57 protein-coding genes and 1 pseudogene (2 of these 58 cut by a window edge) are annotated in these 55,600 nt (G+C 74.1%); 24 read left to right on the top strand and 34 right to left on the bottom strand.

Annotated elements, in window-relative coordinates; translation table 11 throughout:
- Positions 1-191: the 3' end of an AfsR/SARP family transcriptional regulator gene (locus OO52_RS52515; RefSeq protein ID WP_234339367.1), read on the top strand. The gene continues 2,182 nt to the left of window position 1, outside the view; the window shows 191 of its 2,373 coding nt (coding positions 2,183-2,373); its start codon lies off the left edge, out of view; it ends in the stop codon at positions 189-191.
- A 179-nt stretch (positions 192-370) separates the two neighbouring features.
- Here the strand turns inward: OO52_RS52515 and OO52_RS06405 are convergent, their stop codons facing one another.
- Positions 371-1,702 (bottom strand): CPBP family intramembrane glutamic endopeptidase, encoded by a 1,332-nt coding sequence (locus OO52_RS06405; protein WP_030641841.1) that lies wholly within the window; start codon positions 1,700-1,702, stop codon positions 371-373.
- A 178-nt stretch (positions 1,703-1,880) separates the two neighbouring features.
- Between OO52_RS06405 and OO52_RS06400 the strand changes: the two genes are divergently transcribed.
- A complete protein-coding gene (locus OO52_RS06400) occupies positions 1,881-2,630 on the top strand; it encodes an SDR family oxidoreductase (protein ID WP_030641840.1) in 750 nt (249 codons plus the stop codon).
- A 22-nt stretch (positions 2,631-2,652) separates the two neighbouring features.
- On the opposite strand, the gene OO52_RS06395 is transcribed toward OO52_RS06400, so the two are convergent.
- The 5 genes from OO52_RS06395 to OO52_RS06375 all read right to left on the bottom strand — a co-directional run bounded on the left by OO52_RS06395 (position 2,653) and on the right by OO52_RS06375 (position 7,261).
- Positions 2,653-3,717, bottom strand: a complete 1,065-nt coding sequence (locus OO52_RS06395) for a YihY/virulence factor BrkB family protein (RefSeq protein ID WP_030641838.1) — start codon at positions 3,715-3,717, stop codon at positions 2,653-2,655.
- A 136-nt stretch (positions 3,718-3,853) separates the two neighbouring features.
- The gene (locus tag OO52_RS06390) at positions 3,854-4,303 is read right to left on the bottom strand and encodes a peptidoglycan-binding domain-containing protein (protein WP_030641836.1); all 450 of its coding nucleotides are present in this window, start codon (positions 4,301-4,303) and stop codon (positions 3,854-3,856) included.
- Between the two features lie 173 nt (positions 4,304-4,476).
- The gene (locus OO52_RS06385) at positions 4,477-5,079 is read right to left on the bottom strand and encodes an Rv1733c family protein (RefSeq protein ID WP_030641835.1); all 603 of its coding nucleotides are present in this window, start codon (positions 5,077-5,079) and stop codon (positions 4,477-4,479) included.
- A gap of 362 nt (positions 5,080-5,441) precedes the next feature.
- Positions 5,442-6,170: a TIGR03943 family putative permease subunit gene (locus OO52_RS06380; RefSeq protein WP_030641833.1), complete on the bottom strand. Its 729-nt coding sequence runs from the start codon at positions 6,168-6,170 to the stop codon at positions 5,442-5,444.
- Positions 6,167-7,261 carry a permease gene (locus OO52_RS06375; RefSeq protein ID WP_234339361.1) on the bottom strand — a complete coding sequence of 365 codons (1,095 nt, stop codon included), beginning with the start codon at positions 7,259-7,261 and terminating at the stop codon, positions 6,167-6,169. The genes OO52_RS06380 and OO52_RS06375 overlap by 4 nt, the downstream gene beginning before the upstream one ends.
- Before the next feature lie 194 nt (positions 7,262-7,455).
- Here OO52_RS06375 and OO52_RS06370 point away from each other — a divergent pair, with 194 nt between their 5' ends.
- The 3 genes from OO52_RS06370 to OO52_RS54180 all read left to right on the top strand — a co-directional run bounded on the left by OO52_RS06370 (position 7,456) and on the right by OO52_RS54180 (position 9,449).
- Positions 7,456-8,250 (top strand): serine hydrolase, encoded by a 795-nt coding sequence (locus tag OO52_RS06370; protein WP_030641829.1) that lies wholly within the window; start codon positions 7,456-7,458, stop codon positions 8,248-8,250.
- Positions 8,251-8,342: 92 nt separating this feature from the next.
- Positions 8,343-8,756 (top strand): SRPBCC family protein, encoded by a 414-nt coding sequence (locus OO52_RS06365; protein ID WP_030641828.1) that lies wholly within the window; start codon positions 8,343-8,345, stop codon positions 8,754-8,756.
- 165 nt (positions 8,757-8,921) lie between these two features.
- Positions 8,922-9,449 (top strand): class I mannose-6-phosphate isomerase, encoded by a 528-nt coding sequence (locus tag OO52_RS54180; protein WP_324608271.1) that lies wholly within the window; start codon positions 8,922-8,924, stop codon positions 9,447-9,449.
- A gap of 370 nt (positions 9,450-9,819) precedes the next feature.
- On the opposite strand, the gene OO52_RS49475 is transcribed toward OO52_RS54180, so the two are convergent.
- From OO52_RS49475 to OO52_RS06345, 4 genes and pseudogenes are all read right to left on the bottom strand, one after another.
- Positions 9,820-10,311 carry a hypothetical protein gene (locus OO52_RS49475; RefSeq protein WP_030641826.1) on the bottom strand — a complete coding sequence of 164 codons (492 nt, stop codon included), beginning with the start codon at positions 10,309-10,311 and terminating at the stop codon, positions 9,820-9,822.
- Positions 10,312-10,323: 12 nt separating this feature from the next.
- Positions 10,324-10,802, bottom strand: a pseudogene (locus OO52_RS53925) (molybdopterin-dependent oxidoreductase); the annotation flags it as partial.
- Positions 10,803-10,856: 54 nt separating this feature from the next.
- A complete protein-coding gene (locus OO52_RS06350; RefSeq protein WP_030641824.1) occupies positions 10,857-12,431 on the bottom strand; it encodes a hypothetical protein in 1,575 nt (524 codons plus the stop codon).
- Positions 12,432-12,610: 179 nt separating this feature from the next.
- Positions 12,611-12,961: a DoxX family protein gene (locus tag OO52_RS06345; protein ID WP_030641823.1), complete on the bottom strand. Its 351-nt coding sequence runs from the start codon at positions 12,959-12,961 to the stop codon at positions 12,611-12,613.
- Positions 12,962-13,023: 62 nt separating this feature from the next.
- Here OO52_RS06345 and OO52_RS06340 point away from each other — a divergent pair, with 62 nt between their 5' ends.
- The 10 genes from OO52_RS06340 (at position 13,024) to hypA (ending at position 20,970) form a co-directional block, all read left to right on the top strand.
- Positions 13,024-13,920 (top strand): LysR family transcriptional regulator, encoded by an 897-nt coding sequence (locus tag OO52_RS06340; protein ID WP_030641822.1) that lies wholly within the window; start codon positions 13,024-13,026, stop codon positions 13,918-13,920.
- Between the two features lie 116 nt (positions 13,921-14,036).
- Complete coding sequence (locus tag OO52_RS06335; RefSeq protein WP_030641821.1) at positions 14,037-15,557, top strand: hypothetical protein; 1,521 nt, start codon at positions 14,037-14,039, stop codon at positions 15,555-15,557.
- Positions 15,544-16,089 carry a hemerythrin domain-containing protein gene (locus OO52_RS06330; RefSeq protein ID WP_030641820.1) on the top strand — a complete coding sequence of 182 codons (546 nt, stop codon included), beginning with the start codon at positions 15,544-15,546 and terminating at the stop codon, positions 16,087-16,089. The genes OO52_RS06335 and OO52_RS06330 overlap by 14 nt, the downstream gene beginning before the upstream one ends.
- Complete coding sequence (locus tag OO52_RS06325) at positions 16,086-17,177, top strand: hydrogenase expression protein HypE (RefSeq protein ID WP_030641819.1); 1,092 nt, start codon at positions 16,086-16,088, stop codon at positions 17,175-17,177. The genes OO52_RS06330 and OO52_RS06325 overlap by 4 nt, the downstream gene beginning before the upstream one ends.
- Before the next feature lie 48 nt (positions 17,178-17,225).
- Positions 17,226-19,025 carry a nickel-dependent hydrogenase large subunit gene (locus OO52_RS06320; protein ID WP_030641817.1) on the top strand — a complete coding sequence of 600 codons (1,800 nt, stop codon included), beginning with the start codon at positions 17,226-17,228 and terminating at the stop codon, positions 19,023-19,025.
- Entirely contained in the window at positions 19,018-19,560 is a 543-nt protein-coding gene (locus OO52_RS06315; protein ID WP_030641816.1) for a NifU family protein, read from the top strand. Before OO52_RS06320 ends, OO52_RS06315 begins: the two co-directional genes overlap by 8 nt.
- On the top strand, positions 19,557-20,144 hold the full coding sequence (locus OO52_RS06310; protein ID WP_030641814.1) for a DUF5947 family protein: 588 nt from the start codon (positions 19,557-19,559) through the stop codon (positions 20,142-20,144). The genes OO52_RS06315 and OO52_RS06310 overlap by 4 nt, the downstream gene beginning before the upstream one ends.
- 25 nt (positions 20,145-20,169) lie before the next feature.
- Positions 20,170-20,376 carry a hypothetical protein gene (locus tag OO52_RS06305; protein WP_030641811.1) on the top strand — a complete coding sequence of 69 codons (207 nt, stop codon included), beginning with the start codon at positions 20,170-20,172 and terminating at the stop codon, positions 20,374-20,376.
- A 95-nt stretch (positions 20,377-20,471) separates the two neighbouring features.
- Positions 20,472-20,606, top strand: coding sequence for a hypothetical protein (locus OO52_RS53920; protein WP_267881460.1), 135 nt, complete (start codon positions 20,472-20,474; stop codon positions 20,604-20,606).
- A 7-nt stretch (positions 20,607-20,613) separates the two neighbouring features.
- Complete coding sequence (hypA, locus tag OO52_RS06295) at positions 20,614-20,970, top strand: hydrogenase maturation nickel metallochaperone HypA (RefSeq protein WP_030641809.1); 357 nt, start codon at positions 20,614-20,616, stop codon at positions 20,968-20,970.
- A 23-nt stretch (positions 20,971-20,993) separates the two neighbouring features.
- Here the strand turns inward: hypA and hypE are convergent, their stop codons facing one another.
- From hypE to OO52_RS06245, 10 genes are all read right to left on the bottom strand, one after another.
- The gene (gene hypE / locus OO52_RS06290; protein ID WP_030641808.1) at positions 20,994-22,073 is read right to left on the bottom strand and encodes a hydrogenase expression/formation protein HypE; all 1,080 of its coding nucleotides are present in this window, start codon (positions 22,071-22,073) and stop codon (positions 20,994-20,996) included.
- Positions 22,066-23,211, bottom strand: a complete 1,146-nt coding sequence (gene hypD, locus OO52_RS06285; protein ID WP_030641807.1) for a hydrogenase formation protein HypD — start codon at positions 23,209-23,211, stop codon at positions 22,066-22,068. Before hypD ends, hypE begins: the two co-directional genes overlap by 8 nt.
- A complete protein-coding gene (locus OO52_RS06280) occupies positions 23,208-23,498 on the bottom strand; it encodes a HypC/HybG/HupF family hydrogenase formation chaperone (RefSeq protein ID WP_030641806.1) in 291 nt (96 codons plus the stop codon). Before OO52_RS06280 ends, hypD begins: the two co-directional genes overlap by 4 nt.
- Positions 23,499-23,501: 3 nt before the next feature.
- Positions 23,502-25,874 carry a carbamoyltransferase HypF gene (gene hypF, locus OO52_RS06275; protein ID WP_030641804.1) on the bottom strand — a complete coding sequence of 791 codons (2,373 nt, stop codon included), beginning with the start codon at positions 25,872-25,874 and terminating at the stop codon, positions 23,502-23,504.
- Positions 25,871-26,590: a hydrogenase nickel incorporation protein HypB gene (gene hypB / locus OO52_RS06270; protein WP_030641801.1), complete on the bottom strand. Its 720-nt coding sequence runs from the start codon at positions 26,588-26,590 to the stop codon at positions 25,871-25,873. Before hypB ends, hypF begins: the two co-directional genes overlap by 4 nt.
- Before the next feature lie 58 nt (positions 26,591-26,648).
- Positions 26,649-27,227 carry a hydrogenase maturation protease gene (locus tag OO52_RS06265; RefSeq protein WP_030641799.1) on the bottom strand — a complete coding sequence of 193 codons (579 nt, stop codon included), beginning with the start codon at positions 27,225-27,227 and terminating at the stop codon, positions 26,649-26,651.
- Positions 27,224-28,933, bottom strand: coding sequence for a hydrogenase maturation protein (locus OO52_RS06260; protein WP_030641797.1), 1,710 nt, complete (start codon positions 28,931-28,933; stop codon positions 27,224-27,226). Before OO52_RS06260 ends, OO52_RS06265 begins: the two co-directional genes overlap by 4 nt.
- 66 nt (positions 28,934-28,999) lie before the next feature.
- On the bottom strand, positions 29,000-29,368 hold the full coding sequence (locus OO52_RS06255) for a hypothetical protein (RefSeq protein ID WP_030641795.1): 369 nt from the start codon (positions 29,366-29,368) through the stop codon (positions 29,000-29,002).
- Between the two features lie 563 nt (positions 29,369-29,931).
- Positions 29,932-30,456: a hypothetical protein gene (locus tag OO52_RS06250; RefSeq protein ID WP_030641793.1), complete on the bottom strand. Its 525-nt coding sequence runs from the start codon at positions 30,454-30,456 to the stop codon at positions 29,932-29,934.
- Between the two features lie 139 nt (positions 30,457-30,595).
- Positions 30,596-31,867 (bottom strand): FAD-dependent oxidoreductase, encoded by a 1,272-nt coding sequence (locus OO52_RS06245; RefSeq protein ID WP_030641791.1) that lies wholly within the window; start codon positions 31,865-31,867, stop codon positions 30,596-30,598.
- Between the two features lie 156 nt (positions 31,868-32,023).
- Here OO52_RS06245 and OO52_RS06240 point away from each other — a divergent pair, with 156 nt between their 5' ends.
- From OO52_RS06240 to OO52_RS06225, 4 genes are all read left to right on the top strand, one after another.
- Entirely contained in the window at positions 32,024-32,515 is a 492-nt protein-coding gene (locus OO52_RS06240) for a DUF1360 domain-containing protein (RefSeq protein ID WP_030641789.1), read from the top strand.
- 234 nt (positions 32,516-32,749) lie between these two features.
- A complete protein-coding gene (locus tag OO52_RS06235) occupies positions 32,750-33,184 on the top strand; it encodes a DUF2267 domain-containing protein (protein WP_030641787.1) in 435 nt (144 codons plus the stop codon).
- A gap of 292 nt (positions 33,185-33,476) precedes the next feature.
- Positions 33,477-33,935, top strand: coding sequence for an ANTAR domain-containing protein (locus tag OO52_RS06230; protein WP_030641785.1), 459 nt, complete (start codon positions 33,477-33,479; stop codon positions 33,933-33,935).
- Between the two features lie 212 nt (positions 33,936-34,147).
- A complete protein-coding gene (locus OO52_RS06225) occupies positions 34,148-35,335 on the top strand; it encodes an AI-2E family transporter (protein WP_030641783.1) in 1,188 nt (395 codons plus the stop codon).
- A gap of 68 nt (positions 35,336-35,403) precedes the next feature.
- Here OO52_RS06225 and OO52_RS06220 read toward each other — a convergent pair whose 3' ends face one another.
- Positions 35,404-35,961, bottom strand: a complete 558-nt coding sequence (locus OO52_RS06220) for a TetR/AcrR family transcriptional regulator (RefSeq protein WP_030641781.1) — start codon at positions 35,959-35,961, stop codon at positions 35,404-35,406.
- Positions 35,962-36,049: 88 nt separating this feature from the next.
- Between OO52_RS06220 and OO52_RS06215 the strand changes: the two genes are divergently transcribed.
- Positions 36,050-37,228, top strand: coding sequence for an FAD-dependent monooxygenase (locus OO52_RS06215; RefSeq protein WP_030641780.1), 1,179 nt, complete (start codon positions 36,050-36,052; stop codon positions 37,226-37,228).
- A gap of 602 nt (positions 37,229-37,830) precedes the next feature.
- On the opposite strand, the gene OO52_RS06210 is transcribed toward OO52_RS06215, so the two are convergent.
- Positions 37,831-38,379, bottom strand: a complete 549-nt coding sequence (locus OO52_RS06210) for a hypothetical protein (protein WP_030641778.1) — start codon at positions 38,377-38,379, stop codon at positions 37,831-37,833.
- A gap of 41 nt (positions 38,380-38,420) precedes the next feature.
- Positions 38,421-38,819 carry an ArsR/SmtB family transcription factor gene (locus OO52_RS06205; RefSeq protein ID WP_030641777.1) on the bottom strand — a complete coding sequence of 133 codons (399 nt, stop codon included), beginning with the start codon at positions 38,817-38,819 and terminating at the stop codon, positions 38,421-38,423.
- Between the two features lie 99 nt (positions 38,820-38,918).
- Between OO52_RS06205 and OO52_RS06200 the strand changes: the two genes are divergently transcribed.
- Positions 38,919-41,024: a heavy metal translocating P-type ATPase gene (locus tag OO52_RS06200; protein WP_030641776.1), complete on the top strand. Its 2,106-nt coding sequence runs from the start codon at positions 38,919-38,921 to the stop codon at positions 41,022-41,024.
- 205 nt (positions 41,025-41,229) lie between these two features.
- Complete coding sequence (locus tag OO52_RS06195) at positions 41,230-42,336, top strand: FUSC family protein (RefSeq protein ID WP_030641775.1); 1,107 nt, start codon at positions 41,230-41,232, stop codon at positions 42,334-42,336.
- Positions 42,337-42,384: 48 nt separating this feature from the next.
- On the opposite strand, the gene OO52_RS06190 is transcribed toward OO52_RS06195, so the two are convergent.
- The 10 genes from OO52_RS06190 to OO52_RS06150 form a co-directional block, all read right to left on the bottom strand.
- Positions 42,385-42,900, bottom strand: coding sequence for a hypothetical protein (locus OO52_RS06190; RefSeq protein WP_030641774.1), 516 nt, complete (start codon positions 42,898-42,900; stop codon positions 42,385-42,387).
- 37 nt (positions 42,901-42,937) lie between these two features.
- Entirely contained in the window at positions 42,938-43,795 is an 858-nt protein-coding gene (locus OO52_RS06185) for a lysozyme (RefSeq protein WP_030641773.1), read from the bottom strand.
- An 84-nt stretch (positions 43,796-43,879) separates the two neighbouring features.
- Positions 43,880-45,742 carry a M1 family aminopeptidase gene (locus OO52_RS06180; protein ID WP_030641772.1) on the bottom strand — a complete coding sequence of 621 codons (1,863 nt, stop codon included), beginning with the start codon at positions 45,740-45,742 and terminating at the stop codon, positions 43,880-43,882.
- 253 nt (positions 45,743-45,995) lie between these two features.
- Positions 45,996-46,649 (bottom strand): maltokinase N-terminal cap-like domain-containing protein, encoded by a 654-nt coding sequence (locus OO52_RS06175; protein ID WP_030641770.1) that lies wholly within the window; start codon positions 46,647-46,649, stop codon positions 45,996-45,998.
- A gap of 178 nt (positions 46,650-46,827) precedes the next feature.
- Positions 46,828-46,995 carry a hypothetical protein gene (locus tag OO52_RS50705; protein WP_158712475.1) on the bottom strand — a complete coding sequence of 56 codons (168 nt, stop codon included), beginning with the start codon at positions 46,993-46,995 and terminating at the stop codon, positions 46,828-46,830.
- A gap of 42 nt (positions 46,996-47,037) precedes the next feature.
- Positions 47,038-48,654, bottom strand: coding sequence for an adenosine deaminase family protein (locus tag OO52_RS06170; protein WP_234339359.1), 1,617 nt, complete (start codon positions 48,652-48,654; stop codon positions 47,038-47,040).
- Between the two features lie 200 nt (positions 48,655-48,854).
- The gene (locus tag OO52_RS06165) at positions 48,855-50,222 is read right to left on the bottom strand and encodes a carotenoid oxygenase family protein (protein ID WP_030641766.1); all 1,368 of its coding nucleotides are present in this window, start codon (positions 50,220-50,222) and stop codon (positions 48,855-48,857) included.
- Between the two features lie 58 nt (positions 50,223-50,280).
- Positions 50,281-50,721, bottom strand: a complete 441-nt coding sequence (locus tag OO52_RS06160) for an SRPBCC family protein (protein WP_030641762.1) — start codon at positions 50,719-50,721, stop codon at positions 50,281-50,283.
- Positions 50,722-50,764: 43 nt separating this feature from the next.
- Positions 50,765-52,213 carry an MFS transporter gene (locus OO52_RS06155; RefSeq protein WP_051818244.1) on the bottom strand — a complete coding sequence of 483 codons (1,449 nt, stop codon included), beginning with the start codon at positions 52,211-52,213 and terminating at the stop codon, positions 50,765-50,767.
- Positions 52,214-52,329: 116 nt separating this feature from the next.
- A complete protein-coding gene (locus OO52_RS06150) occupies positions 52,330-52,896 on the bottom strand; it encodes a TetR/AcrR family transcriptional regulator (RefSeq protein WP_030641758.1) in 567 nt (188 codons plus the stop codon).
- Positions 52,897-53,017: 121 nt separating this feature from the next.
- On the opposite strand from OO52_RS06150, the gene OO52_RS06145 reads away from it, so the two are divergent.
- Both OO52_RS06145 and OO52_RS06140 read left to right on the top strand, forming a co-directional pair.
- Complete coding sequence (locus OO52_RS06145) at positions 53,018-53,293, top strand: DUF5133 domain-containing protein (RefSeq protein ID WP_030641756.1); 276 nt, start codon at positions 53,018-53,020, stop codon at positions 53,291-53,293.
- A gap of 165 nt (positions 53,294-53,458) precedes the next feature.
- Complete coding sequence (locus OO52_RS06140) at positions 53,459-54,376, top strand: SGNH/GDSL hydrolase family protein (protein WP_030641754.1); 918 nt, start codon at positions 53,459-53,461, stop codon at positions 54,374-54,376.
- 54 nt (positions 54,377-54,430) lie between these two features.
- Here OO52_RS06140 and pgm read toward each other — a convergent pair whose 3' ends face one another.
- Positions 54,431-55,600 carry the 3' portion of a phosphoglucomutase (alpha-D-glucose-1,6-bisphosphate-dependent) gene (pgm, locus tag OO52_RS06135; protein ID WP_030641752.1) on the bottom strand. It continues 471 nt past the right edge of the window, so only the last 1,170 of its 1,641 coding nucleotides appear in the window; its start codon lies beyond the right edge, outside the window; it ends in the stop codon at positions 54,431-54,433.

Raw genomic sequence — 55,600 nt, 5'->3', positions numbered from 1 at the left:
CCCGTGACCTGCTCGCCCGGCGGATCGGTGCCGCGCGGCCGGCCGCTGAGCCGGAGGCCGTCACGGAGATCATCCGCCGGTGCGGTCGGCTGCCCTCCGCCCTGGCCCTCGTCGCCGCACGCGCGGCGAGCCGCAGGGACTTCGCGCTGGCCGCCCTGGCCGCCGACCTCGCCGAAGACGCGGAGCCTTGAGAGCAGGGCCCGAAGACACGGTCCCGATCGCATCGCGCGCCGAAAGTCCGGAGCCGACCCCTCGCAGCACTGCTGAACGCCCTGCACGGCACCCACGCGGCAGCGGCGGCCATCGACCTGGCGGTCCGCACGCTGCACTCAGCTCTGCACACCGCCTGAGCGCCGAGGCCGGCCGCGGCCTACGGACGGTCCGTGCCGTCTTCCACGGCGCCCGGAGACGGGGGCGGAAGGGCCGTACCGGCCGTCGGTGGGCCGGCCGAGGACGGTGGGGGGACGGCCCCGTCCGATGCCGTCAGGGGAACGCCCCCACCCGGTCCGGCCTGACCGGCCCACGGCCCGACACCGGCCGCACCGGCTCCCGGCTGCCCCACCCACGGCGGAGCCCCTGCCATCCCCGGCCCCCATCCCGGCTGCCCCGCCCACGCCCCGGCGTATCCCGCGCCCGGCCCAGGCTGCCCCGCCCACACCCCGGCATATCCCGCGCCCGGCCCCGGTTGGCCCGGCCACTGCCCCGGCCACTGCTGCGGCAGCGGGACGCCGTGGCCGTACGGGTACCCCGGTACGAGAGCAGGTGGCCGCGGTGCCGGAGCCGTGCGGTCCAGTCGGCGGCGGCGCAGCCACCACGCCACGGCCGCCGTGTACAGCGCGATGCTCAGCACGTCGAACGCGACGAGCTGCCAACTCGCGTCCGCCGCCGTCTCATCGCTGGTGAGCCCGTCCACGACGGCGGCCGAGACGCCGAAGGCGAGAAGGTTGTTGACGGTGTGCAGGGCGATGGACGCCTCCAGTCCGCCGGTGCGCCAGGTCAGCCAGCCCGCGGCCACGCCGAACACGACCAGGTCGGCGAAGCCCCAGGGCGTGCCCCAGCCGTGGGCGGCGGCGAACAGCACCGCCTGCGGCAGGAACGCGGCCCACGGCGAGCGCAGGAACGCCCCGGCGGTCTGCGTCAGCCAGCCGCGGAACACGTACTCCTCCGCGGCCGCCTGCACCGGCACCAGCACCACCAGCATGGCGACGGCCCGTCCGAAGGCCGGCCACCCCACCCACTGGCTCTCCGGCTCGCCGTCCGCGGGGAGCAGGAACATGCAGCCCATCGCGAGGCCCAGGATCGGCACGGCGGTCAGCACGCACAGCAGCATCCAGCGCCATCTCAGCCGGCCGGTCACGGAGGACACCGTGCCGGCCGGGCGGCGTCCGATCCAGCGCACGATCAGCAGCACGACGGGTATGCCGGCCGCGATGGTGAGCAGGTCCACGGCGGTGCCGGAGACGGGGCCGAACTCAGGCCACCCGTCGTCGTCCTGGGGGTAGCCCATGCCCGAGCCCAGGGCCTCGACGACGAGCATCAGGAGGACCACGGTGGTCACGTACGCCACGGCCACGACCAGGGTCCCGAGCAGGGGGCGCCACCACCGGTAGCGCGGTGAGAGGCGGGCCAGACGGTGGTACGGGAGCGGCTCGGTGAGCTGTGCCTGCGGATGCGGCAGCAGCAGTGGCTGTGGTCGTGTCATGCCGTCAGCCTGCCCAAAGACACCCGGGCGCGCCATCGGCCTGCGGGAGGACCGGGATCGGCGTGGGAGACGTGCCTCCGGCCGAACTTTCCCGGCAGGGCTGGGCGCACGCCGCCGCGTCGAGGTCGATGTCCGTTCGCCGCCGGTGTCTGCCCTGGCCGTCGGCTGGGATGGACACATGACTTCGGAATCGAATCTGCGGGGCAGGACGGCACTGGTCACCGGCGGCAGCCGGGGCATCGGCGCGGCGACGGCACGGCGACTGGCGCGGGAGGGCGCGGACGTGGCCGTGACCTATGTGCGGGGCAAGGACGCGGCCGAGGAGGTCGTGCGGGACATCGAGGCGCTGGGGCGGCGGGCGGTGGCGCTGCGCGCGGACGCGGCGGACGCGGCGGAGGCGGCGGACGCGGTGCGGCGCGCGGCGGAGGAACTGGGCGGGCTGGACGTGCTGGTGGGCAACGCGGCCGTCGGGATGATGGGGCCGCTGGAGAGCCTGTCCCTCGCCGACGTCGACCGGCTCCTCGCGGTGAACGTGCGCGGGGTCTTCCTGGCCGCCCGGTCCGCCGCCGCGGTCATGGGTCACGGCGGGCGGATCATCACGGTGGGCAGTTGTGTCACGGCGCGGGTCTCGGGGCCGGGAGCCACGCTGTACGCGATGAGCAAGTCGGCCGTGGTGGGGCTGACGAAGGCTCTGGCGCGGGAGCTGGCCGAGCGCGGCATCACGGCGAACGTCGTGCATCCGGGGCCGACGGACACGGACATGAACCCCGCGGACGGCCCGTACGCGTCCGGTCAGGCGGCCATGACCGCCCTGGGCCGGTTCGGTACGGCGGCGGAGGTGGCGTCCGTGGTGGCGTTCCTGGCGGGGCCGGAGGCGGCGTACGTGACGGGCGCGGAGTTCTCGGTGGACGGCGGCTACGCCGCGTGACCGAGCGGGGAGGGCGGGCGCGTCAGGTCTCGTCCAGGCGGCGTACGTCCTCCTCGTTCCACTTCCTGGTGTCGCGGGGCTGGGTGTAAGGCTCGGCCCGGGGTGGATGGCCGCCCGCGATGGCCCGCTGCCGTACGGTCTCCGCGTCGAACTCCAGCCCCAGCAGGATGGCCAGGTTGGTGATCCACAGCCAGACCAGGAAGACGATGACGCCGGCCATGGTGCCGTAGGTCTTGTTGTAGGAGGCGAAGTTGGCGACGTAGAACGCGAAGCCGGCGGAGGCGGCCATCCAGATCAGCAGGGCGAGGACGCTGCCGGGGGTGATCCACCGGAATCCCTTGACCTTGGCGTTCGGGGTCGCCCAGTACAGGATGGCGATCATCACGGTGACGAGCAGGACCAGCACGGGCCATTTGGCGATGGCCCACACGGTCAGCGCCGTGTCGCCGAGCCCGAGCGCGTCCCCGGCGCGGCGGGCCAGGCCGCCGGTGAAGACCACGATGAGCGCGCTGGCCACGGCGAGGACCATGAGGACGACGGTGACGCCGACGCGCACCGGGAGGAGTTTCCAGACCGGGCGGCCCTCGGGCATGTCGTAGACGGCGTTGGCGGCGCGGATGAACGCGGCCACGTAGCCGGACGCCGACCACACGGCCAGCACGAGGCCGAGGACGGCGACGAGGGAGCCGGTTCCGGCGCTGTTCTGGAGCTGTTCGACCGCCCGGGTGATGATGTCGCGGGCGGGTCCCGGGGCGAGGTTCCGCAGGTTGGCCAGGACCTTGTCCGTGACCGAGCGGCCGGCGACGGCCAGCAGGGAGACCAGCACCAGCAGGGCCGGGAACAGGGACAGGACGGTGTAGTAGGTGAGCGCCGCGGCGCGGTCGGTCAGCTCGTCGTCGCGGAACTCGCGCAGTGAGCCCTTGAACACCGCCGGCCAGGCGCGCCGGGGCAGCTTCACGGGGCTGTCGGGCGCCCGTCGCTCGACGTCCTGGGCGGGTCCGGCCTCGTCCGGCGCGGGGATCCGCGGCTCGGGGGTCTCGTCTGCGGCCTGCCGGTGGTGCCGCCGTGGTACGTGCAGCTTCGCCATACCGGCCGGGTAACCCCGCAGGGCGTGATCACGCCCTCGTTCGCTCGTAGGGCTCGTCCTCCCCGACGCCCTCGCCCGGTGCCCTCCGTCCGGCAGCGGGACGGAGGGCGGTGCGCTCAGGCCGCCGTGCGGGGGCTCAGTGCGCGTCGGCGAACCGCTTGAACGCGGCCTTGGTACCGGAGCCCGCGATGCCGTCGATGGGGCCGCGGTAGCCGTAGCTGTCCTTCAGGAGCCGCTGGAGTGCCTTGATCGTGCCCTTGCCGACGATGCCGTCGATCGGGCCGGTGTAGCCCCAGTACTTCTTCAGGCAGCGCTGGAAGGCCTTCCAGCTGTTGGTGCCGAGCTTGCCGTCAATGGAGTTCCGGTAGTTCCAGTACGTCTTCAGCCAGCGCTGGACCTTCTTCGCCTGGGCGGAGGTCAGGCCGAGGTTGTTCACCGCCTGCGGGGTGACGGCCTCGGTGGCCGCCGCCGGGTGGGCCGTCGCGGACGCCGCGAAGCTGGTGCCCGCGGCGGCGAGGCTGCCCGCGGCCAGCGCCACCGTGGTCGCGGTGGCGATGAGGGTCCTGGTGAAGATGTTCGTCCGCATGTGTTTCCCCCTGGTTGACGAGTGCCTCTCGGCACGGCACACAAGCTACGTGCCGGGGGTCCGCACGTCGCCAACCCGGGAGTTGACGCCCGGCTCCACCGGCCGCGGTAGGGCCGGGCCGGTGTACAACCTCCGTGGTAGGTGCAGGGGGCGCGTGCCGGTCGCGGCCCTGGTCAGCCCCGCCCTCCGCTGAGGTTTCCCCACCGGGGTCCGATCTGCCGCCACTCCTCGTCCCACTCGGCCAGGCGCCGCCGGATGAGCCGGCCGCGGACCAGCCATCCCGCGCCCCAGACCAGCGCGCCGACCGCCGGGGCCACGAGGACGCCGGTGAGCGCCGACTGCAGGTCGGCAGCCGCCCCGGTGACGGGGGCCGACACGACGCGGTCCGCCTGGTTCGTCCACACCTCCACCCGGGTTCCGGCGGGGGCGCCCGGCAGGACCTTCGCCCGGTCGGTGTGCGCCGAACCGTCCGGGCCCGTCCAGCGCACGGGGGCCCAGACCCGCCCGTCGTCGTAACCGCTGCCCGCGGCGGGGGTCCGCGCCGCGTCGTCGGTGAGGACGGCGGACACGGGGTGCAGGTGGGCCAGCCGTGCCGCGAACGCCGTGTCGGAGGCGTGGGCCGCCCACAGGCCCGCGAAGACCCCGACGACCAGGGCCAGCACCCAGCCGGCCAGGACGATCCAGGCCTCGACGACATCGCTGTGCCGCCGCAGCGGGTTGCGCCGCCACCGCCACAGCCGCACCCGGGTGACCGTCGTGGGAGGTGTCCGTGTCATCGTCACCGCCTCCTCTCGCCCAGCGGCGACCGGAACCCGCAGTGGCCCCCGCGGTCTCCCGGACCCGGTCGCCCGAGCGAGGGTCATGACACCATCCTGCACCTGTCCCGGCCGGTCGTCCGCTACGGGCCGGGCCTCTCTTCGGCATCGGGCGCCTTCCGGCCGACCGCGCCTCCCGACCGGCCGGAAGCGGCCTCGGGAGCCGGTCCCGCGGGGCCCTGGGAGCCTGCGACGAGCCACCCCGGGAACCCGTCCTGACGGCCTTGGGAACCGGCCCGGGCAGCCGTGCGAACCGGCCATGAGCGGGCCCGGGGAGCGACGGCCCCGAGCGCTTCCCGGGGAGCGGCCAGGTCGTCGCGTCCCTAGGAAGGCGTGAGCGGCAGGTCGTCGGTGTAGGCGTTCACCGGCTGGGCGACGGGTCGGACGTCCCTGACGTCGAGTGCCGCCTCCGCGGTCCTGGTGCCCAGCGTGCCGCGCGGGTGCCAGGTGCCGGTCACCTCCAGCCAGGTGTCGGCGGGCGGTGCCTCACCGCCGTACACGCGCACCTTGACCGTCTGGGAGTCCGCCGCGCAGCAGGAGAAGATGATGCGGGTCAGGTACCAGCCGTCGCCCTCGCCGGCCGGGGTGACGAAGCCGGTCAGCCGGACGGTGCGGTGCTCGATGGCCCGGCCGCGGTCCTGCTGGACCCGTTTGGTGAAGTCGGTGAGGGTCAGCGGCAGCGGCGAGGTCGCGGGCAGCGGCGCGAACCCCTTCTGCACGGCGACGGGCTTGGTGTCGGCGCGGGCCGCGGTGTACGCGCCGAGCGCGGGCGGGGGGTGGACGAGCAGGCTGAGCGCGGGGAGGAACAGCAGCCAGGCGACGCGCGGGATGCCGGTGTGGTCGTGGCCGTGCCCGGTGTCGCCGGCCGTGGGCCGCCGGTCCCGGGTGACCGCGCCCGCCAGGCCGAGCAGCAGCAGGACCACGCCGGACACGATCAGCGCGGGGCGCAGTCCGGCCTTGACGTAGCGCAGGTAGGTGTCGGTGAGGAGGGCGGTGTGCAGCAGGCCGGTGCCGGTCAGCACCAGGAGCAGGACCTGGAGAGGGCGTTTCACAGCAGCGCGCCTCCGATCAGGACGCTCGCGGTGACGGCCACGACGGTGGTCGCCGTGGAGAACCGCCAGGCGAAGGCACGGCCGAAGGTGCCCGCCTGAAGCGCGATCAACTTCAGGTCGACCATCGGCCCGACGACCAGGAACGCGAGCCGGGCGGTCGGCGAGAAACCGGTGAGCGAGGCCGCGACGAACGCGTCGGCCTCCGAGCAGACGGCCAGCAGTACGGCGAGGAGGGCCAGGAAGAGCACCGAGAGCCAGGGTGAGCCGGAGAAGGCGTCGAGGACGGAGCCCGGCACGGTGACGTTGAAGGTGGCGGCGGCCATGGCGCCGAGCACGAGGAAGCCGCCGGCGTGCAGGAAGTCGTGCTGGAAACCGAGCCGGAACTCGGTCCACCGGCTGTGCCCGTGCTGGTGGCCGGCGTGCCGGTGGCGCAGGAGCGGGCGCAGCCACTTCTCCTTGCCGAGCCAGAGCCACAGCCAGCCCATGACGGCCGCCGTGGCGAGGGAGGCGAGCAGCCGCGCGGCGACCATCGCGGGGTCGCCCGGGAAGGCGACGGCGGTGGCCGTGAGGACGACGGGGTTGATCGCGGGCGCGGAGAGCAGGAAGGCGAAGGCGGCGGCCGGTGTCACGCCCCGGCGGATCAGGCTGCTCGCGACGGGCACGGAGGCGCACTCGCAGCCCGGCAGGATCGCGCCGGCGGCACCGGCGACCGGGACGGCGAGAGCCGGCCGCTTGGGCAGCACCCGGGTGAACAGGTCGGCCGGCACGAAGGCGTTGATGGCGCCGGACAGGGCGGTGCCGAGGAGCAGGAAGGGGAGCGCCTGAACGGTGATGGCCAGGCAGACGGTGCGCCAGGCCTGGACGGCCGGATGGTTCAGCCACGGCGTGCCGGCCAGGAGCAGCGCGGCCAGGGCGCCGGTGGTGACCGCCAGGGCGGCACCCAGGGGCCACGCCCGGGGCGCGGCGCCCGTCGGCCAGGGCCTCGGGCCGGCGCCCGGTGGCCACGGCCGGACGCGGCGCGCGGGCGGCTCGGGGTGGGGTACGGCCGCCACACCCTCCGTCACACCAACCAGTTCATCCGCTTTGTCCATTTTCACTCCGGATGTCGGTGTCTGGCCGACGATAAGCGAGGAGCACCGCCCGGCCGCGCGTACACGCCGCCGCCCCAGCGACCCGGCGGAACAATGCGCCCCATCGGTGGCTCTTCTCACAATCGGGGCCGAACGGGGCCCAAGGTGACGGGCGCCACGTCGCCGGGCGCCGCCGTTGTCTACGTTCGTGACCCATGTCGTCCCGCCTCTCCCGCACCGCACGCGCCAAGGCCTGCGCCCTCGTGGCCTCGGCGACCGCCCTCCTCGCCACCGGGCTGCTGCACGCCACCCCGGCCGCTGCCGCGTCGGCGCAGGCCACGGCCGCCGTGCTCGACCTGGACGGCACCGACCGCGCGCCCGTGGTCCACGGCGAGGACAGGGCGTACGACACCGCCAGCATCGTCAAGGTCGACATCCTGGCGGCGCTGCTGCTCCAGGCGCAGGACGCGGGACGGCAGCTCACCGCACCGGAACGGGAGCGCGCCGAGCCGATGATCCGGCGCAGCGACAACGCGGCGGCCAACGCCCTGTGGCGGCAGATCGGCCGGGCCCCCGGGCTGGCGGCGGCCAACAAGCGCCTGGGCCTGACCTCGACGAAGGGCGGCCCCGGCGCCAAGTGGGGCCTGACCCGGACGACCGCACGTGACCAGATACGCCTGCTGCGGGCCGTGTTCGACACCGGCGGAACGGTCCACACGGGCTCGGGTGGACTCGACGCGGACTCCCGCGCCTACATCCGCACCCTGATGAGCCAGGTCGTGCCCGAGCAGACCTGGGGCGTCCCGGCGGCCGGCGCCGAGGGCTCCCGCAAGACCCTGAAGAACGGCTGGCTGCAGCGCGCCACCACGGGCCTGTGGGACGTCAACAGCGTCGGCCAGGTCACCGTCAAGGGTCACCGGTATCTCGTCGCGGTGCTGTCGGACGGCAGCACGTCCATGAGCGACGGCGTGTCCCTAGTGGAACGGACGGCGCGCGCGGCCATGGCATGAGCGGTTGAGCGAGGTGCCACCGGGGCTTTTCGGTCGCCGTGGAAGGGGCACGCGGTCGGGGTACGACTTCCGACCGGAGGGGCGAGACCACGATGGCCGAGTACGAACGTTCCCGCACGATGCCCGCACAGCCCGAGCAGGTCTTCGACCAGGCGGCCAACACCGCCCAGCTCGACGCCTGGCTCCCCGGTGAGCTGCACGTAGACGTCCAGGACCCGCCCGCCGTGACCGTCCACGAGGACCGCTCCGGCGAGGACACGCCGGCCGTGCTGCGGTCCGAGCCGGACCAGATGCGCCTGGAGTGGGGCACCCGCGAGCAGGGCGGCTACGCCGGCTGGCTCCAGGTGGCCGGCATCGGCAGCGGAGCCAGCGAGGTGACCGTGCACCTGTCCTTCTTCGACGAGGGCCACGACCCGGGTGAGCGGGCGGTGTGCGACGCCCTGGACGGCAGCCTGCGCCGGCTGGAGGAACAGGTGCGGATGCGGGTCGACAACGCGGCCGGCTGACATGGCGGGCCCGGTGAGCTGGTCCCCGCTGCGCCTGAGCACGCCCGTCAGACAGCATGTGTTCGGCGGCGGGCCCTGCCCGACCGGCTGGGCCGGACGGGGCCGCCGTACGGCCCCGTCGCCGAGACCTGGGAGGTCAGCGACGTCGACGGGGAGCGTGCCACGGTGCCCGAGGGTCCGCCGGCGGGGCGGTCGCTGCGGGAGCTGAGGGCGGAGGATCCCGGCGGCCTGCTGGGCGAGCGCCCCCACGAACCGCGCTTCCCCCTGCTCACCAAGTACATCGACCCCACGCGCGCGCTGCCCGTGCATCTGCACGCCGACGACGCCACCGCCCGCCGTCTGGAGGGCGAGCCGAACGGCAAGACCGAGGCGTGGCACGTGCTGGACGCCGTAACCGGCGCGACCGCCCTGGTCGGGGTGCGGCCCGGGGCCGACCGGGAGCGGCTGCGCCGGGCGCTGCTCGCGCAGGACTTCGACACGGTGATGCGCCGCCTGCCGGTGCGCGCCGGGCAGACCGTCTACGTACCTGGCGGCACCCTGCACAGTTTCGGGCCGGGCACCCTGGTCCACGAGACATGCCCTGGCGGATGGAGGACGGCGCACCGCTGGCCGAGCGGGAGCGGGAGGAGAACATCGAGCGGCTGCTGGACGAGTGGCGACCGGAGCCCCGGCCGGAGTTCCATCCCGGTCTGAGCGTGCGGGTCGACGACTCGGTGGCGCGCACGGTGCTGTGCGCGGGGCCCCGCTTCGCCCTGGAACGCTGGACGGCCGGCGGCAACGGCCCCCTCACCCGGACGTTCGCGACGGCGCGGATCCTCAGCAACGCCGGCGCCCCGGTGACCGTCACCTGCGGCGGCTGGACCGGCCGGCTCGGCCGGGCGCGGACCCTGCTGCTGCCGGCCGCGCTCGGCGAGGTGCGGGTGACCGGGCCCGCCGATGTCCTGTTCGGCTACGTCCCCGACCTCGACGACGACATCCGGGCCCCGCTGACGGCCGCCGGCCACGGGCCGACCCTGATCGCCGCCCTCGGCGAGGGACTCCAGGCACGGCCCGGGCCCGGCGCTCAGACGCTGGTCAGCACCTGCGGCGACAACTGCTTGATCATGGTGTTGGTCCAGCGGATCTGGCGCAGGGTCTGCGGGTGGCAGTCGCTCGCCAGGGCGAGGAGCCGGGGATCGCGGCCCGCCTGCGCGGCCTGCGCGAGCATCTCCCAGTGGACGGAGTTGCGGGTGGCCGCCAGGTGCAGGTCGAGCAGGTCGTGCAGGAGCAGCAGGCCCGGTTCGGAGCGGCGGCCCATGGCCTCCGCCGCCTTGGCGCGCAGCGTGGCGAGCGGGCCCGGCGTCGGGTCGTCGGGCGGACCGGACAGGTCGAGTCCGTAGTGGTGGCCGGTGTCGGCGAGGCGGGCGCCGTGCTCGTGCGACCAGCGGGCCAGATCCGTGGCGACATGGTGGATCTCGTGCTCGGTGCGGTGCCGCTCCGCGGCGGCCATGAGGGCCTTCTCCAGATGCCGTTCGCCGTGGTGCAGGGTGCGCAGGGTGAGGGCCAGGGCGTTCATCGCGCGCTCCCCGGAGCCGGGCTGCCCGTCGCTGCCGAAGCTCTCCTTCAGCGCCTCGGCGGCGGTCGCCGTGCACAGCCGGGTGTTGCCGTCCAGGTGGTTGGTGCCGATGCCGGCCCGGGCGAGCACGGCGAGGGTGTAGTACTCCTCCAGGAAGAGCTGGCCGGCGGTGTAGAAGCCGATGGAGCCGGGGCCGCGCTCGTCCAGCAGGTACCGGGTGCGGGCCGCGATCCGGCCCATGGCCGTGTCCCAGTCGCAGGGCACCAGCCGGCCGTTCTCCCGGACCAGCGGCCTGGTCAGCCGGTCCGGGGAGCCGTTCGCCTGCCAGCCGTCCAGGTCCTTGGGCCCGAGGCGGACGGCACCCAGCGCTCCACGTCCTCCTCGGTGAGGCCGGGCGCGAGGTGCAGGTCGGTGCGGACCGGCCAGGGCGTCCCCCGGTCGTACGGGGTCCGAGGACCCCAGGGATCGCCGATGCGGTCGTCGTCGTTCACGGTCCCACCTCGGGGTGTCGCCTCGCGTCGTCGCGCGGGTACCCCGGCCGCCGATCAGTACCCGGACCCCAGCCGCTGGGTCGAGTAGGCGCACTCCGTGTAGATGTAGCCGGACCTGAGCCTGGCGGTGTCCGAGGCCGGGGTCGCGGTGCTGTCGCCGTTCGGCTTGTGCACGAAGTACGTGGTGCCGACGGGCAGGCTGATGGTGCGCTGCGGGTAGTTCCTGCTGCTGTCGTTGCAGGGCTTGAAGGTGGAGAACGCCGTGTCGGCGAACGTGTACGCCTTGCAGCCGCCGCAGCCCTTGAGGGTGAAGCTGCCGGTGACCGGGCCGGTGTAGAGGACGGTGATGTCGTCCGGGCTGTCGTTCTTGACGGTGACGGAGATGCTGCCGCCGGAGGCCAGGGTGGGCAGCTTCTTGCCGGCCGCCGGGAGGGTCTGGGCGACCTCGGCGGCTATGGCGACCTTCTGGGCGCGGGCGCGGTTCCTGTCGTGCTTGTGGCCGGCGGCGAACTGCTCCATGGTCTTCTGCGCCGCGTCGAAGTCGCCGTCCCGGTACTGGTCGACACCGCAGGAGTACTCGCCGGCGTCGCCGCTGCGGCCGGCCCGGTTCGCGGCCTTCGCCAGCCGGCCGTCCGTGTCACCGGCCGACCTGGACAGGTCCGCGATCCGGGTGTCGAGGTCGCGCAGCCTCGCGACGGCCGCGCAGGGTTCGTCACCGCCGACGGCCTTCTCCGTCTTCGCCACCGCCGCGTCGACGGCGGGCACCACCTTGGCCGCCGCCCCGGACCGCGGGAAGGTGTCGAGCAGGTCGCCGAAGCGGTTCACCCAGTCCGTGTCGCCGGTCGCCAGGTGCCGCGCACCGCACTCGTAGAGGGCGGTCGCGAGCCGGTCGTCGGGCCACCGCGCCAGCGCGCCGAGCTGTTCCCGCGGCATCGTGTCCGGCACGGTGCGGAGGTACTTCAGCGGCTCCACGGCGTCGCAGTACTCCCGGTGGCCGTAGGCCGCGCCGACCGTCGTGTAGTAGGTCCGCAGGCTGTCCGGGACCTGCCGGGCCGCGCGGGAACCACCGTGGTGCACGGCGATGTCGCGGTAGACCTCCAGCGCCGTGCCGTAGTCGAGGCGGGCGGCGCCGAAGGACTGCCGGCCGCTGTCGGCCACCAGGTCGTCGGCGCGCTCCAGGCGGCCGAGGAGCGTCTGCTCCACCGCCTCGTCGTGGGCGTCCTCGTACCAGAGGGCGCCGCCGGCCGGTACCGCGAGCAGCACCACGCCCAGCAGCAGCGCGAGCGGCGCGCTGCCCGGCCCGGCGAGCCGGGTGCGCAGTCCGGCGATTGCGCCGTGGACGGCCGCCACCAGCAGGAGTGCGGCGTAGCCGGCGAGCGCGGCGCCGGGGACGCCGTCGGCGTCGGCGGGGAGCGCGACGAGCAGGAGCACGCCGGTCGCGACCCAGCAGACGGCCATCGCCATCCAGCGGCGCAGCAGCGCGTAACCGAGGCCGAGGCCGCTGAGGTTGAGCAGGGCGACCGCGATGGCCCGCCAGGCGTCCGGCGGCGCGGGCGGCGGGCCCGGCGGCATGGGCGGCAGCGTCGGCCCGCCGAACCCTTGACCCGGACCGTACGGACCTCCGGACATGATGGCTCCCCCCGGTCAACTCCGCCCGCATGTCTGTGGATCCGCAGTGTACGGGCGCGCGGGCATACCGGACAGAGGGTCGAACGCCCGCCCTTTCCCACACGAGCCGAATGCACCTGATGCCCCATTGGTCCGGTTGCCCCGGGCGGCCCCTCCGCCGCCGCGCTGAGCGTGCCCGTTCACCGGGTCGCCGCCAGGGTCAGGGCCCCGGCCGCCAGCGCCAGGAACAGGGCGGGGAAGACGATCGTGCGGAACACGCGGGCCCGTACGTGGGCGGCCACCGCGCCGACGTAGAACAGCACCAGGCCGACGCCGGCGGCGATGCCCAGGGTGCGTACGCCCAGCAGCCCGAGGAGCAGCCCGGCCGCTCCGGCGGCCTTCAGCAGGGCGAGCGCGGGAAGCCGGCGGGGGGACACCCCGACCTGGGCCGAGTTGGCGAGGACGAACGGCGCCTTCGCGAGGTCGGCCGCCGCGATGCCCGCGTTGGCCAGCACGGTCGCGCAGGTGACGGTGAGATAGGCGAGGTTCATGCTGTCCACGCTCGCCGGAGGGTCGCCGCGACGTCCAATACCAGCGTCCATAACCTTCTGGAATGGACGTCGACTCGCGTCTGCTGCGCTCCTTCCTGGCCGTCGCCGAGGAGGGCAGCCTCGTCCGCGCCGCCGAGCGGGTGTACGTGTCCCAGCCGGCGCTGACCAAGCAGATCCGGCAACTGGAGACCCGGCTCGGGGTACGGCTCTTCGAGCGCTCGCGCACCGGCATGGCGCTGACGGACGCCGGCCGGGAACTCGCGCGCCGAGCCCCGGGCGTCCTGGCGGCCTGGGACGACGCCCTGCGCGCCGCGCGGGCCGCCGGACGGCGCGCGGCCCGGGTGCTGCGCGTGGGCTTCGTCGCGAGCGCGGCCAACGAGGCGACGCCGGCGATCGTCGCCGAGTTCGCCCGGCGGCGGCCCGGGTGGCGGGCCGAGCTGCGGCAGGCCGCCTGGACGAACCCGAGCGCGGGTCTGGCCGACGGCGAGGTGGACGCGGCGCTGCTGCGGCTGCCGTTCCCGGGCCAGGACGCGCTGCGGGTCGAGGTGCTGTTCAGCGAGGAGCGCTGGGTGGCGCTGCCGAGCGCGCACCGGCTCGCGGAGCGGACGGAGATCGCCTTCCGGGAGCTGTGGGACGAGCCGTTCGTGGCCGCTCCGCCGGAGACCGGCGCCTGGCGCGACCACTGGCTGGCCGCCGGTGAGCGCGAGGGCCGTCCGGTCCGGATCGGCGCGGTCACCGAGCAGCCCGACGACTGGCTGAGCGCCATCGCCAGCGGGTACGGCGTCGCCCTCGCGCCCGCGTCCGCCGCCCGGTTCTACGCCCGCCCCGGTGTCGTCTACCGCCCGGTCACGGGGGTCAGCCCGACCCGGGTGGCCGTGGCCTGGGCACCGGCCGACGACCGGAACCCGGTCGTACGGGACTTCGTCCGCTGCTGCCTGGACCTCGCCCGCACCACCTGACAAACGCGTGTTCTCCCCTGTCCGGCGCAATGACGGTGCGCCGGAGGGGCGGGCGGGCGTGACCGGTGTGACCGTGGGGGTGGAGTCCACGGACGCACCAGTGGCGAGGAGAGGGCATGGCGAACGCAACCGGCGAGGCCTGTGCGGAGCTGAGTGCCGTCGCGGACGCCGTGCTCTACGAGGGCTACCTGCTCTATCCCTATCGCCGGTCCTCGGCGAAGAACCGGGTCCGCTGGCAGTTCGGGGTGCTGCTGCCCCGGAACTGGGTGGAGCGGGACGGGCCGGTCACGCCCGGGCTCTCCGGTTCCGCCGACTCCTGGTACCAGCAGACCGAGTGTCTGCTGCGGGTGCGGCGCGCCGACGCGGCCGTCCGGGTGCGGGTGCGGTACCTGCAACTCCAGCACAAGCAGGTGGAGGCGGCCGACGGGGACGGGACGCATCGTCCGGTCGAGTCGTTGCGGACGGCCGACGGGACCGCCCACCTGTCGTTCGAGGAGGCCGTGCCCCGCGAGACCGAACTGGTGCTGTCGTTGGAGGAGTTGCTGCGGAGCGGCCGGACCGTCGCCGTGGGAGCGCCGGCCGGGGCGGAGTACGAGCCGTTGCCGGCGGGGGCGGGGCGGACCGTGCGCCGGCGCCGGGAGGTGCGGGCCGGGGCTACGGTCACGGCCGAGCGGCTCGGACCCGGGCTGTGCCGGCTGCGGGTGCGCACCGAGAACACCGGTGAAGCGCCGGACCCGCGGGCCCCCCGGAGTGCGGTGCTGGGGCAGGCGCTGCTCGCCACGCACACCCTCCTCACCGGCGACGGCGTGGAGTTCGTGTCGCTGATCGATCCGCCGGCCGCTCTCGCGGAGCAGGTCCGCGGCTGCCGCAACGCGTTCACGTTCCCGGTGCTGGGCGGCGCCCCGCCGGAGCCCGCGAGCGGTGACGGGGCGACGGGCGCGCTGCTGCTCTCCGCGCCGATCATCCTCCCCGACCATCCCCAGGTGGCGCCGGAGAGCCCGGGCGATCTGCACGACGCGGCGGAGATCGACGAGATCCTCACGCTGCGCACGATGCTGCTGACCGACGAGGAGAAGGCCGAGGCCCGGGCCACCGACCCGCGGGCCGCGCGGATCCTCGACCGGGTGGACACCATGCCCCAGGAGGTCTTCTCCCGGCTGCACGGCGCCATCCGCTCCCTCACCCCACGAACCCCCGCTCCCGAACGACCGCCGGCCCCCGCTCCCGAGCGGCCCGCCTGGTGGCAGGAGGGAGGCGACGACGGGCTGTCCCCGGCGACGGACACCGTGCTGGTGGACGGTGTGCCCGTGGGCGGCGGCAGCCGGGTGCGGCTGTGTCCGCGCGGCCGGGGGGCCGACGCCCAGGACATGTTCCTGGCCGGGCGCACCGCGCGGGTGGCCGCGGTCTTCCACGACGTGGACGGCAGCACGCACCTGGCCGTCACGGTCGACGACGATCCGGCCGCCGAACTCCACGGCTGGTACGGCCGTTTCCACTACTTCCGGCCCGACGAGGTCGAATCGCTCGGCCCCGACGCCCCACCGGGTCCGGGCCGGCCGATCCGGCCGCAGTCCCCGCGGCCGCCCGAGCGTCCGGCCGGCGGGCCGGAGGAGGGACGGTTCGATGGACGCCCTTGACGTCCTCATGCACGACCACCGGATGGTCGAGCAGTTGTTCCGCGACTACGAGGCCGCGGCCTCCGACCGGCAGCGGCGCGGTGTCGTGGAGCTGTTGGTGCGTGAGCTGTCCAAGCACGCGGCGCTGGAGGAGATGCTCCTGTACCCCCTCGCCAGGAAGGTGCTGCCGGACGGCGACCGGGAGATCGACGAGCACTTGAGCGAGCACATGGGGGTGAAGCAGACCCTCCTCGCACTCGACCGGCTCGGCGAGGGCGACCAGCGGACCGGCGAGCTGGTGGCGGAACTGCGCCGCGAGGTGTCGGAGCACATCCAGGAGGAGGAGGGCACCCTGATGCCCCGGCTGCGGGATGCCGTCTCCCAGCATGAACTGGACCGGCTGGGCGAGCTGATCGGGCAGGCCAAGGCCACCGCGCCGACCCGCCCGCACCCGCACGCCCCCGACCAGCCGCCCGCCCTGACCCTCGCGGCCCCCCTGGCCGCGGCCTACGACCGACTCCGAGACCGACTGCAGCGGAGGCCGACGACATGACCACTCAGAGCGGCACCACCGAAGTGACGCGTGAACCCAGCCGGTCCGAGGCGCGCGGGAACGGGTTCGACGAGATCTACATCCTGTGGATCTCCGAGGGCATGAGCTGCGACGGCGACACGGTGTCCATGACGGCCGCCGGGCAGCCCGGCATCGAGGACCTGGTCGCCGGACTCATCCCGGGCCTGCCGAAGGTCAACCTGGTCAACAAGGTGCTCTCCCCCAGTCTGGGCGGCGAGGACTTCCTCGCTCCCTACCGGGCGGCGGCGCGCGGGGAGTTGTCCCCGTTCATCCTCGTCATCGAGGGTTCGGTCCCGAACCAGAACATCATCGAGGGCGACGGCTACTGGACGTCGTTCGGCAACGACCCGGACACGGGCGAGCCGCAGACCCTCAACTGGTGGATCGACCAACTGGCGCCCAAGGCCTGGGCGGTGGTGGCCGCCGGCACCTGTGCCACGTACGGCGGCATCCACGCCATGGCGGGCAACCCCACCGGCTGCATGGGCCTCGCGGACTACCTGGGCTGGGACTTCAGGTCGCAGGGCGCGCTGCCGGTGGTGAACGTGCCGGGTTGCCCGATCCAGCCGGAGAACTTCATGGAGACCCTCATCTGGGTGCTCTACCACGCGGCCGGGGCCGCCCCGCCGCCCCCGCTGGACCACATGCTGCGCCCGCAGTGGCTGTTCGGCAAGACGGTGCACGAGGGCTGCGACCGGGCCGCGTACTACGAGCAGGCGGACTTCGCGAAGGACTACAACTCCCCGAAGTGCCTGGTGAAGACCGGCTGCTGGGGGCCGGTCGTGAACTGCAACGTGCCCAAGCGCGGCTGGATGGCCGGCATCGGCGGCTGCCCGAACGTCGGCGGCATCTGCATCGGCTGCACCATGCCCAGCTTCCCGGACGCGTTCATGCCGTTCATGGACGAGCCGACCGGCGGTGCCCTGTCGTCCGCGCTGCTCAAGCCGTACGGCGCCGTCGTCCGACGGCTGCGCGGCCTGACCAGCATCGCGGTGAACCGCGAGCCCAAGTGGCACCACAACGGACCGGAACTGACCACCGGTTACGACCCGTACTGGCGTCCCTGAGCGCCGGCACCCACCCACGCCTACGACGAACGAGGGGCAGGAAGCGACATGACGACCACCGAGGACCCGACCCGGGTCACCGGGCGCAAGCCCGCGCAGATCGTGGACATGTCCTGGGACCCGATCACCCGGATCATCGGCAACCTCGGCATCTACACGAAGATCGACTTCGCCAACCAGGAAGTCGTGGAGTGCCACAGCACCTCGTCGCTCTTCAGGGGCTACTCGGTGTTCATGAAGGGCAAGGACCCGCGCGACGCCGGGTTCATCACGTCCCGGATCTGCGGCATCTGCGGCGACAACCACACCACGTGCTCCAACTACGCCCAGCAGATGGCCTACGGCGTCAAGCCGCCGCGGATGGCCGAGAACATCACCAACCTGGGCGAAGCGGCCGAGTACATGTTCGACCACACCCTCTTCCAGGACAACCTGGTCTTCGTGGACTTCTGCGAGGCGATGGTCAAGGCGACCAACCCCGGTGTGCTGGCCCGCGCCGAGCGCACCGACGCGCCCCGCGGGGACATCCACGGCTACCGGACGATCGCCGACATCATGCGGGCCTTCAACCCCTTCGAGGGCGAGGTCTACAAGGAGGCGCTGAAGGTCAGCCGGGTCACCCGGGAGATGTTCTGCCTGATGGAGGGGCGGCACGTCCACCCCTCCACGCTGTACCCGGGCGGCGTCGGCACGATGCCGCAGCCGAACACCTTCACCGACTACCTCGCCCGGCTGATGCGCGTCATCGACTTCGTGAAGAAGGCGGTGGCGATGAACGACGACGTCTTCGACTTCTTCTACGAGGCCCTGCCGGGCTACGAGGAGGTCGGCAGGCGCCGCATCATGCTGGGCTGCTGGGGCGCCTGGCAGAACCCGGACGTGGTCGACTACCGGTACGAGAACATGAACCGCTGGGGCAAGGCGATGTACGTCACCCCGGGCATCATCGTGGACGGCAAGCTGGTCACGAACAACCTGATCGACATCAACCTCGGCCTGCGCGTCCTGCTGGGCAGCTCCTTCTACGAGGACTGGGTCAACGAGCAGCCGTTCGTCACCCACGACCCGCTGGGCAACCCCGTCGACATGCGCCACCCCTGGAACCAGACCACCGTCCCGGTGCCGCAGAAGCGGGACTTCGCCGGCAACTACAGCTGGGTGATGAGCCCACGCTGGTACCACCCCGAGACGGGTCAGCACCTGGCGCTGGACACCGGCGGCGGCCCGCTCGCCCGGCTGTGGTCGACCGCGCTGAGCGCCCTGGTCGACACGCCGTACGTCAAGGCCACCGGCGACAGCGTGCGCATCTCCCTGCCCCGGGGCGAGGAGCTGCCCGAGACCACCCTGGAGTGGCGCATCCCGAAGTGGAGCAACACCATCGAACGGGACCGCGCCCGGCCCTATTTCGTCGCCTACGCCGCCGCCATGGCCCTGCAGTTCCTGGAGGAGTCGATGGAGCTGCTGCGGGCCGGCGAGACGAAGATCTTCGAGAACTACGAGGTGCCGGACGAGGCGATCGGCTGCGGCTTCCACGAGGCGGTGCGCGGTGTCCTCTCGCACCACCTGGTGATCAGGGACCAGAAGATCGCCAACTACCATCCCTACCCGCCCACCCCGTGGAACGCCAGCCCGCGCGACATCTACGGCACGCCGGGCCCGTACGAGGACGCCGTCCAGGGCCAGCCGATCTTCGAGGAGAACGGGCCCGACGACTTCAAGGGCGTCGACATCATGCGCACCGTGCGCAGCTTCGACCCCTGTCTGCCGTGCGGGGTGCACATGTACATGGGCAAGGGCAGGACGCTCTCCACCGTGCACTCGCCGACGTACGGGGCGAACCATGGCTGACGGCGGGCGGCTCGCGGACCCGGCCGTCGAGGCGCGGCTGGCCCGGCTGGACGAGCTGCTGGCCGGGCTGGAGTCGGCGCCCGGTCCCGCGGCGGCCACCGCCGTCGAGGCCGTGCGGGTGCTGACCGAGGTCTACGGCGAGGCCCTGGCCCGGGCGCTCGACCTGGCCGGTGAGCAGCAGGCCGCACGGTTCGCCGAGGACGAGTTGCTGGAGCACCTGCTGGTGCTGCACGGGCTGCACCCCGAGCCGCCCGCGCGGCGGGCCGAGCGCGCCGTCGACCGGCTGCGGCCGGCGGTGCGCGAGCGCGGCGGCGACGTCGAACTGGTCGGCGTCGACGGGCAGGTGGCCCGGGTGCGGGTCACCGAGGCGAGTGGCTGCGGGTCCGGCTGCGGCGGCGGGCCCACGGTCGCCGACGCCGTACGGGAGGCCGTGCTGGCCGTCGCCCCCGAGCTGACGGCGGTCGAGCAGCTGTCCGCGCCGGCCGCGCCCGCCTTCGTACCGCTGGACTCGTTGCTGGTGCGGGAGGCGCGGTGAGGGTGGACGGTGCGCTGGCCCGGGTCATCCGCTCGGCCGGTGAGCGGGACGGCCCCGAGCGGTGCGACCTGTGCGCGGAAGCCGTACCGGAGGAGCACCGCCACCTGTACGCCGCCGACCGCGAGGAGCTGCTGTGCGCCTGCGGGGCGTGTGCGGTGCTGTTCGCCGGTGACGGTGCGGGCGGCGGCCGGTATCTGCTGGTGCCGAGCCGCCGGGTGCGGCTGGCCCCGGTGGACACCGGGCCGCTCGGGGTGCCGGTCGGGCTGGTGTTCTTCGTGCCGCGTGCGGACGGCTCGGTCACCGCGCAGGGCCCGAGCCCGGCCGGGGCGATGCGCTGGGAGGTGGAGGCGGGCCGATGGACTCAGATGTGTGCCGCGTGTCCTCCGCTGGCGACCATGGCACCCGAGGTGGAGGCTCTGTTGGTGAACACCGTACGGGGCCAGGACCACCACTGGATCGTGCCGGTGGACGACTGCTTCCGGATGGTCGCGCTGGTCCGCCGGGAGTGGCGCGGCCTCGCCGGAGGCGGCCGGGTCTGGCCGGCCGTGGAGCGGTTCTTCGCGGAGCTCACCGAGCGGCCGTGAGGGCTGGCAGGAGAGGAGAACGGCGATGAGCACCATCCGAGTGGGCCGCCCCCAGGCGAAGCCCGACACACCGGGGCACGTGCACGGGCTGCACCAGGGCAACAGCGGGCCGTACAAGCGCCAGACCGGACACCACAGGGACGGCACGTCCGACGCGCGCCGTTCCACCGGGATCCACTGGAAGCGGCACGACGCCATCATGAAGATCATGCCGAACATCTCGCCGGGATGAGGAACAGGATGAGACTGCACAAGGGCATCGCGAGAGGGACGCGTCCAGCGGGAGTGACGGCCGCTCCGGCGCGGACGGGGACGACGGCACAGCGCGTGCTGATCGCACAGGGTGTCGCGCTCGGCGCCCTCGCGTTCGGGCTGCTCGTCCTCGAGCTCCCGGGCATCATCCGCGAGGTGCGCATCTGGCGCATGATCAATCTGCGCTCCGGCGCCAAGCGTCCGCGCTGAGCCGGCCGTGCACGAGCTGTCGATCGCGACCGCGATCGTGGAACAGGCGGCGGAGATCGCCCGCGCGGACGGTGTGGCCGGTGTGGCCGCGGTGACCGTCCGGGTCGGGGAGCTGGCCGGTGTCGTGCCGGACGCGCTGCACTTCGCCTTCGAGGTGGCCCGCGACGGCACGGCGCTCGCCGGGGCCCGGCTGATCGTGGAGCAGGTGACGGCGCGGGCCTGGTGCGAGGGGTGTGCCGAGGAGTTCACGCTCGGCATGCCGCCGTTCTTCTGGTGCCCGCGCTGCGACCGGCCCTCGCAGGAGCTGCGCGGCGGCCGGGAGCTGGAGATCACGGACGTGGAGCCGGCCCCGGCCCCGGCCTGACGGCGGGGCCGGGGAGGGCGGTGTCAGCAGATGCGAGGCAGCTGCTCGCCCAGCGGCAGGTCGAGCACCCGGGTGCCGCCGAGACCGGTGGCGACGACGACCATGCCGGGGTGGTCCTCGACGCACTCGCCGATGAGGGCGGCGCCCCTGCCCTGCGGGTGGGCACGCACGGCCGCCAGGACGGCCTCGGCGTGCTCCGCGGGGACGAAGGCGACGAGCCGGCCCTCGTTGGCGACGTACAGCGGGTCGAGTCCCAGGAAGCCGCAGGCGTTCGCGACCTCGTCCGGGACCGGGACGGCCCGCTCCCGCAGCCGTACACCGGTGCCGGAGGCGCGGGCGATCTCGTTGAGGGACGCGCCGAGGCCGCCCCGGGTGGGGTCGCGCAGCACGTGGACGTCCGGGGTGACCGCCAGCATGGTGGCCACCAGGTCCGCGAGCGGCGCGGTGTCGGAGGTGATCTCGACGCCGAACTCCAGGCCCTCGCGCACGCTCAGGACGGCGACCCCGTGCTGGCCGATCGGCCCGCTGACGAGGACGGCGTCGCCGGGCCGGGCGCGCTGCGGGCGGATGTCGACGCCTTCGGGGACGAGGCCGACGCCGGCGGTGGTGACGTACACGCCGTCGCCGTGCCCGGACTCGACCACCTTGGTGTCGCCGGTGGCGATGGTGACGCCGGCGGCCCGGGCCGCGTCGCCCATGGCGCGGGCGACGCGCTCGACGACGGCCAGTTCCACGCCCTCCTCCAGGATGAAGGCGGCGGAGAGGTGGGTGGGCCGGGCGCCGCTCATCGCCAGGTCGTTGACCGTGCCGTTGACGGCGAGGTCGCCGAGGCTGCCGCCGGGGAAGAACAGCGGGCGTACGACGTAGGAGTCGGTGGAGAAGGCCAGCCGGGCGCCGCCGAGGCCGAGGACGGCCGAGTCGGTGAGCGCCGCGAGCGTGGGGTTGCCGTAGGCGGGAGCGAAGACCTGCTCGATCAGTTCCGCCGACAGGGCGCCGCCTCCGCCGTGGCCCATGACGACGACCGGCTGGTCGCGCAGGGGTGCGGGGCAGGTCCAGTTGGCGGGGTCGACGGGAGCGGTGTCCGTGGTGGCGAGGTCAGCCAACGGGGTTCATCTCCTCGCGCGGGATGCGGGATCCCTGTGGTGCCGGGCTGTCGGTCATCCTGCGGTACAGGTAGTAGGCCGCGCAGGCGCCCTCGCTGGAGACCATGGTGGCGCCGAGCGGGGTGCGCGGGGTGCAGGCCGTGCCGAACGCCTCGCACTCGGTGGGTTTGATAAGCCCTTGCAGGACGTCGCCGGCGCGGCACACGGCGGGTTCCTCGGTGCGGATGCCGGTGACGTCGAAGCGGTGTTCGGCGTCGTACGCGCGGAAGGCCTCGGACAGCCGCCAGCCGCTGTCCGGGATGCGGCCGATGCCCCGCCAGTTGCGGTCGGTGACCTCGAAGACCTCCTCGATCATGCGGACGGCCGCCGGATTGCCCTGGTCGCGCACGGCACGGGGGTAGGCGTTCTCCACCCGGTGCTCGCCGCGCTCCAGCTGGTGGACGGCCCGCCGGACGCCTTCGAGGATGTCCAGGGGTTCGAAGCCGGTGACGACGATCGGTACGCGGTGCCGTTCGGCGAGGTCCGGGTACTCGGCGGTGCCCATCACGCTGCACACGTGTCCGGCGGCGAGGAAGCCCCGGACCCGGCAGGCGGGGGCGGCCATGATGGCCTCGATCGCCGGGGGGACCCGGACGTGGGACACCAGGAGGCTGAAGTTGGCCAGGCCGAGGCGGCGGGCCTGGTGGACGGCCATGGCGTTGGCGGGGGCGGTCGTCTCGAAGCCGATGGCGAAGAACACGACCTGCCGGTCGGGGTGTCTGCGGGCCAGCTGCACGGCGTCCAGCGGCGAGTAGACGACCCGTACGTCGCCTCCCTCGCCCTTGACCCGGAAGAGGTCCCGGTCCGTTCCGGGCACGCGCAGCATGTCCCCGAAGGAACAGAAGACGACGTCGGGGCGTGCGGCGATCTCCAGGGCCTTGTCGATGACGTCCAGGGGGGTCACGCACACCGGGCAGCCGGGGCCGTGGATCAACTCCACTTCCTCCGGGAGGAGTTGGTCGATGCCGTGGCGGATGATGGAGTGGGTCTGGCCGCCGCAGACCTCCATCAGGGCCCAGGGCCGGGTGACCGTGGCATGGATCTCGTCCAGCAGCCGGCGCGCCAGATCCGGGTCGTTGAACTCGTCGATGTACTTCACCGGGCCTCCGTCCCGCTCTCCTGTCGTGCCGCCTGCTCCCAGGCGTCACCGAACTCCTCCTCCAGCAGCCCCAGTTGGCCGAACAGCTCCAGGGACGCGCGGGCCGACTCCTCGTCGAGGCGCTGGAGCGCGAAGCCGACGTGGACGATGACGTACTCCCCCACCTCGATGTCCGGCAGGTACTCCAGACAGGCCTGTTTCTGTACGCCGCCGAAGTCGATCAGGCCGGTGAGCGGGTCGGCACGGTGGTCGATGGACACGACCTTGCCGGGCACTGCCAGACACATGGGTCACTCCGTCTCGTGGTGGGCTGCTGTTCCCGCGACCATCAGCTGGCCGAGTGCCAGACCGCCGTCGTTCGGGGGGACTTCGCCGTGCCGGAGGACGGTGAGGCCGGCCGCGGTGAGCAGCGCGGCGGTCTCCTCCTCCAGCAGGGCGTTGGCGAAGACACCGCCGGTGAGGGCGACGGTGGTGAGGCCGGTCTCCGCCCGGGTCCGGCGGCAGAGGTGCGCCACCGCCCGGGCGACGCCCCGGTGGAAGCGGGCGGCCAGGACGGGTACGGGGGTGTGGCGGGCCCGGTCGCGCAGCAGGGCGCGGAGGGCGGGGGCCGGGTTCATCTCCCACCCGCCCGCCGGGATCCGCAGGCCAGGCGGCTGACGCCACTCGGTGAGGCCGAACGGGTAGGCGCCCGTGTCCGCGTCCCAGGCCTTCAGCGCCGCCGCCTCCAGCTCCAGCGCCGCCTGTGCCTCGTATCCGGCGCGGTGGCACAGCCCCACGAGGGACGACACGGCGTCGAAGAGCCGTCCCATGCCGGAGGTCGGCACACAGGCCAGTCCGCGCGTCAACTGCTGTCGCAGGACGGCGAGTTCGGTTTCCGTGCAGGCCTCGACGCTCGGCAGCCCGGGTTCCCACGGCAGACCCGCCGCCCACAGCCGGGCCAGGGCGAGCCGGCAGGGGTTGGCCACGCCGGTGTCGCCGCCGGGCAGCGGGGCGGGGGTCAGACGGGCGAGGCGCCGGTAGCCGGTGTAGTCGGCGAGCAGGATCTCGCCGCCCCACACCGTGCCGTCGTCGCCGTATCCGGTGCCGTCGAAGGCGACGCCGATCACGGGCGTGCGGCCGTCGAGGCCGTGTTCGGCCATCGCCGAGGCGATGTGGGCGTGGTGGTGCTGGACCAGCACCGGTTCGCCCAGGCCGAGGCGGGCGGCCCGGCGGGTCGAGTGGTAGCCGGGGTGGCGGTCGGCGGCCACCAGCCCGGGGGTGACTCCGGTGAGGCGGGTCAGGTGCCGTTCGGCGCGTTCGGCGGCGGCGAGGCCGGCCAGGTCGCCCAGGTCGCCGATGTGCGGCCCGAACCAGGCCTGGTCGCCCTCCCCCAGGCACAGGGCGTTCTTCAGGTCGCCGCCGGTGGCGAGCGTGGGGCGGACCGGGAGCGGGAGGCGCAGGGGGCGGGGGACGTAGCCGCGGGAGCGCCGCAGGACCTGTTCGGTGCCGTCGGGGCGGACGCGCAGGAGGGAGTCGTCGCACGGGGAGGCGATGGGCCGGTCGTGGGTGAGCCAGGCGTCGGCGAGTCCGGCGAGCCGGGTCAGCGCCTCGGTGTCGTCGGTGACGATGGGCTCGCCGGAGCGGTTGCCGCTGGTCATGACCAGCACCCGGGGGCCGGGCGGGTCGCCGGGCAGCCCGAGGAGCAGGGTGTGCACGGGGGTGTAGGGCAGCAGCAGGCCGACGTGCGGGCTGCCCGGGCAGACCTGGCCGGCGAGGCGGAGGCCGTCCGGGGGTGTGCGGCGGCGCAGCAGGACGATGGGGCGGCGGGCGCTGGTGAGCGCGTCCCGTTCGGCGGCGGAGAGCACCGCGACGCGTTCCGCCGTCTCCAGGTCGGCGCACATCACGGCGAAGGCCTTGCCGCCCCGCTCCTTGCGGCGGCGCAGGGTGGCGACGGCCCGGGCATCGGTCGCGTCGCAGGCCAGGTGGTAGCCGCCGACGCCCTTGACGGCGATGATCCGCCCCGCGGCGAGCAGCGCCCGTGCCGTCGCGAGGGCCTGCGCGTCCCGGTCCGGGCGGACGCCGAGGCCCGCGGCCGGGACGAGGGTGAGGCGCGGGCCGCAGTCGGGGCAGGCGACGGGCTGGGCGTGGAAGCGCCGGTCGGCCGGGTCGCCGTACTCGCGGGCGCAGGCGGGGCACATCGGGAAGCCGGCCATGGTGGTGGCCGGCCGGTCGTAGGGCATCCCGGTGGCGATGGTGAACCGGGGGCCGCAGTGGGTGCAGGTGACGAAGGGGTGGCGGTGCCGGCGGTCGCCGGGGTCGGCGAGTTCGCGCAGGCAGTCGGCGCAGGTCGCGGTGTCGGGCGGGAGCCGGGTGCGGCCCGGGGAGCGTTCGGTGGGGCGGATGGTGAAGGGGCCGGTGGCGCCGGTGGCGGGGACGTCCTCGCAGCCGACGCCGGTCACGGTCGCGAGCGGGGGCGGCTGCTCGGTCAGCCGGCCGGCGAACCGGTCGACGTCGTCCGGCGGGCCCTCGACCTCGATGAGCACGCCGTCCGCGGTGTTGCTGACGAACCCGGTCAGCGCCAGTCCGGCGGCCAGGCGGTGCACGTACGGCCGGAAGCCGACGCCCTGGACCGTGCCGCGCACGGTGATCCGGCGGCGGACCGGGCCGGTGACGGGCGCGGTCACGCGACGGGCGCGGAGGCGGGGTGGTGGTGCGGGTGCGGGGCGAGCGGCGGGCGGTGCGGCGGGGCGCCGTCGCGGGCGGCGAGGGCGCGGTCGAGCAGGGTGCCGACGCCGGTGCCGGTGCGGGCGCAGGAGCGGATGATCTCCACACCCGGGTTGACCTGGTGCACGTTCTCGTGGAAGAGGCTCTCGTCGAAGCCGGCCGGTCCGGCCAGGTCGGTCTTGGTGATCACGACGAGGTGGGCGGAGCCGAACGCGGTCGGGTACTTCAGCGGCTTGTCCTCGCCCTCGGTGACCGCCATCAGCACGATCCGCAGGGTCTCCCCGAGGTCGTACGCGGCCGGGCAGACCAGGTTGCCGACGTTCTCCACGAAGAGCACCGAGGTGTCCGGCGGCAGCCAGCCGGTGAGCCGGGCGCCGACCTGGCGGGCCTCCAGGTGGCACAGCCCGTCGGTGAGCAGTTGCTGGACGGGCGCGCCGGACCGGGCCAGCCGGACGGCGTCGTTCTCGGTCGCGAGGTCCGCGGTGAGCGCGGCCACCGGGACGCCCCGTTCCCCGGCCCGGGCCAGCACCCGGGCGAGGAGTTCGGTCTTGCCGCTGCCCGGGCTGGACAGCAGGTTGACGAGGGTGACGCCCTGCCGGGCGAGATCGTCGCGCAGGCTCGCGGCCAGGCCGTCGTTCTTCGCCAGCACTGCCTGTTTGACGTCGGACCGGCACATGGGCGCTGCTCCTCGGGTGCGGTGATGCCCCGGCCGCGTCCCGTGCGGCCCGGGGGTCTCACCGATCTTCGGTCGCGCCGGGCGCCGTACCGGGCAGCGCAGCCGAGTGCGGGGTCCCGGATTCCATCGGGCAGCCCAACGGGGGCAGCGGTCCGGCGGGATCGGCGAGGAGGGCGGGGACGAGGAGGTGCAGCGCGTCGACGGCCCGGTCGACCGCCTCCCGCACCGGCGTGCTGAGGCCCGGGAGGAGGTCGTCGTCGCCGGGCAGGAGGCCGGGTTCGCAGGCGAGGACGAGGACCCTGGGCAGGGGCTCGTCACCCAGGTGGGTGGCCAGGGCCAGCACCTTCGCCGGGTCCATGCCGTGGGCCTCGGGCGGGACGGTGGCGTCGGGGGGTTCGGCCTCGATCAGGGAGAGGGTGCCGGGGCGGTGCCCGCGCGGGGCCGCGTCGACGAGGACGGCGGTGGCGCAGCCGGACAGCAGGTCGTAGGCGAGGTCCAGGCCACGGATGCCGTAGTCGTGGACCCGGACCCCCGGCGGCAGCGGGCGTTGCTCCAGGGCGCGGATCACCTCGGGGCCGAAGGCGTCGTCGGCGAGGAAGATGTTGCCGACGCCGGCCACCAGCAGGCGCGGCGTCACCGGGTGTCTCCGGCGGCCGGGGCGAGGGGCCGGGCGGAACCGCCCGGTGTCTTGCGGACGAAGGCCGAACGCAGGGCGTGGTAGGGGGCCTCGGGGTCGAAGAAGAGGGCGTGCATACGGGCCAGTTCCGCCTCCCGGTACCGGGCGAGGGGCCGCTGCCGCTCGTCGGCGGCGCGGGCCGCCGCCTTGGCCGCGATCCGCCGGTCCAGGTCCCCGGTGGCGGCGAGCGCGGTCGCCAGTCGCTCGACCTCGGCCGGGAAGTCCCCCGGTGCGGCCGGCACCAGCCGGTCCACGAGCCCGAGCCGTACGGCGGTCGCGGCGCTGACCGGAAGGGCCTGCGTCGTCAGTCGTTCGGCCTGCTCCGGGCCGACGCGGCGCGGCAGGGTGTACGTCCAGAACTCGGAGCCGTACAGGCCCATGCGCCGGTAGTGCGGGTTGAGGACGACGCCGGTGCGGCACCACACCTGGTCGGCGGCGAGGGCGAGCATGGCGCCGCCGGCCGCGGCGTTGCCGCCGAGCGCGGCGACCACCAGCCGGTCGGTGGTGCGCAGCACGGCCTCCACGAGGTCGTCGATGGCGTTGAGGTTGGTCCAGGACTCCTCGGCCGGGTCGGGAGCCGCCTCGACGACGCTCAGGTGGATGCCGTTGGAGAAGAAGTCGCGGGTGCCGCCGAGGACGAGGACGCGGGTGGGGCGGGTGAGCGCCTCGGTGTAGGCGGCGAGCAGTCTGCGGCACTGGTCGGTGCTCATCGCGCCGCCCGGGAAGGAGAAGCCGAGGAAGCCGGTGTCGCCGTGCTGCCGGTAGCGGATGTCGGTCCAGGTGCGCCGGCCGGGCGGGAGCTCCAGCGGGGCGGGGACCTCCGGGAGGGCGAGACCGGCCCGGTACGCGGCGAGGACCGAGGCGGCCGGGCGGCGGAAGGGCGCCGGGTCGCCGGAGTTCCTGCGGGGGCGCAGTTCCGGGATCCAGACCGCGCCGTCGCGGGTGGCCCGGCAGACGGCGCCCGCGCGCTGGGCCAGCAGGGCGCCGGGGCGGCCGCGCAGTTCGTCCTCGGGGTGCCCGCCGTGCAGGAACACCTCGTGGCCGAGGAGTTCGTCCAGGACGCCCGGCTGGGAGTCGGCGCCGCGGAGCTTGCGCAGGACCGTGTCGGTGTCGTCGTGCTCCCAGTCGATCCGCCGCCGATCCTGCCGGAAGGCGTCGCGCCAGACGACCGTGACCGACTCGTCGGTCTGCGGGAGGGGCTTGTACGCGCCGTCGGCGTAGCGCCGTACGGCCGTCAGGACGGCGGTGACGGCGGCGTCGGAGGCCTCGTTGCGGTACAGGTCGCTCTTGCCGACGGGGGGCACGGGGAACGGCTCGGCCGCCCAGACCGGGCCCGCGTCCATGGCCGCCTCGGCCTGGAGCACGGTCACGCCCCACCGCTCGGCCCCGTCGGCGATGGCCCAGTCCAGCGAGGACGGGCCCCGGTCACCCGGCGGGCCGGGGTGCACGATCAGGCAGGTGTGCTCCCGCCACACGTCCTCGGGCAGGGCCGTCCTGAGCATCGGCGCGATGATCAGGTCGGGGCGCAGCTCGCGCACGGCGGCCCGGACCGGGTCGGGACCGTGCGCGGCGAGCACGACGTCCAGCCGGTGCCCGAGGTCCGACAGTTCGGCGTACAGGCGCTGGGAGAGGCTGTTGAACGCGCTGGCGACGAGCAGAATGTCCATGACACGGCATGGTCGTCGCTCGCCCGGGTGCCGGGAAGGACCGCCGCGGCGTTTCGCCGGCCCCGCTCAGGTCTCTTCCTCCATCCGGATCGCATTCCGCAGATCCTCGAAGGCCTGGCTCCGGTTGTCCTGGTGCGCCTCCAGCAGGGCGGCGGCGATCGCGTCGAGCTTGCGCTGGATCGCGTGCTCGGCGCGCATCTCGGAGTTCTTCAGCAGGGCCAGGAGCAGCAGGGTGACCGCCGTCATGGACTCGCCCGCGAGGAGCAGCACCTGGAGCGGCAGATGGGCGACGTGGGAGGCGGCGAAGAAGCTGACGAGGAGCAGGCAGAACAGGAAGAACAGCGGCGAGCTGGTGAAGTTCGAGGCGTATTCGGCGAGCTGTTCGAACCGGCCGCGGCGCGGGCCGCCGCGGTGGACGGGGTTCTTGAAGGTCATGGCCGAGCCTTTCCCGCGACGGGCGGCTCCCGCATCAGGTCCGCAGTACCTCGGCCGGGGCGTACGACACCGGGGGCTCGGCCGAGTGCCTGCGCGGTGGCCGTGAGCCAGCCGACACGGACGCGTACTGCGCCGGGCGCAGGCCCGGGGCGGGCGGGTCGGGCTCCCGGCACGGACGCGGACGACTCGGACACAGGGGCCCGAGGCGGGTCGGGCTCCCGGCGGGACGCGGACGGCTCGGACGTACAGACCCGGTGCGGGTCAGGCTCGCTGCGCGGACGCGGACGGCTCGGAGGCACGTACCCGGTGTCGGTCAGGCTCTCGGCACGGACGGGGACTGCTCGGACGCACCGACCCGGCGCCGGTCGGGCCCCAGCGCGGACGCGGACGGCTCGGACGTACAGACCAGGTACGGGTCAGGCTCCCGGCACGGACGCGGACGGCTCGGACGCACAGACCCGGTGCCGGTAAGGCCCCCAGCACGGACGCGGACGACTCGGTCGCAAGAACCCCGTGCCGGTCATACCCCCAGCGCGGGCGCGGGCCGCTGCGGCACCGCCGGCTCAGGCCGCGAGGGTCTCCCCCGGGGCGAGGCGGTCCACCAGCTGGTCGTGGTGCAGCTCGGCCACCGGCCACAGCAGGTCGGGGTGGCGGAGCAGGGCCGCCGCGCGGCGGTCGCCGTCGTCGGGGGTGAGCAGCCGGCGGAACTCGGTCGGCGTCGCGGCGTGCTCGCTCCCGGCGAGTGCGGCGACGGCCAGATCGGCCAGCTCGGGGTCGGTGAGCAGGGCGGCGGCCCAGCTGGCCACGACCTCGTCCACCCAGGTGCGCCAGGCCCAGTCCTCGGCCGGGTGCTCGCCGGCCCGCTCGGCGCCGGCGATCCAGTCGAGGCGGGCCGCGCCTCCGGGGCCCGCCATGGTGACCAGGCCCGCGTCGATCGCGGTGGGATACCGCAGCCAGGCGGCGACCGTCACCGCCTGCCGTGCCTGCGCCTCGCACAGCGCGGAGGCCAGTGCGCCGCCGCACGGCGGGTAGGCGACCGTCAGCCAGCGTGCCGTCGCGGCTATCAGGGGGGACAGATCAGTGAGCACAGCCGGGCCGTCCGAGGTGAGGGGGTACAGGGCTCCACGCAACGGTAGCCCCGCGCCGGGCACGGCCGGGAGGGGGTGCGTACCAGGTCATATGTGACCTGACCCACTCACCGGGAGTGGCTGCCCGCCGCTCGTCCGCTCACCGGGACGGTCCGCCCGTCGGTGTGCCCGCCGTCCGCCGGCGCATCGCCTCCTCGGGCGGGCGTTCCCGGAGGGCACCGTAGGCGATGAAATAGGCGGGGACGCGGCGCAGCCACGGCGCGCCGCTGAGCAGGCCCGCGAGGCGCCGGGCCCGCTCCGCGCCGCCCAGGGGCGGCCGGCCGCTCAGGACCGGCGCGATGACGCGCGCGTGGGCCGCCCGCTGCAGCGCCTGGGTGACGACCGTGGTGGGACGGCGGCGGCGCTGCACACCGCGTACGTCACGCAGCCCCACGGTGCCGCGGCGCAGGGGCCCGACCAGCAGGCGGGCGGTGGCCACGGCGTCCTGCACGGCGAGGTTGATCCCGATGCCGAAGACCGGGGACATGGCGTGCGCCGCGTCGCCGATGCACAGCAGACCGGGGCGGTGCCAGCGGCGCAGCCGGTCCAGGTGGACGTCGAGCAGCTTGACCTCGTCCCAGGAGCGCAGGGTGTGCGTCCGGTCGGCGATCCAGGGGACGGCATCGGCGAAGGCGCCCAGGAAGCGGTCCAGGCCGGCGGCCCGGCGCTCGGCGTCGGTGCCCTTGGGGATGAGCGCGGCGCACTGCCAGTAGTCGCCGCGGTCGATCATCGCGGCGAGGAAGCCCTCACCGGCGCCACCGACGAGCCCGCTCGGGTCGCCCGCGCGGCGCGGGAGGCGGAACCACCAGGCGTCCATCGGGCAGGCGAAGTGGTGCAGGCCCAGTTCGGGCAGGCACCGGGCCAGTGATCCGCGGCCGTCGCAGGCGATGGTGAGGAGGGCGCGCAGCTCGCCGGTGCGGCCGTCGGAGGTGCGGTAGCGCACCCCGGCGACCCGTCCGGACTCGACGACGAAGGAGGTGGCCTCCGTGTTCATCCTCAGCTCGAAGGACGGCTCGCGGCGGGCCTGGTCGGCGAGGAGGTCGAGCAGGTCCCACTGGGGCACCATCGCCACGTAGTTGCGCGGACCGGGCAGCGCGGAGAGGTCCGCCACGGTGACCGCCGACCGGCCGCCGCCCAGCGGCAGCTGGACGGTGCGGACCCGGCGCTGCGGCAGCCGGGCGAATTCCTCGGTCAGACCGAGGTCGTCCAGCAGCGCCAGGGTCGACGGGTGGACCGTGTCGCCGCGGAAGTCGCGCAGGAAGTCGGCGTGCTTCTCCAGCACGGTCACTTCGATCCCGGCCCGGGCCAGCAGCAGGGCGAGCACCATGCCCGCGGGGCCGCCCCCCACGACACAGCATGTGGTCTTTTCCATGGTGGTTCTGCCCTTCTCGTCGAGAGCAGTAATTCATCAGGTGATGAATACTATACCCCCCGCGGCCCGGAACGTCACGTGTCGCCGCCGTGGAGGGGGGAACTCGTTGCGCGCCCTGGGCAGGACGGGAGACGCACCGGGAGGCTGGGAGGCCGCATGACCAAGGACGCCGCACGCTACGACGAACAGGGCGAGGTCCCGCTGGGCGGCTATGCGGCCCTGGCCTCCGTGTTCCTGGCGGGGACCGGCACCTTCGCCCTGCTGGCCCGGCGCCGGGGTGTCCGCCTGCCGCAACAGGTGCCGCCCTGGGACGTGGCGCTGCTGGGCGCGGCGGCGTACAAGACGTCGCGTGTGCTCTCCAGGGACAAGATCACCAGCTTTCTGCGGGCGCCGTTCACCCGCCGCGCGGACCAGGGCGAGGCGAGCGAGGTCATGGACGAGCCCCGGGGCGACGGGTTCCGGCGCGCGGTCGGCGACCTGGTGTCCTGCCCGTTCTGCGTCGCCGCCTGGACCACCGGTGCCCTGGTGTGCTCCTACGCGGCGGCGCCCCGCCTCACCCGCCTGGTGTGCGGGGGCTTCGGCGCGCTGACCGTGGCGGACTGGCTGCAGTACGCGTGGACGTGGACCCAGCAGACGACGGAGAGCTGAGGCGGGGCCGCGGCGGTGACGGCTGTCCGACCCCCGGCTGTTGGTCGTCCTGCTGTCGGTCGTCCAACCGTTCGTCGTCCGTCGCAGCGGTCAGGGCGGCCCCACGTCCGCCGTGCGCACCTCGCGCGCCGGTCCGTGTCCGTGACCGGTAGCGGGTGCGGGGTACTCGCCCGGTGCCGCTACGCCCCGGGGACGGGCGTACGGTCGGCACTTCGTGCGGAAGGGACCGGTCTCATGCGGCACGACGAGATGATCGGAAAGGTACAGGCGCTGGCCCAGCTACCCGACCGGGGGACGGCCGAGCGGGCCGCTCACGCGGTCGTGAGCACGCTGGCGGAACGGCTGCCGGCCGGGCTGGCCCGGCATGTGGCCGCCCAGTTGCCGCCGGACATGGCGGCGGCCATGCGAGATGCGGTCGACGCGTCCGCCGCGCCGGACGCCGGTACGGCGGCCGAGCGGTTCGGGCTGACGGCGTTCGCCGGACGCATCGCCGTCCGGGCCGGCACCGACGAGGAGGTGGCGCTGCGGGACGCCGCCGCCGTGATGGAGGTGCTGGACGCCGCCCTCGCCCCGGAACTGACCGAGCGGATGGCCGGGGCGCTGCCGGCGGACATCCGCGAACTGCTGCCGGTGGAACGCGCGGTCCAGGACACGGGGAGGTCGGGCTGACACAGGTGCCGGGGTTGCCGGGCTGACGCGGAGTCGTGCGCCCGGGCCCGTGAGGAGCTGGGCTCACATGGAGTCGGGCGCGCCAGGACCGGGCTGATGTCCGGTCGGACCAACGCGGGGTCGGGCTCACAGCCGTCCGAACGACGACCGGGCCCGGGTGTCGACGGTGGGCGGCGCCGCACCGCGCGGGCCGCACAGCGTGACCGGGGTCCGCAGGGCTGGTTCAATTCGTGTGCAAGCGCCCACCGGGGGCAGGCGTAGCAGTGACGCCCCCCACTCGAAAAGGTGCTCCATGGCCTTCTTCGCCCTCTCCCGGCACCAGCCCCTGGTCCTGCTCTCGGCCACCGACCTGGCGTCGGAGTACCACCGACTGCAGGAAGAGAACCTGCAACTGCAGCGTGCCGTGACCTCGCACGCCGTGATCGACCAGGCGATCGGTGCCGTCGTCGTCCTCGGGCGGATAGCCCCGGAGGAGGCCTGGCGTGCGCTGCGGGACGTCTCCCAGCGCACGAACGTCAAGCTGCGCACGGTCGCCGAGCACATCCTGGCGTACGCGCAGGGCGGGACGCTTCCCGAGCCGGAACGGATCGAGCTGGGCAAGGCGATCGTCCGTTACCGCAGGTGCGAGGAGCCCGCGGCGCTCAGTGACGGCCTGTCCGCGTCGGCCGACGGTGCCGGGAACGGCGGGCCGCCCGGGGCCGCACCAGCCACCGGTCCTCGACCCGGTCCAGCCCGTACAGCAGCAGACTGAGCACCGGGAGCAGCAGGAACGCGACGGTGATCACTGGAGGTGCCCCCTCCTGGCGACGACCCTCGGCGGGTCCCAGGAGCCGACGGCACGCTTTCCACCTCGGACCGCCCCCGGATGCGTTCGACGCGCCCCTTCCGCTCCGTGTGCTTACGGTGCTGTGGAGGTGACCGGCTGTCAGCCGGGCCGCTCTCAGGGCGGAGGAGGTGGGCGCGGTGGCGGGCGATGCGCGCCGACGGGTGGCCCCGCGCAGCGGCGGGCGCCGGGCCGGGCGCGCGGTGCTGGGCAGCCGGCCGTCCTACTCCGTGCGGCTGCCGTCCGCCACCAGCCCCCCGGAGCCGTCAGTGCCGCCGACGCCGCCTGCCGAGCGGACGGTGCCGTGGCTGCGGATCGCCGCCGCCTACGCCTGGCGGCTGATCCTCGTCGGCGCCGCCGTCTACGGCGTCTTCAGCCTCCTCGGCAGCTTCCAGCTCATTGCCGTCGCGCTGTTCCTCGCTCTGGTCGTGACGTCCGTGCTGCACCCGCTGACCGAGCTGCTGAGCCGGTTCCTGCCGAGGCCGCTGAGCGTGGCGATCGCACTGGTGGGCAGTCTGGTGCTGCTGCTGGGCCTGCTCGCGCTGGTGGGCAGCGCGGTGGCGAGCGAGTCCGCCCGCCTGGCGGGTGAGTTCCGGGGCGGAGTCCACCGTATCGAGGAGTGGCTGCGGCAGCCGCCGTTCCGGCTCAGCGACGACGCGCTCACCGGGCTGCAACGCCAGGTGACGCACTACGTCTCCACGCACCGTGCGGCTCTGCTCAGCAGCGCGGTCAGCGAACTGGGCCGGGTGGTGGAGCTGGTCACCGGCGGCGCGCTGGCGCTGTTCGCCTCGGTCTTCTTCCTGCACTCGGGCGAGCACCTGTGGAGCTGGGCGCGGGACCAGCTGCTGCCGAGCGGCGCCCGCCCGGTGTGGGACCGGGCGGGGCGGGCGGCCTGGCGGACCTTCGCGGGATACACGCGCGGCATCATCATCGTGGCCGCCACCAACGCCGTCCTGGTGGGAGTGGTCCTGCTGGTGCTGCGGGTACCGCTCGCGCTGCCACTGACCCTGCTGGAGTTCTTCGCCGCGTTCGTGCCGCTGGTGGGCTCACCGGTGGCGCTGGGGGTCGCCACGGTGGTCGCGCTCGCCGGGCGGGGTCCGCTGACGGCGGTCGGCGTGCTGGTGCTGATCGTGGTGATCGGCCAGTTGGAGGGGCACGTGCTGCATCCGCTGGTGATGAGCTGGGCGGTGCGGCTGCATCCGCTCGTCGTGGCCGTGTCGGTCATCGCGGGCAGCATCGTCGCCGGGGTGATCGGCGCCGTCGTCGCCGTCCCGCTGGTCTCGGTCCTCTGGGCGGTCCTGCGGGCTCTGCGCGCGACGCCACCGTGACGGGACCCCAAGGCGGTGAGCACTGGAGAGAGCCGGTGTTGCCACGCGAGGAGCCGTCGTCGTACGGCTCAGCGCAGCGCGGCCGCGACGAGACCGCGGATCTCCTCCTCCTGGACGCTCCCGCCGTGCACCAGGCGGTCGAAGACCAGCCCGTCCACGCAGGTCAGCAGGGTCACCGTGCGGTCCTCCGGGTCCGCGACGCCCTGCGCGGCGAGGAATTCGCGCACGACCCGCCGCCCCTGGTTCTCGCGCGGCACGAGGATCTCGCGCAGTTCGGGGTGGTGGACGCTCTCGACAGCGCAGGCGTAACGGGCGAGGGACCGCCGACGGCCCTCCCCGGTGAGCCGGGCCGCGACCAGCGCGGCGATGCCGGCCGTCAGTTCGTCGGCGGTCCGCGGTACGGGGGTCGCGGCGCCCCTCTCCTCCAGCTCCGCCTGGTCGAGCGCCACCAGCCGCCGGACCAGTGCGGTCAGGAGGGCCTGGCGGGTGCGGTAGTACGCGGAGGTGGTGCCGGGCGGCAGTCGGGCCGCACGGTCCACGGCGCGGTGCGTCAGCCCGCGCATGCCGCTGTCGGCGAGCACGGTGATCGCCGTGTCGGCGAGGAGAGTACGTCGGTCTGTGGCCACCCCCTCTTTCTACACCCGCCTTCTACAGCCGTAGAACGGCGCGCTAGGGTGCTTCTACAGATGTAGAAGCCCGCGGGAGGGGACCGGCATGGGCGGTACGGCGGTGGTGGTCGGGGGCGGTATCGGCGGACTGGCCGCGGCACTGGGCCTGCGCCGGATCGGCTGGGAGGTCCGGGTGGTGGAGCGGGCCGCCGTCCTGGCCGACGCGGGCGCGGGCATCTCGCTGCACGCCAACGGACTGCGCGCGCTGGACGCCGTGGGCGTCGGCGCGGCGGTCCGGGCGGCGGCGCGCCCGCAGTACACCGGGGGTACGCGCACCCCGGCGGGCCGGTGGCTGTCGCGCATGGACGGCGCCCTGCTGGAACGCGCGCTGGGCTCCCCCATCGTCGGCATCCCGCGCGCGGTCCTGCACCGTCTGCTGCGCGCGGCGCTGCCCGAGGAGTGCCTGCTGGTCGGCGCGACCGTGGACACGCTCGACCTCTCGGCCCCCGACCGGGTGGGCGTACCCGTGGGGGACGACGTCCTGGAGGCGGACCTGGTCGTCGCGGCGGACGGCGTGCACAGCCGGCTGCGCGGGCTGCTGTTCCCGGACCATCCCGGTCCGGTGTACGCCGGTTCGACGGTGCTGCGGGCCCTCACCGAAGGCCCGCTGGAGGTGGCCACCGACTTCGAGCTGACCTGGGGCGCGGGGGCCGAGTTCGGGCACATCGCGTTCACCGACGGCCGGGCCGAGTGGCACGCGGTGCTCAACGCGCCGCCCGGCGTCCGCCACGCCGACCCGCTCGGCATGCTCCGCCACCGCTTCCGCGACTGGCACGACCCGGTCCCCGCGCTGCTGGCCGCCACCCGGCCCGAGGCCGTGCTGCACCACGACATCCACGAACTGGCCACGCCGCTGCCGTCGTTCACGGCGGGACGGGTGGCGCTGCTGGGCGACGCCGCGCACGCCATGACGCCGCACCTCGGCCAGGGCGCCTGCCAGGCTCTTGAGGACGCGGTGACCCTGGCCGCCGCGCTGGCCGGGGAGACCTCGGTCGGTACGGCGCTGGCCCGGTACGACGCCGAGCGCCGCCCCCGCGCCCAGGCGGTCGCCCGCGCCGCCCGGCAGGCCGGCCGGCTGGGGCAGCAACTGTCCCACCCCCTGGCCGTCGCCCTGCGCGACACCGGGCTGCGCCTGGCCCCGTCCCGGGCGACGATGCGGGCGATCCTGCGCCACGCCGACTGGACACCGCCGAGCCTGGAACGAGGGAGCGACCGGGGGCTGTGACAGGTCGCGCCGGACTTACGGTCTCCAGACCGTGACTTCGTGCGGCGCGGGCCAGGCCGCCGGGACGACACCGACGGCGCGGGCGGGATACCGCCGGAACCAGACGGGCGGCGCGGGCCAGGACGTCGCCCGGCGGCGCGGGCGGGATACCGCCGGGACGACTCCGACGGCCGGGCGGGATACCGCCGGGATCAGACCGACGGCGCGGGCCAGGACGCCACCGGAACGAGACCGGCGGGGCGGGCGGGATAGCACCGAGACGACACCAACGGCCGGGCGGGATACCGCCTGAACCGGACCGACGGCGCGGGCCAGGACGCCGGAACGACACCGACGACACGGGCGGGATACCGCCGAGACGACACCGACGGCCGGGCGGGATACCGCCTGAACCAGACCGACGACACGGGCGGGATACCGCCGGAACGACACCGACGGCGCGGACCAGGTCGCCGCTCCGCAGGACCCCGCCGCTCACCCGGTCCCGTCGCTCCTCGAATGTCGGCGGGTCCACCGCGTCCCCGCTCAGACGCCGGAGGCCGGAGGCCGGCTCCGGCGGTACCGCGCAGGCCGGTACGCCCGCCGGGCACCGGTTCGACCGGTCAGGTCCCGGTCCGTTCGGCCTTCGCGCGGGCGATGGCCGCGCCGGCCGGGTTGCGGGTGCTGATCCGGGCCAGCGGGGTGCCGTCCGGGTCGGCCAGATACAGCCAGTGGACGGTGGGACCGTGGCTGTTCTGGCCGTAGGACGTGGTCTCCGTCCGTTCGGTGACGGTCAGCCGGGACCAGGGGAGCGCGTGGGTGCGGGCCGGGCCCACGGTCACGACGACGCCCCCGGCGAACACATGGAGCCGGGTGTCCCGGTGGGTGAGCCGGCCCTCGATGAGGAAACCGGCCACGGGGAGGGCGGCCACCAGGACGAGCAGCCCGACGGCGACGGCTTTCACCCCGGGGCCGTAGGGGCCGCTCAAGATGCCGACGCCGAAGATCAGGCAGAGCAGTGCGGGCATCAGCGACACGCAGCCCAGGCCGGTGATCCGGCTCCCGATGCGCTGTGTGTGCGTCCACTCGCCCAACCCGTGGACGGCGGCGGCCTGTTCCGCCCTGCGCAGCGCTTCCTCGTCCGCTTCGGCGCTGCGTGTCCCCCAGCCCATCGCCCGGCTCCCCCTCCCGCGAAGCTCTTCCCCGCGAATCCCTAACGCGTGGTGCCGGACGGCGTCTCCTCCGGCAGGCCGGCGTCCGCGCCGTCGCTCAGGCCGAGCCGCAGGTGCTCGATGTGATAGACGGCCTGGTCGAGGAGTTCGGCGACATGGCCGTCGTACAGGGCGTAGATCACCGAGCGGCCCTGGCGGCGGCCGACCACCAGGCCGAGGTTGCGCAGCAGCCGCAACTGGTGTGAGCACGCGGACTGTTCCATGCCGACCTCGGCGGCGAGTTCGGTGGCCGCGCACGGGCCCTCGCGCAGCCGGGACAGGATCAGGAGCCGGGACGGAGTGGCGAGGGCCTGGAGCGTGGTCGCCACGCGCGTGGCGCTGTCCGCGTCCAGGCGCGTACGGGGAACCGCCGTCCGCGCGGGAGTTGCTCCATGGCCCATGGCAGTCATCATACAGACGACACTTGAAAGCTTCTTCATATGTACCTGTATCGTGGGCGTCGCTGCACATCGTCCGCCCTGCCGAAGGGTCCCTTCGCCATGCCCTCCGTCCTCACCGACCGCCGCGCCCTGCCCACCGGGGCCGCCCGCACCGAGCCCGCCGCGCCCCGGCGCCGCACCCGGGTCCTCGCGCTGCCCGAGGCCCGCTGGGCGGCGGCGGCCGCGGTGCTGTTCCTGCTCGCCCTCCCCCTCCAGCTCACCGGCGCGCCCGGCTGGGCATGGGGCGTGCCGTACGCGCTCGCCTACGCGGCCGGCGGCTGGGAGCCCGCCTGGGCGGGGCTGCGGGCGCTGGCCGACAGGACCCTGGACGTCGACCTGCTGATGATCGTGGCGGCGCTCGGAGCGGCGGCCGTCGGCCAGGTGATGGACGGCGCCCTGCTGATCGTCATCTTCGCCACGTCCGGGGCGCTGGAGGCGCTGGCCACCGCCCGGACCGCCGACTCGGTGCGCGGCCTGCTCGACCTCGCCCCCGCCACCGCGACCCGGCTGCGCGCCGACGGCACCGAGGAGGCGGTCGCGCCGGCGGACCTCGCCGTCGGTGACACCGTCCTGGTGCGGCCCGGGGAGCGGATCGGCGCCGACGGCCGGGTGCTGGAGGGGGCGAGCGAGGTCGACCAGGCCACCATCACCGGTGAACCGCTGCCCGTCGCCAAGGAGCCCGGCGACGAGGTGTTCGCCGGCACCCTCAACGGCACCGGCGCGCTGCGGGTGCGGGTCGGCCGGGACGCCGCCGACTCGGTGATCGCCCGGATCGTGCGCATGGTGCGGGAGGCGTCCGGGACCAAGGCACCGACCCAGCTCTTCATCGAGAAGGTCGAACAGCGCTACTCGCTGGGCATGGTCGCCGCGACGCTCGCCGTGTTCGCGGTGCCGCTCGCCTTCGGCGCCGCGCTGACCGGGTCGCTGCTGCGGGCCATGACCTTCATGATCGTCGCCTCGCCGTGCGCGGTGGTGCTCGCGACCATGCCGCCGCTGCTGTCGGCGATCGCCAACGCCGGCCGGCGCGGGGTGCTGGTCAAATCGGCGGTGGTGATGGAACGCCTCGGACAGGTGGACGCCGTGGCGCTGGACAAGACGGGCACCCTGACCGAGGGCACGCCGCGGGTGACCGACGTCGTCCCGCTGCCCGGTGCCGTTCTCACCGAGGAGGAGCTGCTCAGGCTCGCGGCGGCGGCCGAGCACCCGAGCGAACACCCGCTGGCCCGAGCCGTGGTGGACGCCGCCCGCGCCCGGGACCTCGCCGTCCCGACCGCCCACGGCTTCCGCTCCGCGCCGGGCGTCGGCGTCACCGCCACGGTCGGGGACCGCACGGTCGCGGTGGGCGCGCCGGCCCGCCTGCTGAACGAGAAGAGCCGGACGCCGGACCACGGCACGCCGACCGGGCAGCCGGGCGCGGACGGGCACGGCTCCCCTGCCACCGCCGCCTCCGCTGCGCCGGCCGCAACCACTTCCCCGGTCACCACCGAGCAGGCCCCCGATCGCGCCGCCGCGGCCCTCGTCGCGCGGCTCGAAGCCGGCGGTCGGACCGCCGTGCTGGTCGCGTTGGACGGTGTTCCGGCCGGGGTGCTCGGGGTCGCGGACCGGCTGCGGCCGGACGCCGCCGTCACCGTCGGCGCGCTCACCGCGCTGACCGGGGCCCGCCCGACGCTGCTGACCGGCGACAACGCGCGTGCCGCCGCCCGGCTGGCCGACGAGGTCGGCATTCGCGACGTCCGGGCCGGGTTGCTGCCCGAGGACAAGGTGGCCGCCGTGCGCGAGCGTCAGGACGCCGGCCGCCGGGTGCTGGTCGTCGGGGACGGCGTCAACGACGCGCCCGCGCTGGCCGCCGCGCACACCGGTGTCGCGATGGGCCGGGCCGGTTCCGATCTGGCGCTGGAGACCGCCGACGCGGTGATCGTGCGCGACGAACTGGCCGCGGTACCCGCCGTCGTCGCCCTGTCCCGCCGCGCCCGCCGCCTGGTCGTACAGAACCTCGTGATCGCGGCGGTGTTCATCTCCGGCCTGGTCGTCTGGGACCTCGCGGGCACGCTGCCGCTACCCCTGGGCGTCCTCGGTCACGAGGGGTCCACGGTCCTGGTCGGCCTGAACGGTCTGCGCCTGCTGCGCGAGACCGCCTGGAGGGAGGCGGCACGGGCAGGCACCTGACCCGACGGCGCCGGCTGCCCACGGCCATCGACCTGAACCCAGGACAACGCCGGCATTCACGCACCCCGTCAGGCCTGACGACGCCGGCCGTCCCGCCGCCCCGCGACGCTTCTCCACGGCCTCGGTGGCATGAGGGGGTGCCAACGGTGGCACCCGGGGCGCCGTGCGTGGGATACGAGTGACCTGGCAGGGCGTACGGCGTGACGTGGAAGGCGCGGTGGGCGCGGCGCGGCGGGCCTGGGCGGGACCGTGCCGGGAGCGGGACCTGGCCGTGCAGGCGGTGAAGGCGGCGCTGGCCGCGTGGGTGGCGTGGGCGGTGGCGGGCTGGTGGCTGCGGGCGCCGGTGGCGTTCGTCGCGCCCTGGGTGGCGGTCGTCCTGGTGGAGTCGACCGTGTACCGGTCGATCGCGCACGGTCTGCAACAGCTCGCGGCGATCGCAGTCGGCACGGTCGCGGCGACCGCGGTCGGACTGCTGCTGCACAGCACGGTGGCCGCGATGGCGGTGGTGCTTCCCCTCGTGATGCTGCTGGGCCAGTGGCGGCGCCTGGGCAGTCAGGGCATCTACGCGGCCACGGGCGCCCTGTTCGTCCTCACCAACGGGTCGGTCACCGTCGCCACCTCCACGGCCCGGCTCACCGAGGCCCTGTTCGGGGCGGTGGTCGGCATCGCCGTCAACGCGCTGGTCCGGCCACCGCTGTATCTGCGGGACACCCGTGCCGTGCTGCGGGACGCGACCGAGGAGGCCCACGACATCCTCCGGGACGTGGCCGACGGTCTGGCCGAGAGCCGCTGGGACGCGGAGGAGGCCGGCGCCTGGCACAAGCGCGCGCTACGGCTGCACGAGCTGGTCGTGCAGGCCCGCTCGGCGGTCGAGCGGAGCCGCGAGAGCCTGCGCGGCAACCTGCGCAAACGCCGCAAGCCGACCGCGCCGTTGCCCGACAAGGGGTACGACGACGCGCTGGTGGTGCTGGACTACGCGGCCGTGCACACCGCTGGGGTGACCCGCACGGTGATGGAGGCCGCCGCCGAGGACCGCTCGGCGCCCCGCCCGCACCCGGGCCTCGCCAAGCGGTACGCGGAGTTCCTGTGCGAGACGGCCCGCGCGCTGCGCCTCTACAGCCACAGCCGGTTCGGCGACGAGTGCGAGGACGAGCTGCGCGAGGCGGTGGCGCGGTTGCGCGGCACGCTCGGCGACCTGCGCCGGGACCTGGCCCGCTCCACGACGGACGACCCCGACGAGGTCGCCACCTACGGCGCGCTGCTGGCCCAGGCCCACCGGCTGGCCGACCACCTGGTCACCTCGGGCGCGTGAGCGCGGGACCGGTCAGTCGCCGCCCCGGCGCCCCTCCCCCAGGACCGGCTATGCGCCGGGCGCCGTGTCCCCCGGTTCGCGCACTCCGAACACGGCGGGGCCCACGGTGAGGACGCCGTCGGTCAGCGGTCGGCAGCGCACTCCCCCGCCGCCGCGCAGGGCGCGCTGGGCGCCGGGGCCGAGGGTGGTGTCCATCCAGGCGCAGGGCCGGGCGGCGCTGCGCACCTCCAGTTCGACCGGCCCGGAACCGGAGTCGAGGAAGACGGTCCTGCCGATGTAGGCGTCGATGTCGACCCCGCGCAGCAGGACGTTGCGCCGGGTCCGCAGCAGGTCGGCCGGGTACGGCCCCGGCTGCGGCAGCCGCTCGGCGGCCATGAGGGTGATCGAGGCGTTGCGGTGGGCGGGGTGGTTGAAGTACCGGTCCCCGACGATGCCGAGGCCCGCGCGGACCTCGGCCGTCGTCACCAGTTCGCCGGGCGGCAGCTCGGGCGGGCCGTCGCCCGGCCGGCCGGCGAGGCGGTGCACCGGGGACACCAGTAGCTGGAGTATCTCGACATGCGGCACGCGTCGAGCCTAACGGTGCCCGGTGCGCCCGCCGGGGTCAGGACGCGTCCGGTGCTCCGCTGGTGGCGAAGTCCCGCAGCCCGTCCTGGGAGCCGTTGAAGCGGTCGTGGTCGCCGACCGTCCTGCCGCTGGAGGTGTACTGCCACATCGTGTACGACGTCCAGCCGGCCGGCAGCGGCCCGACCGTGGAGGCGTAGCGCGCGATCCACAGCGGGTTGGTCTCACCGAAGCCGGCGTAGTCACCGGTGCACTGGATCCACCAGTTGGTGGCCGTGTAGATGACCGCGTCCCGGCCGGTGCGGGACCTGTAGCGGTCGAGGAAGTCCCGGATCCAGCTGACCATGCCGCTCTTGGACTTGCCGTAGCAGGCGTCGCCGTACGGGTTCCACTCGATGTCGAGGGCGCCGGGGAGGGTCTGGGCGTCGTTCGACCAGCCGCCGCCGTGCTCCACGAAGAAGTCGGCCTGGGCGGCGCCGCCGGCCGTGTCCGGGGTGGCGAAGTGGTAGGCGCCGCGGACCATGCCGATGTCGAACGAGCCGTCGTACTGCTGGGTGAAGTAGGGGTTGGTGTAGGACGTGCCCTCGGTGGCCTTGGTGTACGCCCACTTGGTTCCGTCGTTCCACAGCGTCGGCCAGTCGACGTCGCGTTGATGGCTGGAGACGTCCACTCCCTCGGTCTGAGTGGCGCGGGGGTCCGGGGGCGGGTCGCCGGAGTCGCCGTCGTGGGCGAGGACGCCGATGCCCATGTAGGCGCTGCCGCGCACGGGTGCGCCCCCGGTCGCGTCGGCCGCGGCCGGGGGGCTGGACAGGAACAGCAGCAGGCAGGTCAGGGTGCCGGTGAGGCACAGGCGAGACCGGCCGCGGGAGCGGAATATGGGGATTCGCACGGAATCCATCTGACCCGGGGCCGGGTCCTCGCGCACCCCGGGTTGCGCCCGACGAAGCCGTTCGCGGCCGGTTTTAGCCCGTGTGGGTGTCCGTCACCCCTCGATGCGGTGCTGTGTCCAGAAGGAGGTCAGGTCCGTGCTCGTGGCGGCCTGGGCAGCCGCCTTGAACTCGGCCGTGGTGGACACGCCGTACCAGTGCGCGGTCGCGTAGTCCTTCAGCAGTTTGGCCATGGCGGTGTCCCCGAGGACGCGGCGCAGGTCGTGCAGGGCGCATTTGCCGTAGCCGTAGACGACGGTGGAGTACCGGGAGGAGTGCGCGTCCCAGTACGCCATCGAGTTGGTGATCTTCTCGGCGCTGGAGGCCCAGGAGACGCCGCTCCAGCAGTTGGTTCCGGTCTTGCCCTGGGCGAGGTCGGTGGCGTAGTCGGTGAACGACTCGTCCAGCCAGGGGCTGGTGTACTCGTCGTCGCCGACGATGCCGTACCACCACTGGTGGGCGATCTCGTGGGTGAGCGCGGTGGTGCTGACCACGTCGAGGACGAACCCCGGGTACTCCATGCCGCCGAACCAGTAGTTGTTGTCGATGACGGCGTCCAGCTCGCCGTACGGGTAGGCGCCGAACCGGGAGGCGTGGGCGTCGACCGCGCTCTTGGCGGTGCTGAGCATCGACTGGGCGCTGGTGGAGCTGATCCCCGAGACGGAGTAGACGTTCACCGGGACGCCGGCGGCCGAGGTGCCGGAGATCCTGGTGAAGGGGCCCGCGGCCCAGGCGAAGTCACGGACCTTGGAGGCGGTGGCCGTGGTGACGGTACGGCCGCTGGAGCCGGGGGTGTCCGTGGAGGTGCCGGTGGCCGGGACCAGCAGGGTGCTGGGGTGGTCCAGGGTGACCTTGAAGTCGGCGGCCAGGGAGTAGAAGGACTCGCCGTTGTTCGTGTACGGGTCCAGGTGCCAGCCGGCGCTGTCCCGGACGGCGAGGACGGGCAGGGCGTTGCCGACGAAGCTGAAGGCGCCGTCGTGGCCGAAGCGGTCGGCGCCGCTGGGCACGGTGATGCCGAGGTCGAAGCCGATGGTGGCGCTCTGTCCCTGGGCGAGCGGGCGCGGCAGGTCGATCTTCAGGGCGGTGCAGGCGACGGAGAGGGCGCCGGCGGTGCCGCCGGTGACGTTGGTGACCTTGATGGGCATCGCGTCGCAGCTGCCGTGGTAGTTGTCCCACAGCCGCAGGTAGACCTCGCCGAGCGCGGTGGCGGAGGCGTTGGTGAAGGTCACGCTCTCGTGCCCGGTCCAGACGGTGCCGCCGGTGTCGCTGCTCAGGTTCACGGTGTACGACGGCGCAGCCGGGGTCCGTGTGGAGTCGGCCGGCGGTGGGGTGGTGCCGTCCGAGGTGTCGAGGGCGATGTCGTCCAGGACGAAGCTCGTCTGGAGGCTGGAGTCCTCGGTGCCGGTGAAGGACAGGTTCACGGTCTGGCCGGCGTACGAGGACACGTCGATCGACTTCTTCACGTAGCCGGTGTGCTCGTCCAGGTTCGAGTAGGTGGCCAGCGTGGTGCTGCCGAGCTTGGCCGTGAGCTTGTCGTAGGCGGTGGAGGAGGTCGTCTCGGCGGTGTCGATGTGCAGCCAGAAGGTGAGGGTGGCGGCGCCGCAGCCGGACGGGACGGTCACGCTCTGGCCGAGGGTGTCGGTGTGGGTGCCGCCGACGCCGTCCAGCCAGGCGTAGGAGCTGCCGCCGTGGGCGGTCTGCCCGGAGCGGCTGGTGATCACGGTGGACGCGGACTGTGTCCACGGTGAAGTGCCGCTCTCGAAGCCGCCGTTGGCGACCACCTGCGCCGGGGTGCAGGCGGCGGCCACGGGAGCCGTGGCGGGCCGGGTGGCGGCGGAGGTGCCGGGGAGGGAGAGGGCGGCCAGCGCGGCGACGGCGACCGCGCCGACTCCGAGGGCTCTGTGGGGGGTCGGTCTCACACGCTACTCCTTTGCGGCGGCCGGGGTCGGCCGGCTCGAGGACCGCCCGGCCGGCCGGGGTGCGCCGGGGCGGTCGGGGTGGGGCTTGCGCGCTCGCTGTGCGGAAGGTGCGGCGCGCCCCTGTGGGTCGGGGCGCGAGCTGTCGAAAGAGTGACAGATTTGACCGGTCCATGCCAGACCGATGGACAGAGGTGCCCGCCGCGTGGGCTGTTGGCGGCGCCGCCCGCCGGCCCGCGGACGGCGCCTGCCGGGGTCAGAGGGCGCGCAGCGTCATGAAGACGGCCCGCAGACGGGTGTCGTCCGGGCCCTGCCAGCCGGTCGCCACATGGCCGAGGGCGCCCTGCGGCGGCAGCGGCGGGTTCTCGGCGACGGGGGTGAGGACGCGGTGGACGTGCAGGGTCAGGCCCTCGGGCACCGGGATGCGGGTGCCGTCCTCGCCGTCGGCCGGCTCGGGCGTGAAGTCGTCCACGCCGAGGGCGGCGCCGCCGTAGGAGCGGGTCACCTCGTGGTCGGGGGTGTCCGTGATGCTCTGGGCCATCGCCTGCGCCCTGCCCTCGATCAGCGACAGCAGTTCGGTGACCAGCACCGGGTCGTGGCAGCCGTCGTACACCCAGCGCGTGCCCAGCACCCCGTGCTCCATGGTGCCGACGAGGGCGTGTTCGGCGCCTTCCAGCGGCGCCCCGCGGTAGGTGAACGGCACAAGGTAGGCCGTCCGCCCGGGGGTTGCGGTGTCGGTGACGACCAGGAACTCGATGCCGACCTCGCCCTCCGGATCGTCCAGCCGGAACCCGCCGGACCTCTCCAGCACCGGCGCGGCGCCACCGCGGTACCAGGGCCGGGTGGGCAGCCACTCGGTGAGCAGCTCGACCTTGGTCGGCTTGATGGTGGTGCGGTGGATGATCGCCATGCCGAAGGCCTCCCGTTGCGCCGGTGCGTTCCTGGCAGCCTTTCATACACGGTGAGATGAACGAGTGACGTGCCTGGCGCAGCAGTGTGTGGCCGCACCCCCGTGCACCCCGTCACGCACGCTGACGCTGGATTGCGCATCCCATTGCGCCAGCCTGGATCCGCGCCATGACGAACCGTCAGGGTCGGCCGACGGGGCCGCCCGCGAAGACAGCCTCCCGGTGGGTCGCCTCGGTGCCCTCGACCCGGCCGGCCGCCCGGCGCCGGCGCGGCCCCAGTCCGTCGGCGACCTCCGCCACCGACGCACCGGGCACCGCGAGCCGGGCCGTCCTGTATCCGAATCCCACGCCACGGCCCCCCGGGCTCGTGGGGGCGTCGTGCGGGTGCGGTCAGTCCCTGTGTGTCCTTTCGAAGGCGGCGAAGGCGGCCTCCTGGCGCCATTCCAGGCGGGCCTTGGGGCTGTCGGCGAGCAGGTGCCGGCAGGCCGCGCCGCGCACGGGGAGGCCGGGGTGCTCTCCACGGCAGGCCTGGACCGGTTGGTACCCCTTGGCGGTGGGGTCGCCCTGCCACAGGCCGGGGCCCGGCAGGAAGCCGTACTCCAGGGAGGCGCGGGCCAGGTCCTTCAGCTCGGGGTAGCGCAGGCCGTAGGTGGCGGCGGCGTACTGGTACTCGTGGCTGATGTCGATCCGGGACACCCCGGGGTCGTCGGTGGCGAGCACGACCGGCACGCCGTAACGGCGGTAGGTGGCGAAGGGGTGGTCGGCTCCCTTGACGCCGAGGATCTGGGCGTTGCTGGAGAAGGGCACCTCCACGGCCACCCGGCGGTCCGCCATGGTGCGGGCGGTGCGCCGCCAGTCGTCCTCGTGGACGAGGTCGACGCCGTGCCCGACCCGTTCGGTGCGGGCGACGTCCACGGCCTCCCTGATGTGGGACTTCAGGTCCTCCGGCTTGACCAGCCCGGGCCACAGCTCGCCCGCGTGCAGGGTGACATGCGCCTTCGGGTACTGGGTGCGCAGATAGCCGACCATGCGCATCTGCAGGCTGTAGTCACGCAGGGCGGTCTCCGCGTCCTCGGGCTGGACGAGGTTGACGGCGACGAACCGGGGGTCGGCCTCGGCCAGTCGCATGCCGAGGGCGAGCTGGGTGAAGACGCGCTCCGGTGAACTACCCCGGGACGCCTGGGAGATCCAGCGGACGGTGAGGCCGCACCCGGGCCGCGCCTGCGGCGTGCCGCACCGCTCGGTGGCGCGGAACTCGGCGTCGCCGTCGTCGGCCTCCTCGCGGGCGTCGGCGACCAGCCTGTCCAGCTTGCCGTCCGCGACCAGCCTGCGGTGCAGGGCGGAGAGGTCGTCGTCCCAGCCGACCTCGGCGGCGAGCTTCTTCGCGCCGTCGGAGGCCGGGGTGACCATCGTCTCCAGGTACGACTGGTTGTTGCGGACGACGGTGTCGGCGACCTCGGCGAGCAGCTTGCCCCGGTGCCGCCAGGTGACCTCGCCGAACTTGCCGAAGGTGTCGAAGAAGTGGTCGTGCCCCCTCTCGCCGGGCGGGAAGTCCTCCATGGACCAGGCGCGGATCAGCGCGGCGCGGAACGCGCGGTCGGCGCGCGCGTCGGCGGCGGGCCGGGTGCCCGGGCCGCAGGGCGGGGCGACCGCGGTCAGCGTCGCGGTGTCGACGCACAGCCCGTCCTCGGCGGCCAGCTCGATCAGGTACTCCGTGGACACCGCGCCGGAGAGGTGGTTGTGCAGGTCTCCGCCCTTGGGGAGCTGGCGGAAGAACTCCCGCAGGGCCGCGGGCCGGTCGTGGAGGGAGCGGAGACGGGCGTCCGTGCGCGCCTCCGCGGCCGTGACCTGCCGGGGCGGCGGCGCGGCGGGCCGGTGGTCCCGCCGGGCAGACTGGGCCGCGGCGGGCAGGGCGGACAGCAGGGACAGGACACTGAGGGTGCCGAGTACGGCCGGAACGACCCGCCGGCTCAGGGCACTTCGACGTTGCAGACTCACAGGGGGCATGATCACGGAAAGATCACGGCCGTGTGCCCTGATCCGGCACATACCGGGCGGAGAGCACCCGACCGAGTGACGCACCGGCACATCGCCGTGCACTCCGGCACTCCCGCACCCCCCTGTCCCCCTGCTCCTCACGCTTCCAGAAAAGGCGCCGCGGCACCGGGGGGACCCGGCCCCCCGGTGCCGCGCGTCCGTCCGGCCGCTCAGCCCTCCCCGTCGTCCCCGTCGAGCGCGCTGTCCGGGATCCAGGAGCCGTGGATGCCGGCCGTCACCCGGCGGGGCAGATCGACGGCGGCGACCTGGCCGAGGCCGACGGCGTCGAGGACGAGCAGGCGGGAGGCGTCCTGCTTGAGGTCGGAGACGACGGTGAGCAGATAGCCGTCGTCCTCGGCGGTGCCGCCCGCGGCGGGCACGAAGACGGCCTCGCTGGGGAGCCGGGCGTCGCCGGTCGGGCGGACCCGGCGGGCTCCGGTCCGCCGGTCGTACTTGACGATGCCGTAACCGCCGATGCCGTCCTGGTCGGGGAAGGAGACGGCGTACTGGTAGCGGTGCTCCGCGCCGAGGTAGTCCTCGTTGAGGGTGGGGAACTCGACGGCGAGGTCGTCGATGGTCTGCTCGTCGACGCTGCCGGCCGCCAGGTCGATCACCCAGCGGCGGGTGTAGGAGCGGGCGTTGGGCTCGGCACCGCGGCCCGGGGCGCCGACCCACCAGTTCCAGGAGAGCCGGAAGCCCTCGCGGTCGACGGTGGGGCCCTCCAGAACGATCCGGCCGCGCTCGTCCTCGTAGGCGTTGGCGGCGTGCAGCATGTTGCCGGGCCGGACCGGGAACCAGCGGATGCGGTCCGCCCCGTCCCCGCCGCGCGGCATGACCCCGATGCGGGCGGGCTGGGCGTCGTTCCAGCCGTACGGGATGCCGGAGTGCTCGTCCGGGTCGAAGGTGACCGTGCCCTCGACGAAGACGACGTGATGCCGGGTGAGGGCGAAGTCGTGCTTGAGGGAGGCGGTGGCGCCCGGGACCTCGGCGCTGTGCGTGATGTGCCCCTTGGCGTCCGCGACGTAGTACATCAGGTACGGCGGGAACGGCGAGGAGCCGAAGAAGTGCAGCTCGCCGGTGACCGGGTCGGTCTTGGGGTGCGCGGTCATGGCGCTGCGCAGCTTGCCCCCGAAGTCGTGGGCGCCGACGGTCTCCAGCTCGGCGGTCAGCTCGAAGGGGAGGTTGGCCTCGCACAGCGCCAGCAGGCGACCGGCGTGTTCGATGACGTGGGTGCCGGCGGTGCTGGCGGTGAGGTCGGGACCGCGCTCGGTCAGGTAGGGGGCGCCGTCCAGGGCCGGGGTGCGCACCCAGCGGTTGCGGTACCACTCGGCGCGGCCCTCGCGCAGCCGGATGCCGTGGACCATGCCGCTGCCCTTGAACCAGTGACTGGGCGTGACGCCGGGCTTCGGGTTGTGGCTGTTGCGGATGAGCCGGCCGGTCAGCTCGGGCGGCAGGGTGCCCTCGACCGGGAGCGCGGTGGCGCTGATCTCGTCGGCGACGGGCTCGTAGTGGCCGGTCAGGTAGGGCTTGGTGCTCATCGTGGTGATCCCTTCGTTCGTGTGGGCGCTGCTGGGGAGTGGCGAGGTGCCGGACGGGTCAGTGCGACTGCTCGGCGCGGGACTTGAGGGCGCTCAGCCAGATCTCCAGGGACTGGTGGAGGGCCGAGCGCAGCTCATCGGGCTGGGCGTCGACGGGTGCGCCGCTCCAGGACTCCTCGGTGCGCACGGTGACCTGGTCGCCGGTCCCCTCGAAGGCCCACACGTGGATGCCGGTGATGCCGGCGGAGGGGCCGCCCCAGACGATCCGCTCGCCCGGGACCACTTCCCGGACGGTCGAGGTGATGTCCAGGCCGTGGGTGCGCCAGGTGAACGAGGCCCCGGTGCGCAGCGGACCGTCCAGCCGGGCGGACTCGACGCCGGGGTTCCAGGCGGGCCAGGCGTCGACGGCGGTGTGCAGTTCCCAGACGGTGGCGAGGGGGGCGTCGATCACGGTGGACAGCCGGACGACGACGGGGGCGTGTTCGTCGATGGTGTGCATGACGGGTGTTCCTTTCAGGTGGTGGTGACGGTGGTGGGCCGGTTCAGTGCGCTGACGGACCGGTCCCGGTCCGGGGGTCGGCGCCCGGTACCGCCCGGCGGCGGGTCAGGGCGGGGACGAGGGCCGCGGTCAGGGCGAGCAGGGCGGCGGAGACGGCGAACGCGGTGCGGTAGCCGGCGGTGAGTGCTTCCGGGTCCGGCCGGCCGGTGGCCGCGTGGGCGGTGACGGAACCCGCCAGGGTGGTCAGTACGGCGAGGCCGATCGCGCCGCCGACCTGCCGGGTGGTGTTCACCAGTCCCCCGGCCAGTCCGGCGTCGGCTCGCGGGACGCCGGCCATGGCGAGGGCGGTGAGCTGGACGAACGCGGCCCCCAGCCCCAGCCCGATGAGGACCGTCGGCCCGAGGACGTCGACGGCGTAGCCGCCGTCGGCACGGATGCGGGCCAGCCAGAGCAGCCCGGCGGCCTCGGTGAGCAGGGCCGCGCCGACGGTGAGCGACGAGCCCGGACGGCGGGTGAGGCGGGGCGCGAGGGCGGAGCCGAGCATGGTGGCCGCGGCGAGGGGCAGTTGGCCCAGGCCGGTGACCAAGGGGCCGTACCCCAGCACCTGTTGCTGGTAGAGCGGCAGGAAGAAGAACAACGCGATCCACACGGAGCCGAGCAGGGCCATCAGGACGTTCCCGGCGGCGACGGTGCCCGTGGTGAGGAGGCGGGGCGGCAGCAGCGGAGCGGAGTGCCGGCGCTCGACGCGGACGAAGGCCACGAGCAGGACGGCCGCGAAGGTGAACGCGGCGAGCGCCTGCGGGGCGCTCCAGCCGGTGCGGCGCGCCGCCGTCAGCCCCCAGACGAGCGCGGTCAGCGCCGAGGTCACGGCGGCCGTGCCCAGGAGGTCGAAGCGGCCCGGGGCGCCGGCGGGAACGCGGGGTACGGAGGCCGCCACCGCCCCGGCGACCAGAGCGGTGCCGAACGCGACGGTGTGGAAGATCCAGGCCCAGCCGAGCAGTTGGGTCAGCAGTCCGCCGAGCAGCACTCCGGCGGCCGCGCCCGCGGCGGACACCGCTCCCCACACCCCCAGGGCGCGTCCGCGTCCCGGTCCGGGCGGGAAGAGGTCCATCACCAGCGCCAGGGCCGCGGGTGCCACCAGGGCGGCGCCGGCGCCCTGCACGGCGCGGGCGGCGATGAGCGGTCCGGCGGAGGGGGCCAGTCCGGCGGTCAGTGAGGCGGCGCCGAAGACGGTGAGCCCCGCGAGCAGGGCCAGGCGGCGCCCGAGCAGGTCGGCCGCCCGTCCGCCGGCGAGCAACAGGGCTCCGAAGGCGAGGCCGTAGGCGTTGACGACCCAGGGGGCGACGGCGTCCGAGAGTCCCACTCCGGACTGGATGCGCGGCAGGGCGACATTGACGACGGAGGTGGCGAGCATGACGGCGAACTGGGCGCCGGCCAGGGCCGCCAGGGCGGCGCGCGGGCGGACGGGACGGGTGCCGGACAGCGACTTCACGATGGGCTCCTGGAACAGACCTAGATAGTGTGGTTGACCACTCACTCTTGGGGCCAAAGAGAAGGCGAGGTGTCACACCTCGCCTCGCCGCGATCCCGCGGCGTCCGGGCCCCGGCTCAGTAGTGCCGCATCCCGGCGGCCAGCGTCCGCGTCCAGGGCGCGTCCACCTCGTCGGCCCCCATGGAGACGATCAGGTGGCACAGCATGCCCCGCGCGAAGAATTCCTGGACCTGCTCCTCGCCGCCGCCCGAGGCACCGCGCACGTACTCCACCAGCCGCGCGTACCCCTGCCGTACGGCCTCCCGCACAGCGGGCTCCGACACGGCGGCGGCCTGCGCGTGCAGTTGGATCAGCATCAGGTCGTTGTCGCTGATCAGCCGCGCGTAGGCGTCCCCCATGGCGCCGAGGACCACCTCCGGCGAGCTGCCCCGCGCCTCGGCCGCCGCCCGCTCCAGACAGGTCCGCACCTGTACGAAGCAGTGCTCGACCACGGCGGTGAAGAGCAGCTCCTTGTTCGGGAAGAGCCGGTAGACGTACGCCTGGGAGATGCCGGCCGCCTTGGCCACCTCGGTGGTGGTGGTGCCGAAGTAGCCGCGGGCCGCGAAGGCTCCGATCGCGGTGCGCAGCACCGTCTCGCGACGCTCCTCGGCGGTGGACAACTGGCGGGTCCGTTCGGTCTTCATGTGAGTACTCAACCACTCACACTTCCGGTCGTCAAGTGAGACCGGGGGGCATGCGGGGCGGATGTGCGGGTATTCGCGCTCCGACTTCGTACATCGGCGACCCATCAGGGAGGCGGATCGCATGCTCATGGCACATCCCGCGGTACTGCAGGACCTCATCGCCCAGTACGAGGCCCTCACCTTGCTCGGGGCGGAGGAGAGCACACCGGAGGCACGGCAGCGGCTCGCGGACGTCTCCTACACGCTGTGCGTGGCCACCGGCACCCGGGACGTCGACATGGCCCTCATCGCCGCCCGCCACCGCCTCTCCGGCGCCCGCCCGGAGGACGACTCCCTGCTCCAGACGACGTCCGCCCTCCGGCCGTCCGCCCCGGTGGAGCAGGTGTCCGGCGTCTGAACCGGCCCCAGTCCCGCGGCCGTTGCCCGCCCCTCCCCCTGAACTCGTCGCGTCCCGCTTCTGGTCGGCGAGAGCTACCGGACGGTATACAGACCCGGTCGAACGCGCGAGGGCCGCTCCCGGGTGGTGCCGCCGCGCGCCGCAGCGGGCTCAGGGGGAGGACTCATGGCGAACGGCACACATCCGGCGGGCGGGGCGAGAGGCCGGCGGCGCAGCGCCGTGCTCGGAGCGGTACTGGGCGGCTGCGCCCTGGTCGCCGCCGGTACGGCACCGGCCGCGGCCCATCCCGGCGGACCCGGCCGCGCGACCGCCTATGTGGCGCTCGGCGACTCCTACACCTCGGGCCCCGGCATCCCCCGGCAGGTGGACGCCGACTGCGCGCGCTCGGACCACAACTACCCCTCGCTCGTGGCCGCCCGGCGGCAGGTGGCCGCGTTCACGGACGTGAGCTGCGGCGGAGCGACGACCGCCGAGATGTGGCGGGCGCAGGGCATCAACCCGCCCCAGCTCGACGCCCTGGACCGGCACACGGACCTGGTGACGCTGCAGATCGGCGGCAACGACATCGGCTTCGGCACCATCATCGGCACCTGCGCCCGCCTGGCCGCCCAGGACCCGGCGGGCAACCCCTGCGAGCGTTCCTACACGGCCTCCGGTCACGACCGGTTGGCCCTCACCATCGCGCTGACCGCACCGAAGGTCGACCGGGCGCTGCGGGCCGTGCACGCCCGGGCGCCGCACGCCCGGGTGGTCGTGGTCGGCTACCCGGACCTCCTCCCGGACGACGGCAGCGGCTGCTTCCCGCAAGTCCCCTTCGCACAGAAGGACTTCGGCTACCTGCGGGACACCGAGAAGCGGCTGAACCTGATGCTGCGGCTGGTGGCGGGTGTGAACCGGGCCGAGTACGTGGACACCTACGGCCCCACGGTCGGCCACGACATGTGCAAGGCGCCGGCGGACCGCTGGATCGAGCCGCTGCAGCCGGCCTCCCCCGCCGCCCCCGCGCACCCCAACGCCAAGGGCGAAGCCGCCATGGCACAGGCCGTGCTGGACCGCCTGGACCGGGGGCGCGGACGCGACTGAGCCGGGGGCGGTGGGGGCGGTCTCCCCGGCCGGGAGGCCGCCCCCACCGCTCGCTCAGCCGCCGAGCGCCCCCAGCACCACGGCCTGGGCCTCCTCCTGCACCCGGGCGAGGTGGTCGGCGCCGAGGAAGGACTCGGCGTAGACCTTGTAGACGTCCTCGGTGCCCGAGGGCCGGGCGGCGAACCAGGCGTTCTCGGTGGTGACCTTGATGCCGCCGATCGCGGCGCCGTTGCCGGGCGCCTCGGTGAGCACGGCCGTGACCGGCTCCCCGGCCAGCGTGTCCGCGGTGACCTGCGCCGGCGACAGCTTGGCGAGCAGCGCCTTCTGTTCGCGGGTCGCGGGAGCGTCGATGCGGGCGTAGGCGGGTGCGCCGAAGCGGGCGGTCAGGTCGGCGTAGTGCTCCGAGGGGGTCTTGTCGGTGACGGCCGTGATCTCGGAGGCGAGCAGGGCGAGGATGATGCCGTCCTTGTCAGTGGTCCACACCGAGCCGTCCCGGCGCAGGAAGGACGCGCCGGCCGACTCCTCGCCGCCGAACCCGAGGTCGCCGCCGACGAGTCCGTCCACGAACCACTTGAAGCCGACGGGCACCTCGACGAGCCGGCGGCCGAGGTCGCCCGCGACCCGGTCGATCATGGTGGAGGAGACGAGGGTCTTGCCGATGCCCGCGGCGGCCGGCCACCGGTCGCGGTGTTGGTAGAGGTAGGAGATGGCGACGGCGAGGTAGTGGTTGGGGTTCATCAGGCCCGCGTCCGGGGTGACGATGCCGTGCCGGTCGGCGTCGGCGTCGTTGCCGGTGGCGATGCGGAAGCGGTCGCGCTGCTCGATGAGCGAGGCCATCGCGTACGGCGAGGAGCAGTCCATGCGGATCTGGCCGTCCCAGTCCAGCGTCATGAACCGCCAGGTGGGGTCGGTGTGCGGGTTGACCACCGTCAGGTCGATGCCGTGCTGGTCGGCGATCCGGCCCCAGTAGGCGACGGAGGCACCGCCGAGCGGGTCGGCGCCGATGCGCACGCCGGAGGCGCGGACCGCGTCCAGGTCCAGGACGCCGGGCAGATCGGTGACGTACGTGCCGAGGAAGTCGTACCGCTGGGTGGTGTCCGCGGCGAGCGCGCGGGCGTACGGCAGGCGGCGCACGTCCTTGAGGCCGCCCGTGATGATCTGGTTGGCGCGGTCCTGGATCCAGGAGGTGGCGCCGGAGGCCGCCGGGCCGCCGCTCGGCGGGTT

The organism is Streptomyces flaveolus, from assembly GCF_000716535.1.
GTDB classification, from domain to species: domain Bacteria; phylum Actinomycetota; class Actinomycetes; order Streptomycetales; family Streptomycetaceae; genus Streptomyces; species Streptomyces flaveolus_A.
This window is presented reverse-complemented; position numbering and strand designations above follow the sequence as displayed.

Coding starts and splice junctions, on each gene's coding strand:
- OO52_RS06405 (WP_030641841.1), bottom strand. CDS start 1,702: ATGACACGACCACAGCCACTGCTGCTGCCGCATCCGCAGGCACAGCTC.
- OO52_RS06400 (WP_030641840.1), top strand. CDS start 1,881: ATGACTTCGGAATCGAATCTGCGGGGCAGGACGGCACTGGTCACCGGC.
- OO52_RS06395 (WP_030641838.1), bottom strand. CDS start 3,717: ATGGCGAAGCTGCACGTACCACGGCGGCACCACCGGCAGGCCGCAGAC.
- OO52_RS06390 (WP_030641836.1), bottom strand. CDS start 4,303: ATGCGGACGAACATCTTCACCAGGACCCTCATCGCCACCGCGACCACG.
- OO52_RS06385 (WP_030641835.1), bottom strand. CDS start 5,079: ATGACACGGACACCTCCCACGACGGTCACCCGGGTGCGGCTGTGGCGG.
- OO52_RS06375 (WP_234339361.1), bottom strand. CDS start 7,261: ATGGACAAAGCGGATGAACTGGTTGGTGTGACGGAGGGTGTGGCGGCC.
- OO52_RS06370 (WP_030641829.1), top strand. CDS start 7,456: ATGTCGTCCCGCCTCTCCCGCACCGCACGCGCCAAGGCCTGCGCCCTC.
- OO52_RS06365 (WP_030641828.1), top strand. CDS start 8,343: ATGGCCGAGTACGAACGTTCCCGCACGATGCCCGCACAGCCCGAGCAG.
- OO52_RS49475 (WP_030641826.1), bottom strand. CDS start 10,311: ATGAACGCCCTGGCCCTCACCCTGCGCACCCTGCACCACGGCGAACGG.
- OO52_RS06350 (WP_030641824.1), bottom strand. CDS start 12,431: ATGTCCGGAGGTCCGTACGGTCCGGGTCAAGGGTTCGGCGGGCCGACG.
- OO52_RS06345 (WP_030641823.1), bottom strand. CDS start 12,961: ATGAACCTCGCCTATCTCACCGTCACCTGCGCGACCGTGCTGGCCAAC.
- OO52_RS06340 (WP_030641822.1), top strand. CDS start 13,024: ATGGACGTCGACTCGCGTCTGCTGCGCTCCTTCCTGGCCGTCGCCGAG.
- OO52_RS06335 (WP_030641821.1), top strand. CDS start 14,037: ATGGCGAACGCAACCGGCGAGGCCTGTGCGGAGCTGAGTGCCGTCGCG.
- OO52_RS06330 (WP_030641820.1), top strand. CDS start 15,544: ATGGACGCCCTTGACGTCCTCATGCACGACCACCGGATGGTCGAGCAG.
- OO52_RS06325 (WP_030641819.1), top strand. CDS start 16,086: ATGACCACTCAGAGCGGCACCACCGAAGTGACGCGTGAACCCAGCCGG.
- OO52_RS06320 (WP_030641817.1), top strand. CDS start 17,226: ATGACGACCACCGAGGACCCGACCCGGGTCACCGGGCGCAAGCCCGCG.
- OO52_RS06315 (WP_030641816.1), top strand. CDS start 19,018: ATGGCTGACGGCGGGCGGCTCGCGGACCCGGCCGTCGAGGCGCGGCTG.
- OO52_RS06305 (WP_030641811.1), top strand. CDS start 20,170: ATGAGCACCATCCGAGTGGGCCGCCCCCAGGCGAAGCCCGACACACCG.
- OO52_RS06280 (WP_030641806.1), bottom strand. CDS start 23,498: ATGTGTCTGGCAGTGCCCGGCAAGGTCGTGTCCATCGACCACCGTGCC.
- hypB (WP_030641801.1), bottom strand. CDS start 26,590: ATGTGCCGGTCCGACGTCAAACAGGCAGTGCTGGCGAAGAACGACGGC.
- OO52_RS06260 (WP_030641797.1), bottom strand. CDS start 28,933: ATGGACATTCTGCTCGTCGCCAGCGCGTTCAACAGCCTCTCCCAGCGC.
- OO52_RS06255 (WP_030641795.1), bottom strand. CDS start 29,368: ATGACCTTCAAGAACCCCGTCCACCGCGGCGGCCCGCGCCGCGGCCGG.
- OO52_RS06245 (WP_030641791.1), bottom strand. CDS start 31,867: ATGGAAAAGACCACATGCTGTGTCGTGGGGGGCGGCCCCGCGGGCATG.
- OO52_RS06240 (WP_030641789.1), top strand. CDS start 32,024: ATGACCAAGGACGCCGCACGCTACGACGAACAGGGCGAGGTCCCGCTG.
- OO52_RS06235 (WP_030641787.1), top strand. CDS start 32,750: ATGCGGCACGACGAGATGATCGGAAAGGTACAGGCGCTGGCCCAGCTA.
- OO52_RS06230 (WP_030641785.1), top strand. CDS start 33,477: ATGGCCTTCTTCGCCCTCTCCCGGCACCAGCCCCTGGTCCTGCTCTCG.
- OO52_RS06215 (WP_030641780.1), top strand. CDS start 36,050: ATGGGCGGTACGGCGGTGGTGGTCGGGGGCGGTATCGGCGGACTGGCC.
- OO52_RS06210 (WP_030641778.1), bottom strand. CDS start 38,379: ATGGGCTGGGGGACACGCAGCGCCGAAGCGGACGAGGAAGCGCTGCGC.
- OO52_RS06205 (WP_030641777.1), bottom strand. CDS start 38,819: ATGGGCCATGGAGCAACTCCCGCGCGGACGGCGGTTCCCCGTACGCGC.
- OO52_RS06200 (WP_030641776.1), top strand. CDS start 38,919: ATGCCCTCCGTCCTCACCGACCGCCGCGCCCTGCCCACCGGGGCCGCC.
- OO52_RS06185 (WP_030641773.1), bottom strand. CDS start 43,795: ATGGATTCCGTGCGAATCCCCATATTCCGCTCCCGCGGCCGGTCTCGC.
- OO52_RS06175 (WP_030641770.1), bottom strand. CDS start 46,649: ATGGCGATCATCCACCGCACCACCATCAAGCCGACCAAGGTCGAGCTG.
- OO52_RS06170 (WP_234339359.1), bottom strand. CDS start 48,654: ATGCCCCCTGTGAGTCTGCAACGTCGAAGTGCCCTGAGCCGGCGGGTC.
- OO52_RS06165 (WP_030641766.1), bottom strand. CDS start 50,222: ATGAGCACCAAGCCCTACCTGACCGGCCACTACGAGCCCGTCGCCGAC.
- OO52_RS06160 (WP_030641762.1), bottom strand. CDS start 50,721: ATGCACACCATCGACGAACACGCCCCCGTCGTCGTCCGGCTGTCCACC.
- OO52_RS06150 (WP_030641758.1), bottom strand. CDS start 52,896: ATGAAGACCGAACGGACCCGCCAGTTGTCCACCGCCGAGGAGCGTCGC.
- OO52_RS06145 (WP_030641756.1), top strand. CDS start 53,018: ATGCTCATGGCACATCCCGCGGTACTGCAGGACCTCATCGCCCAGTAC.
- OO52_RS06140 (WP_030641754.1), top strand. CDS start 53,459: ATGGCGAACGGCACACATCCGGCGGGCGGGGCGAGAGGCCGGCGGCGC.